The 57,671-nt window shown below is 36.4% G+C and carries 55 protein-coding genes and 2 pseudogenes (2 of these 57 cut by a window edge); 9 read left to right on the top strand and 48 right to left on the bottom strand.

Annotation, left to right across the window (positions count from 1 at the left end; translation table 11 throughout):
* Both BMY13_RS08450 and BMY13_RS08445 read right to left on the bottom strand, forming a co-directional pair.
* On the bottom strand, nucleotides 1-595 hold the 5' portion of the coding sequence (locus BMY13_RS08450; RefSeq protein ID WP_092503883.1) for an MBL fold metallo-hydrolase. It extends 368 nt beyond the left edge of the window; 595 of the gene's 963 nt are visible here — the first part of the coding sequence; the start codon lies at nucleotides 593-595; the stop codon falls past the left edge of the window.
* A 77-nt stretch (nucleotides 596-672) separates the two neighbouring features.
* Nucleotides 673-2,301 (bottom strand): M20/M25/M40 family metallo-hydrolase, encoded by a 1,629-nt coding sequence (locus tag BMY13_RS08445; protein WP_092503881.1) that lies wholly within the window; start codon nucleotides 2,299-2,301, stop codon nucleotides 673-675.
* 75 nt (nucleotides 2,302-2,376) lie between these two features.
* On the opposite strand from BMY13_RS08445, the gene BMY13_RS08440 reads away from it, so the two are divergent.
* From BMY13_RS08440 to BMY13_RS08425, 4 genes are read left to right on the top strand one after another with little or no spacing between them, the layout of a single operon-like run.
* The gene (locus BMY13_RS08440) at nucleotides 2,377-3,117 is read left to right on the top strand and encodes a glycerophosphodiester phosphodiesterase (protein ID WP_092503879.1); all 741 of its coding nucleotides are present in this window, start codon (nucleotides 2,377-2,379) and stop codon (nucleotides 3,115-3,117) included.
* A 20-nt stretch (nucleotides 3,118-3,137) separates the two neighbouring features.
* On the top strand, nucleotides 3,138-4,154 hold the full coding sequence (gene namA / locus BMY13_RS08435; RefSeq protein WP_175476747.1) for an NADPH dehydrogenase NamA: 1,017 nt from the start codon (nucleotides 3,138-3,140) through the stop codon (nucleotides 4,152-4,154).
* A gap of 1 nt (nucleotide 4,155) precedes the next feature.
* Complete coding sequence (gene rnz / locus BMY13_RS08430) at nucleotides 4,156-5,079, top strand: ribonuclease Z (RefSeq protein WP_092503874.1); 924 nt, start codon at nucleotides 4,156-4,158, stop codon at nucleotides 5,077-5,079.
* Between the two features lie 14 nt (nucleotides 5,080-5,093).
* Nucleotides 5,094-6,464, top strand: coding sequence for an aldehyde dehydrogenase (locus BMY13_RS08425; RefSeq protein WP_175476746.1), 1,371 nt, complete (start codon nucleotides 5,094-5,096; stop codon nucleotides 6,462-6,464).
* Between the two features lie 825 nt (nucleotides 6,465-7,289).
* On the opposite strand, the gene BMY13_RS08420 is transcribed toward BMY13_RS08425, so the two are convergent.
* The 5 genes from BMY13_RS08420 to BMY13_RS08400 all read right to left on the bottom strand — a co-directional run bounded on the left by BMY13_RS08420 (nucleotide 7,290) and on the right by BMY13_RS08400 (nucleotide 13,913).
* Entirely contained in the window at nucleotides 7,290-8,537 is a 1,248-nt protein-coding gene (locus BMY13_RS08420) for a DNA polymerase IV (protein ID WP_092492633.1), read from the bottom strand.
* A 186-nt stretch (nucleotides 8,538-8,723) separates the two neighbouring features.
* Nucleotides 8,724-9,851, bottom strand: coding sequence for a M20/M25/M40 family metallo-hydrolase (locus BMY13_RS08415; RefSeq protein ID WP_092503869.1), 1,128 nt, complete (start codon nucleotides 9,849-9,851; stop codon nucleotides 8,724-8,726).
* Nucleotides 9,852-9,873: 22 nt separating this feature from the next.
* Entirely contained in the window at nucleotides 9,874-11,421 is a 1,548-nt protein-coding gene (locus BMY13_RS08410; protein WP_092503867.1) for an acyl-CoA carboxylase subunit beta, read from the bottom strand.
* On the bottom strand, nucleotides 11,421-12,245 hold the full coding sequence (gene mce / locus BMY13_RS08405) for a methylmalonyl-CoA epimerase (RefSeq protein ID WP_092503864.1): 825 nt from the start codon (nucleotides 12,243-12,245) through the stop codon (nucleotides 11,421-11,423). Before mce ends, BMY13_RS08410 begins: the two co-directional genes overlap by 1 nt.
* A gap of 15 nt (nucleotides 12,246-12,260) precedes the next feature.
* Nucleotides 12,261-13,913, bottom strand: coding sequence for an acyl-CoA mutase large subunit family protein (locus BMY13_RS08400; protein WP_092503862.1), 1,653 nt, complete (start codon nucleotides 13,911-13,913; stop codon nucleotides 12,261-12,263).
* Between the two features lie 115 nt (nucleotides 13,914-14,028).
* On the opposite strand from BMY13_RS08400, the gene prli42 reads away from it, so the two are divergent.
* Nucleotides 14,029-14,160 carry a stressosome-associated protein Prli42 gene (gene prli42, locus BMY13_RS19705; protein WP_245736063.1) on the top strand — a complete coding sequence of 44 codons (132 nt, stop codon included), beginning with the start codon at nucleotides 14,029-14,031 and terminating at the stop codon, nucleotides 14,158-14,160.
* A gap of 86 nt (nucleotides 14,161-14,246) precedes the next feature.
* Here the strand turns inward: prli42 and BMY13_RS08395 are convergent, their stop codons facing one another.
* The 10 genes from BMY13_RS08395 to BMY13_RS08350 all read right to left on the bottom strand — a co-directional run bounded on the left by BMY13_RS08395 (nucleotide 14,247) and on the right by BMY13_RS08350 (nucleotide 26,046).
* Entirely contained in the window at nucleotides 14,247-15,233 is a 987-nt protein-coding gene (locus BMY13_RS08395) for an aromatic acid exporter family protein (protein WP_092503860.1), read from the bottom strand.
* A gap of 199 nt (nucleotides 15,234-15,432) precedes the next feature.
* Nucleotides 15,433-15,864 (bottom strand): BrxA/BrxB family bacilliredoxin, encoded by a 432-nt coding sequence (locus BMY13_RS08390; protein WP_092503858.1) that lies wholly within the window; start codon nucleotides 15,862-15,864, stop codon nucleotides 15,433-15,435.
* An 89-nt stretch (nucleotides 15,865-15,953) separates the two neighbouring features.
* The gene (locus BMY13_RS08385) at nucleotides 15,954-17,225 is read right to left on the bottom strand and encodes a dihydrolipoamide acetyltransferase family protein (RefSeq protein WP_092503856.1); all 1,272 of its coding nucleotides are present in this window, start codon (nucleotides 17,223-17,225) and stop codon (nucleotides 15,954-15,956) included.
* 55 nt (nucleotides 17,226-17,280) lie between these two features.
* Nucleotides 17,281-18,264: an alpha-ketoacid dehydrogenase subunit beta gene (locus BMY13_RS08380; protein WP_092492625.1), complete on the bottom strand. Its 984-nt coding sequence runs from the start codon at nucleotides 18,262-18,264 to the stop codon at nucleotides 17,281-17,283.
* A gap of 15 nt (nucleotides 18,265-18,279) precedes the next feature.
* Nucleotides 18,280-19,272, bottom strand: coding sequence for a thiamine pyrophosphate-dependent dehydrogenase E1 component subunit alpha (locus tag BMY13_RS08375; protein WP_092503854.1), 993 nt, complete (start codon nucleotides 19,270-19,272; stop codon nucleotides 18,280-18,282).
* A 22-nt stretch (nucleotides 19,273-19,294) separates the two neighbouring features.
* On the bottom strand, nucleotides 19,295-20,716 hold the full coding sequence (gene lpdA, locus BMY13_RS08370) for a dihydrolipoyl dehydrogenase (RefSeq protein ID WP_092503852.1): 1,422 nt from the start codon (nucleotides 20,714-20,716) through the stop codon (nucleotides 19,295-19,297).
* Nucleotides 20,717-20,738: 22 nt separating this feature from the next.
* Nucleotides 20,739-21,824: a butyrate kinase gene (gene buk / locus BMY13_RS08365; protein ID WP_092503850.1), complete on the bottom strand. Its 1,086-nt coding sequence runs from the start codon at nucleotides 21,822-21,824 to the stop codon at nucleotides 20,739-20,741.
* Nucleotides 21,825-21,854: 30 nt separating this feature from the next.
* Nucleotides 21,855-22,949 carry a branched-chain amino acid dehydrogenase gene (gene bcd, locus BMY13_RS08360; protein WP_092492621.1) on the bottom strand — a complete coding sequence of 365 codons (1,095 nt, stop codon included), beginning with the start codon at nucleotides 22,947-22,949 and terminating at the stop codon, nucleotides 21,855-21,857.
* A gap of 13 nt (nucleotides 22,950-22,962) precedes the next feature.
* Entirely contained in the window at nucleotides 22,963-23,865 is a 903-nt protein-coding gene (yqiS, locus tag BMY13_RS08355) for a phosphate butyryltransferase (RefSeq protein ID WP_092503848.1), read from the bottom strand.
* A gap of 105 nt (nucleotides 23,866-23,970) precedes the next feature.
* Entirely contained in the window at nucleotides 23,971-26,046 is a 2,076-nt protein-coding gene (locus BMY13_RS08350; protein ID WP_092503846.1) for a sigma 54-interacting transcriptional regulator, read from the bottom strand.
* 138 nt (nucleotides 26,047-26,184) lie between these two features.
* Between BMY13_RS08350 and BMY13_RS08345 the strand changes: the two genes are divergently transcribed.
* Together BMY13_RS08345 and BMY13_RS08340 are read left to right on the top strand one after the other, a co-directional pair.
* Entirely contained in the window at nucleotides 26,185-26,415 is a 231-nt protein-coding gene (locus BMY13_RS08345; RefSeq protein ID WP_092492618.1) for a DUF2627 domain-containing protein, read from the top strand.
* Nucleotides 26,416-26,458: 43 nt separating this feature from the next.
* A complete protein-coding gene (locus BMY13_RS08340; RefSeq protein WP_092504199.1) occupies nucleotides 26,459-27,808 on the top strand; it encodes an aspartate kinase in 1,350 nt (449 codons plus the stop codon).
* 103 nt (nucleotides 27,809-27,911) lie between these two features.
* Here BMY13_RS08340 and spo0A read toward each other — a convergent pair whose 3' ends face one another.
* The 26 genes from spo0A to BMY13_RS08210 form a co-directional block, all read right to left on the bottom strand.
* Nucleotides 27,912-28,691 carry a sporulation transcription factor Spo0A gene (gene spo0A, locus BMY13_RS08335; RefSeq protein ID WP_092492617.1) on the bottom strand — a complete coding sequence of 260 codons (780 nt, stop codon included), beginning with the start codon at nucleotides 28,689-28,691 and terminating at the stop codon, nucleotides 27,912-27,914.
* A 251-nt stretch (nucleotides 28,692-28,942) separates the two neighbouring features.
* A complete protein-coding gene (gene spoIVB, locus BMY13_RS08330) occupies nucleotides 28,943-30,226 on the bottom strand; it encodes a SpoIVB peptidase (RefSeq protein ID WP_245736062.1) in 1,284 nt (427 codons plus the stop codon).
* Nucleotides 30,227-30,558: 332 nt separating this feature from the next.
* A complete protein-coding gene (gene recN / locus BMY13_RS08325) occupies nucleotides 30,559-32,280 on the bottom strand; it encodes a DNA repair protein RecN (protein WP_092503842.1) in 1,722 nt (573 codons plus the stop codon).
* A 16-nt stretch (nucleotides 32,281-32,296) separates the two neighbouring features.
* Complete coding sequence (ahrC, locus tag BMY13_RS08320) at nucleotides 32,297-32,746, bottom strand: transcriptional regulator AhrC/ArgR (RefSeq protein WP_092492614.1); 450 nt, start codon at nucleotides 32,744-32,746, stop codon at nucleotides 32,297-32,299.
* 19 nt (nucleotides 32,747-32,765) lie between these two features.
* A complete protein-coding gene (locus BMY13_RS08315; RefSeq protein WP_092503840.1) occupies nucleotides 32,766-33,596 on the bottom strand; it encodes a TlyA family RNA methyltransferase in 831 nt (276 codons plus the stop codon).
* Between the two features lie 65 nt (nucleotides 33,597-33,661).
* Nucleotides 33,662-34,246 (bottom strand): hypothetical protein, encoded by a 585-nt coding sequence (locus tag BMY13_RS08310; RefSeq protein WP_092492612.1) that lies wholly within the window; start codon nucleotides 34,244-34,246, stop codon nucleotides 33,662-33,664.
* A 682-nt stretch (nucleotides 34,247-34,928) separates the two neighbouring features.
* Nucleotides 34,929-35,813, bottom strand: coding sequence for a polyprenyl synthetase family protein (locus tag BMY13_RS08305; protein ID WP_245736061.1), 885 nt, complete (start codon nucleotides 35,811-35,813; stop codon nucleotides 34,929-34,931).
* Between the two features lie 2 nt (nucleotides 35,814-35,815).
* Nucleotides 35,816-36,049, bottom strand: coding sequence for an exodeoxyribonuclease VII small subunit (locus tag BMY13_RS08300; protein ID WP_092492611.1), 234 nt, complete (start codon nucleotides 36,047-36,049; stop codon nucleotides 35,816-35,818).
* Nucleotides 36,042-37,391: an exodeoxyribonuclease VII large subunit gene (gene xseA / locus BMY13_RS08295; protein WP_092503838.1), complete on the bottom strand. Its 1,350-nt coding sequence runs from the start codon at nucleotides 37,389-37,391 to the stop codon at nucleotides 36,042-36,044. The genes BMY13_RS08300 and xseA overlap by 8 nt, the downstream gene beginning before the upstream one ends.
* Nucleotides 37,381-38,241 (bottom strand): bifunctional methylenetetrahydrofolate dehydrogenase/methenyltetrahydrofolate cyclohydrolase FolD, encoded by an 861-nt coding sequence (gene folD / locus BMY13_RS08290; protein WP_092503836.1) that lies wholly within the window; start codon nucleotides 38,239-38,241, stop codon nucleotides 37,381-37,383. The genes xseA and folD overlap by 11 nt, the downstream gene beginning before the upstream one ends.
* Before the next feature lie 14 nt (nucleotides 38,242-38,255).
* A complete protein-coding gene (gene nusB, locus BMY13_RS08285) occupies nucleotides 38,256-38,636 on the bottom strand; it encodes a transcription antitermination factor NusB (RefSeq protein WP_092492608.1) in 381 nt (126 codons plus the stop codon).
* Between the two features lie 267 nt (nucleotides 38,637-38,903).
* On the bottom strand, nucleotides 38,904-39,290 hold the full coding sequence (locus BMY13_RS08280; RefSeq protein ID WP_092492607.1) for an Asp23/Gls24 family envelope stress response protein: 387 nt from the start codon (nucleotides 39,288-39,290) through the stop codon (nucleotides 38,904-38,906).
* Nucleotides 39,291-39,302: 12 nt separating this feature from the next.
* The gene (accC, locus tag BMY13_RS08275) at nucleotides 39,303-40,664 is read right to left on the bottom strand and encodes an acetyl-CoA carboxylase biotin carboxylase subunit (RefSeq protein WP_092503833.1); all 1,362 of its coding nucleotides are present in this window, start codon (nucleotides 40,662-40,664) and stop codon (nucleotides 39,303-39,305) included.
* 13 nt (nucleotides 40,665-40,677) lie between these two features.
* Nucleotides 40,678-41,184, bottom strand: a complete 507-nt coding sequence (accB, locus tag BMY13_RS08270; RefSeq protein ID WP_092503831.1) for an acetyl-CoA carboxylase biotin carboxyl carrier protein — start codon at nucleotides 41,182-41,184, stop codon at nucleotides 40,678-40,680.
* A gap of 324 nt (nucleotides 41,185-41,508) precedes the next feature.
* Nucleotides 41,509-42,072 carry a SpoIIIAH-like family protein gene (locus BMY13_RS08265; RefSeq protein WP_092492604.1) on the bottom strand — a complete coding sequence of 188 codons (564 nt, stop codon included), beginning with the start codon at nucleotides 42,070-42,072 and terminating at the stop codon, nucleotides 41,509-41,511.
* Nucleotides 42,073-42,084: 12 nt separating this feature from the next.
* Nucleotides 42,085-42,720 carry a stage III sporulation protein AG gene (spoIIIAG, locus tag BMY13_RS08260; protein ID WP_092503829.1) on the bottom strand — a complete coding sequence of 212 codons (636 nt, stop codon included), beginning with the start codon at nucleotides 42,718-42,720 and terminating at the stop codon, nucleotides 42,085-42,087.
* Complete coding sequence (spoIIIAF, locus tag BMY13_RS08255) at nucleotides 42,717-43,349, bottom strand: stage III sporulation protein AF (protein WP_092492602.1); 633 nt, start codon at nucleotides 43,347-43,349, stop codon at nucleotides 42,717-42,719. The genes spoIIIAG and spoIIIAF overlap by 4 nt, the downstream gene beginning before the upstream one ends.
* Nucleotides 43,350-43,360: 11 nt before the next feature.
* Nucleotides 43,361-44,536 carry a stage III sporulation protein AE gene (gene spoIIIAE, locus BMY13_RS08250; RefSeq protein WP_092503827.1) on the bottom strand — a complete coding sequence of 392 codons (1,176 nt, stop codon included), beginning with the start codon at nucleotides 44,534-44,536 and terminating at the stop codon, nucleotides 43,361-43,363.
* Between the two features lie 36 nt (nucleotides 44,537-44,572).
* Nucleotides 44,573-44,965, bottom strand: coding sequence for a stage III sporulation protein AD (gene spoIIIAD, locus BMY13_RS08245; protein WP_092492600.1), 393 nt, complete (start codon nucleotides 44,963-44,965; stop codon nucleotides 44,573-44,575).
* Nucleotides 44,966-44,971: 6 nt separating this feature from the next.
* Entirely contained in the window at nucleotides 44,972-45,178 is a 207-nt protein-coding gene (gene spoIIIAC, locus BMY13_RS08240) for a stage III sporulation protein AC (RefSeq protein WP_092492599.1), read from the bottom strand.
* Nucleotides 45,179-45,196: 18 nt separating this feature from the next.
* Nucleotides 45,197-45,712 (bottom strand): stage III sporulation protein SpoIIIAB, encoded by a 516-nt coding sequence (gene spoIIIAB / locus BMY13_RS08235; protein WP_092503825.1) that lies wholly within the window; start codon nucleotides 45,710-45,712, stop codon nucleotides 45,197-45,199.
* Nucleotides 45,657-46,637 (bottom strand): stage III sporulation protein AA, encoded by a 981-nt coding sequence (gene spoIIIAA / locus BMY13_RS08230; protein WP_092503823.1) that lies wholly within the window; start codon nucleotides 46,635-46,637, stop codon nucleotides 45,657-45,659. Before spoIIIAA ends, spoIIIAB begins: the two co-directional genes overlap by 56 nt.
* Nucleotides 46,638-47,465: 828 nt before the next feature.
* Nucleotides 47,466-48,023, bottom strand: coding sequence for an elongation factor P (gene efp, locus BMY13_RS08225; RefSeq protein ID WP_092492596.1), 558 nt, complete (start codon nucleotides 48,021-48,023; stop codon nucleotides 47,466-47,468).
* Nucleotides 48,024-48,042: 19 nt separating this feature from the next.
* Nucleotides 48,043-49,104 carry a M24 family metallopeptidase gene (locus BMY13_RS08220; protein ID WP_092503821.1) on the bottom strand — a complete coding sequence of 354 codons (1,062 nt, stop codon included), beginning with the start codon at nucleotides 49,102-49,104 and terminating at the stop codon, nucleotides 48,043-48,045.
* A 14-nt stretch (nucleotides 49,105-49,118) separates the two neighbouring features.
* Nucleotides 49,119-49,550 (bottom strand): type II 3-dehydroquinate dehydratase, encoded by a 432-nt coding sequence (gene aroQ / locus BMY13_RS08215; protein ID WP_092503819.1) that lies wholly within the window; start codon nucleotides 49,548-49,550, stop codon nucleotides 49,119-49,121.
* Nucleotides 49,551-49,639: 89 nt separating this feature from the next.
* Complete coding sequence (locus BMY13_RS08210) at nucleotides 49,640-50,155, bottom strand: YqhR family membrane protein (protein ID WP_245736060.1); 516 nt, start codon at nucleotides 50,153-50,155, stop codon at nucleotides 49,640-49,642.
* Between the two features lie 276 nt (nucleotides 50,156-50,431).
* Between BMY13_RS08210 and BMY13_RS08205 the strand changes: the two genes are divergently transcribed.
* A complete protein-coding gene (locus BMY13_RS08205) occupies nucleotides 50,432-50,806 on the top strand; it encodes an SA1362 family protein (RefSeq protein ID WP_092492592.1) in 375 nt (124 codons plus the stop codon).
* A gap of 12 nt (nucleotides 50,807-50,818) precedes the next feature.
* Here the strand turns inward: BMY13_RS08205 and BMY13_RS08200 are convergent, their stop codons facing one another.
* From BMY13_RS08200 to BMY13_RS08185, 4 genes and pseudogenes are all read right to left on the bottom strand, one after another.
* Nucleotides 50,819-51,709: a patatin-like phospholipase family protein gene (locus BMY13_RS08200; RefSeq protein WP_092503815.1), complete on the bottom strand. Its 891-nt coding sequence runs from the start codon at nucleotides 51,707-51,709 to the stop codon at nucleotides 50,819-50,821.
* Nucleotides 51,710-51,791: 82 nt separating this feature from the next.
* Entirely contained in the window at nucleotides 51,792-52,211 is a 420-nt protein-coding gene (gene mntR, locus BMY13_RS08195) for a transcriptional regulator MntR (protein WP_092503813.1), read from the bottom strand.
* 667 nt (nucleotides 52,212-52,878) lie between these two features.
* Nucleotides 52,879-54,645, bottom strand: a pseudogene (locus BMY13_RS08190) (vitamin B12-dependent ribonucleotide reductase); the annotation flags it as partial.
* Between the two features lie 310 nt (nucleotides 54,646-54,955).
* Nucleotides 54,956-55,750, bottom strand: a pseudogene (locus BMY13_RS08185) (ribonucleotide reductase N-terminal alpha domain-containing protein); the annotation flags it as partial.
* A gap of 433 nt (nucleotides 55,751-56,183) precedes the next feature.
* On the opposite strand from BMY13_RS08185, the gene BMY13_RS08180 reads away from it, so the two are divergent.
* Entirely contained in the window at nucleotides 56,184-56,555 is a 372-nt protein-coding gene (locus BMY13_RS08180) for a rhodanese-like domain-containing protein (protein WP_092503807.1), read from the top strand.
* A gap of 22 nt (nucleotides 56,556-56,577) precedes the next feature.
* Here BMY13_RS08180 and gcvPB read toward each other — a convergent pair whose 3' ends face one another.
* Nucleotides 56,578-57,671, bottom strand: partial view of an aminomethyl-transferring glycine dehydrogenase subunit GcvPB gene (gene gcvPB / locus BMY13_RS08175; RefSeq protein ID WP_092503805.1) — the 3' portion only. 364 nt of this gene lie beyond the right edge of the window; only the last 1,094 of its 1,458 coding nucleotides appear in the window; the start codon falls outside the window, past its right edge; the stop codon is at nucleotides 56,578-56,580.

Genomic DNA, 57,671 nt, shown 5'->3' with positions numbered 1-57,671 from the left:
CAAGAAGCGGATTTGGGGTAATATGATGTAAAAGATGATCACCGCCAATAAACGCTCCATCGCTGTCCCTAAAAAATGATAAATGACTTTGGGCATGGCCCTTTGTTTCAATGACCTGCCAATCCTCATGACCAGGTAAAATATCTCCTTCGTCAATTACCTTGGTTACTTGTCCCTGGCCAGCATAGTTCAACGGTGCACGCAACTTATTTAAAACAGCACTATATTTCGATGGTACTCCACATTTGTTAAAAAAGTCCTTGAAAAATTCTTCATAATATGAAAAGAAAGCTTCATCCCTTGTTAACCAAGGATTTACATTTTTATGTGCTACAATATTTTCAGCCCGGGGAAATTGTTCAATTAATCCAATATGATCCGGATGATGATGTGTTAGAATAATTTGTTCGATATCTCCAGGAGCATATCCCAGCTCTTTAAACTGCATTTTTAATGCATCCCAGGCTTCTTTTGTTTTAACACCTGCATCAACAAGCGAAAGGGTCTCCCCTTTTAGAAGGTATACATGAGTGTCACCTACTGCAAAAGGTGTCGGTATTGTTAATTGACTGATTGTTTTATCTAATACTTTCATAAATTAAAATCCTCCAAAATGAATGACCATTCAGTTATTATCCTATTGTATCCTTTTTAGAGGATAAAGTCACACTATTAATTCCTGTTTTTTTCAAATAAGTGATGAATCGCCTCTGTTAAAATGGACGGCAAGTACTCAAAGCTATAAGTTAATTCCAATCGTTCCGTCCACTGATGGGGATCTTTTCCTAAAGGACCAATATTCAATATAGGCATCGTAAGTTGCTCCATAATATCCTCCGGGAAAACAAACCCATTATTTTGCAGTGGCATATTGGTCGTTAATTGATTCAGTTTACTTCTGGATGAAACAGGACCAAGATAACTTAAATCTGAAAGTCCAGTAAAAAACTCCGATACAGTTAAATCCATGTGATAATTTTTATTCGTATATTCTTTTACGTGATTCATCACATCTTTTATATAAGGATCATTATAAGAAGAAACTGCTGGATAGAACGGCGGACTGTAAAATAATATAATCATGGGTGCTAAGTCCTTGCACATTGCAGCCAATTCCTGTACCAAAAGCGTGGAGAAGTCACGATCACCTTTATCCCTCTGGCTTACAAGTAAATTTTGAATTCTAATTATTTCTTCCTCACCATAGCGTTTTAGTGCCTCCGCATACAAATCTTCATACATCATCACATTCACATTCCATGCTGGCATTGAAAAGTCATCGGCAATACTGGCAAATTTATTTGCTTTCTGATGAACATAATCTTCAATTTCACGTGCAGCTGTTTGTGCACCAGTTAGTAGTTTTTCATTTAATTCCTTAAACGTTTGTTTCAAATACAATACGTTATACATAGAGATTGCGGCATGAGGTGTCTGCACAGAATAATTTTCCTTTAGGTCACGTTGCATTAAGCTTACAGGCGGTGGTGTGACCTCATCTTCTATTTTTTCAATAAAAGATTCATTTAATTCGAGCTGCTGCGAGAGGAAACTTGTCATTAAATTTGGATTCAGACCTGCAAATGGTTCACCAACGTGGGATTCTTTTCCATAACAGTAAAACCCGGGCAAAACCTTTCCAATCGAACCAGTATAGACATAATATGCAGGGTCCCCTGGATATTTACTAAACATGGGTTCTCCATTCAGGCAAGCATTGTATGTTAGATTTTCTTCTTCTTTTAATTGGTTTAAAACTGGCAAAGCGGTTAACATTCCTTGTGAATTCACCTCTTCATCAGGAACACTCAACAATAATATATTGCCATCAAACTCACCATCTATTGCCTTTTCAAGCATGGAGAAATGCAAAGAGAGTCCAGCTTTCATATCCATCGAGCCGCGTCCAAATAGCCAGTCTCCAGATGAGAAATCGTTTTGCACTGCTTCAGGCAAATCCTCTTTTAGATGCTTTATTTCTCTCGTCAGTTCCCTGGGGTGAAATGCAAGGTTTTGTAATGAACCGTAATCCTCAACACCAACAACATCAAAATGGCTTAACAGTATCACTGTTTCAGATGAATTATTACCTTTTACCAATGCAGTTAAAAGTCGCCTTCCATCATCCAATGGATGTAATTTTAAATGATTAGGGTTATCTTGAAAATACTGCTTTTGCGCTAATAAGTGCTGTAAATATTCTACAATAGCAATTTCAGCATTACTTCCTGTAACACTTTGATGGTTGACAAGTGAACATACCAAATCAGTTAATTGTTCTTTGGTCTGCCAGTTCTTCATAGAATTCCTCCTCAAATAAATAAATTGACTTATCCCAAAAAATAAAACAAAATTTAACAAGAGGTGAAACAATTGATGACTAAAATTATAGCACATCGAGGTGCCAGTACCTTAGCACCTGAAAATACAATGGCTGCCTTCAATCTAGCATATGAACAAGGTGCAGAAGGAATAGAAACAGATGTACACCTGACAAAAGATAATGTTCCAGTATTGATCCATGATGAACATGTAAAAAGAACAACCAATAGTACTGGATACATAAAAGATTATACTTTTAAACAATTAAAACAGCTTGATGCGGGCTCTTGGTTCTCTTTAAAATTCGCTGGATCTGCAATAATTTCATTGGAAGAATTTCTAGATTGGATTCAAAATAAGCCGTTATGTTTAAATATTGAGTTAAAAAATAATAAAATAGATTATAAGAATCTTGAGAATATCGTTTATGAAATGGTATCACACTATCAATTATTAAATCATACTACATTGTCAACTTTTAATCCAACCAGCATAGAAAGGCTGAAACGCTTTAATGGTAACATTGGTGTAGCTCTGTTAACATCAAAGCGAAGAAAAAATCTCGTATCATATACGAAAGATTTAGGTGCAAATGCAATACACATAAAATACCGGTTACTAAATCAGCTATTTATTGATAAATGTCATCAGGAACAAATGGCTGTTCGAGTATATACGATTAATAAACCAGCACACATGTCACGCAGCTTCCAATTGGGCTGTGATGGTATTTTTACAGATGTTCCGCACAAAGCGCTACAGTATCGAGAACTATTTAAATACAAACCAACGTAATATAATAGGAGGAAATTATAATGACCAAACTATTTACACCAATTGACTTTAAAGGAATTTCGCTAAAGAATCGTATTACCATGTCTTCCATGTGTATGTATTCGTGCATGGAGCAAGACGGAAAGATAACTCCATTCCATGAAACACATTATATATCACGTGCTGTCGGCCAGGTTGGTTTAATTATGACGGAAGCGGCAGCTGTTCAACCAGAGGGTCGCATTTCACATGAAGACTTAGGTATCTGGCATGATGACCATATTGATGGATTAAAGAAGTTAAATGAGCAAATTCATAGCTATGGATCAGCTATTGGTGTTCAGCTAGCACATGCCGGAAGGAAAGCAAGACTTGATTCAGCAATATATGCTCCTACTGCACTAGCATTTAATGAATCATCCAAAACACCAACTGAAATGACCATTGAAGACATAAAAGAGACAATTGAAGCTTTTAAAAGTGGAGCAAAACGAGCGAAGGAAGCAAACTTTGATATCATAGAAATTCACGCGGCACACGGATATTTAATTAATCAATTCCTTTCTCCATTAACAAACAAGCGTGAGGATGAATATGGTGGTGGTCCAGAGAATCGTTATCGCTTCTTATCTCAAATTATTGATAGTATCAAATCCATTTGGAACGGACCTTTATTTGTTCGGATATCTACTGATGAATATAACGAACAAGGAAACACACTGGAAAACATTCTGTACTACTCAAAACAAATGAAACAACAAGGTATAGATTTAATTGATTGCAGTTCCGGCGGAGTAGTTCAAGCCTCTATTTCACCTTATCCAGGTTATCAGATCAAGCGGTGTGAGACCATTAAACAAGAAACATCTGTAGCAACAGGGGCAGTCGGACTAATTACAAGTGGCATTCAAGCTGAAGAAATAGTGCAGAACGATCGTGCAGATCTTGTATTTGTAGCCCGAGCTTTATTACGAAATCCATATTGGGCAAAGACAGCTGCTGATGAAATCGGTCACTCACTAGAACCAATAAAACAATACGAACGAGGCTGGAACTAACATGGAGATAATATTTCTTGGTACTGGTTCAGGTGTTCCGTCAAAAGACCGAAACGTATCTTCAATGGCATTAACCTTATTACAAGAGCAAAATAGCATATGGCTGTTTGATTGCGGAGAGTCGACACAGCACCAAATACTCCGAACGTCGATTAAACCGCGCAAAATTAATAAAATTTTCATCACACATATGCACGGAGACCACATCTATGGTCTTCCAGGTCTGTTAAGCAGCAGATCCTTTCAGGGTGGAGACGGACTACTGACTATATATGGACCTCATGGAATTAAAGAATATGTGGAAACATGTCTTAGAGTGAGCGGGACACATTTAACCTACCCACTTTCCATTGTAGAAATAACAGAAGGTGTAGTCTTTGAAAATGAACAAGTAATTGTCTCCTCAAAAGAGCTGGATCATGGAGTAACAAGTTATGGTTTTCGCATTGAAGAAAAGGATAAACCCGGAGAACTATTGGTGGAAAAGTTAAAAGATTTAGGAATTGATCCAGGTCCTGTTTATCAGCAGATAAAAGAAAATGATATAGTTAAAACAAAAGGAGGACAGATTATTCATCGCCCTAAGTTTCTTGGTCCCGACAAAAAAGGACGTATTATAACAGTTCTTGGCGATACGCGGACAACACCTCAATTTAGAACATTTGCAGAAAATTCGGATGTACTTGTACATGAGGCAACATTCGATGAATCGAAAGCAGATTTAGCACAGCAATACTTTCATACTACAACTAAACAAGCTGCCTCCCTTGCAAAAGAAGCCCATGTTAAAAAGCTTGTATTAACTCATATATCCTCACGCTATCAAAAAGAGGATTATGATAAACTTGCAGAACAGGCGCAAGAGATTTTTCCGAACACAGAACTTGCTTATGACTTTTATAAGGTCACGGTAAATTCTAGATAAAAGGAGTGCTTTACATGGAAAATATTAAAAAACTAGTGGACAACCAACAGGATTTTTTTCAAAGTGGAGAATCGTTGGACTATTCTTTCCGTAAAAATCAGTTAAAAGCTTTAAAGCGTATGCTAAAAAATAATGAACAAAAAATTTATCAGGCATTGAAGGATGACCTGAATAAATCCGAACATGAGACTTTAACAACCGAACTTGGTTTTCTCTACGCGGAAATTGATTTCGCAGTTAAGCATCTTAAAGACTGGATGGAATCGGAAAAAGCTGATGCGCCAATTACCCACAAAGGAACGAATAATTATATTTACAAGGAACCTTATGGAGTAACACTGGTTATCGCACCATGGAATTATCCACTGCAGTTAGCAATTGGTCCAGCCATAGGTGCGATTGCAGCTGGGAATACTGTTGTGTTAAAACCGTCCGAGTTTACACAATCAACATCTTCATTGCTTGCAGAAATGATCGGTGATACCTTTGATCATTCATTTTTTACAGTAGTTGAAGGTGCAAAAGAAGCCAGTCAGCAGTTATTGGAACAACACTTTGATTACATCTTTTTCACTGGCAGTTCAGCAGTTGGTAAAATTGTTATGCAGCAAGCGAGTAAACATCTAACACCAGTAACATTGGAATTGGGTGGGAAAAGTCCAGCTATAATTGATAAAGACGTAAATATTGATCTTGCCGCAAAACGGATTGTGTGGGGAAAATTCACAAATGCAGGTCAAACCTGTGTTGCACCAGATTATCTGTATGTTCATGAAAAGGTAAAACCAAAACTGTTAAAAGCGATGAAAAAGCATATCAAAGCACTTTACAGTAAGAAACCCCTTCTAAATGATGATTATACTCGAATTGTTCACAAGCAACATTTTAATAGATTGCAAGCATTCCTATCTGATGGTGAAATCGTGTATGGTGGTAGTGTAGATGAAGAGAAGCTATCCATTGAGCCAACTATATTAGACAATATCACCTGGGATCATTCGATTATGCAGGAAGAAATATTTGGTCCGCTTTTACCGATGCTAACATTTACCGAACTTGATGATGTCATTTCAAAACTAAAACATATGGATAAACCGCTAGCACTCTATTATTTTGGAGAAAAAGAAAAATCTCAACAAAGCATACTAAAAAATGTATCCTTTGGCGGCGGATGTATTAACGATACACTTTATCATCTCGCTAATCCACACCTTCCATTTGGTGGTGTTGGGAATAGTGGAATAGGAGTTTATCATGGTAAGTACGGCTTTAACACATTTTCACATAATAAGAGTGTGCTAAAGCAAACAACCAGATTTGATCTTCCGTTACGCTATCCAGGAAGTAAAATTGCTCATTCGCTAGTGAAAAAAATTATGAAATAAAAGAATAAGCGTGTGGCTTCATGAAAAGGAAGACCAGTCTATTATTTGGATCCTCTTCCTAATCATACATTTAAATTAATAATTGCACCGTTGTAATAATGGGTTCACTTGTGAGATGCAAAACAATAAATCTCAAGTTAAGTCTCACCTATAATCATATAATTTTCCCTGTTAAATTAAAGCAATTGATAGGAGTTTAAGTGTATTTATTCACTAGACAGGCTGGCGCACTGATTTGGCGGATTCTCATTCCGTTATTTCCTTAAAAACGTCTATTTTGATCGTGTTATGTAATCCTTATTCCGCTATTTACCCTTTTCAGCCAAATTTTTCATTGTAATTGGGTAAATAACGGAACCAGGAACCGATTCAATCTTCTAAGACGGCTTTTTCAACCCATTTAGCGGAACCACGATCCACTTCACTGGTTTGGTTTATGTGATTCACATTCCGCTGAATTCACACCATAAATCACATTAAAATCACGTACACTACAATAAATAGTTCTATCCGCTTGCGCATCATTCGGAAATTGTACATAGATATGCCCTCCATTATACCCATAATACCAATCGATTATTTTGTCATCATAATAATGGTTATTATAGTAACTAAATACAAAAAAATATAATAATCCTGAAAATAAATATGACTTCTAGAAGGAAGGAAAACCAAGAATGGAAGATTCCTGTCAGGAATCTTCCATTCTTGGTTTGAAACGTATATTTTATATATATTTCAGATTTATCACTAACTTCCAAATCGGAATTTCAAACGTAGTTCACCTTGTTAACTTGATTTCAAGTCCACATAGAAAACATGATTTTATCGCTTGTAGTCATCCAAAAAGTCTTTTTGAAAGCTTGTCCGGGGTTGTTCACCCTTATCTTCATTCTGCAACTGCTTAAAAGGATTCTTCCCATACTTTTGAGATAGCTCATCAATAACAGCATATAATTTTTCCTTCCCTGCTTCTTCTTCATACGTAAATAAATCAAGCTGTTTGGCGATATTTTGCTTTTCATCAACGTCCTGAACCGTAATGCCAAGCAAGCGAATAGGGTCCAAATTCCAGTGCTTTTGAAATAATTCGTTGGCAATGTGAAGTATATCTTCCTTTTTGTCAATATAACCCTGCAATTTTTTACTTCTAGTGATTGTTTTATGATCATAATAGCGAATCATAATCTGAACACTGCGACCAGCAGCTTGTTTGCGTTTCATTCGCCGTTCGACATTATCCGTCAGTTGGTGCATGAGGTTACGTATTTCAGCTTCATTCGTAGTGTCTTCCGGTAGGGTTTGTGAACTGCCTATGCTTTTAAATTCATGGATTGCCTCTGGATCAACAGGACGAGTATCAATACCGTTCGCTCTATTTTTTAATCGTTCTCCGTTTATCCCCAGCACACGTTTCAGTTGATAAACATCCCCTTTTGCCAGATCACCAATTGTTTTGACATCAATTGCGCGTAATTTTTCAGCGGTTTTTTCACCAACACCATACATTTCTTCAATTGGAAGTGGCCAAAGTTTATGGGATAGATCCCGTTTCCGCAGAATTGTAATTCCTAATGGCTTTTTCATATCGGATGCCATCTTTGCTAAAAATTTATTTGGTGCAATTCCAATACTGCATGGAAGATCTAACTCGTGATGAATTTTTTTCTGCAAGTTTTGAGCAATCTCAATAGGAGTTCCGTGATGTTCACTCTCGGTTATATCCATATAACCTTCATCAATCGAAACAGGCTGCACAAACGGTGTTATTTCTGCAAGCATTTTAAACATTTCCTTTGATGCCGTACGGTAACGTTCAAAATTCGGACGTAAAACGATTAATTCCGGACACAGCTTTTTAGCCTGCCATAACTGCATTGTTGTCTTTACACCTTTGGCTCTGGCCTCATAGCTGCTTGTCACAATTATCCCCTTACGTTGTTCAGGATTCCCGGCAATTGCTACAGGCTTACCTTTTAGTTTTGGGTTATAGGCCATTTCAACTGAAGCATAAAATGAGTTCATATCTAAATGAAAAATAACGCGGCCTTTTTTTGGATACCATTGTGACATACATATTACATCCTTTTAGAACTGTTGTTTGCACCAATATTATATCATACTATTAGAAAACTTGGCTTATCGCCAAGCCCTAATATAGATAAGCCTTAGTTGCACTTATGCAGTAAGGAAGAATTTATACTTTCTTAACTGCCAAAAAAGACCCCTTTTGTTAAAAGAGGTCTTCATCATAATTACTTACTTGTTTGAAACTTCCTGTACGATTGCAGTGACTAGTTCTGTGATTTTGACTAATTCATCTACAGGGATACGTTCATTGGTTGTATGAATCTCTTCATAACCAACTGCCAGATTCACAGTAGGAATTCCAAGTCCAGCAATTATATTTGCATCACTTCCGCCACCGCTTTTCTTTAGGCTGCTGTCACGACCGATTGTTTTTGCTGCATTTCTGGCAACTTCCACAACTTTATCTCCTGCTTCATGCTTAAAACCAGGATACATAATTTTCACTTCGACATCAGCACTTCCACCGTATTCTTTAGCTGTACTCTCAAATGCATCTTTCATTTTCGCAACCTGTTCTTCCATTCTAGCAGGAATCAGTGATCTTGCTTCAGCTAGGATTTCTACATGATCACAAACAATATTCGTTTGCTTACCACCTTCAAAGCGTCCAATATTCGCAGTTGTATCATCGTCAATCCGGCCAAGAGGCATTTTGGAAATAGCTTTAGCTGCAAGCGTAATCGCAGAAACACCCTTTTCAGGGGCAACTCCAGCGTGTGCAGTTTTGCCTTTCATTACAGTAAATAATTTAGCTTGGGTTGGTGCTGCGACAATAATATCACCTACAGTTCCATTACTGTCTATTGCATAACCATACTTTGCATTTAGAAGTGATCCATCTAAAGCTTTAGCACCGACAAGACCTGATTCCTCGCCTACTGTTATGACAAACTGAACATCACCGTGTTTGATATTATTTTCTTTTAGTATCCGGATGGTTTCCAGGATTGCGGCTAAACCGGCTTTATCGTCAGCACCCAAAATGGTTGAACCATCAGATCTAATATAACCATCTTCAATTGATGGCTTAATTCCAGTACCAGGGACCACAGTGTCCATGTGAGAAGTGAAGTAAATTGGGTCTACACCTTCTTTATTTCCTTTCAGCGTACAAACCAAGTTACCTGCCCCATGACCAGTTTCATTTTTACTATCGTCTTCTACTACATCTAAACCTAAATCAGTAAACATTTTTGTTAGTACTTCAGCAATTTTCGTTTCATGTTTCGTTTCGGAATCAATTTGAACGAGTTCCAGAAATTGATTGATCACTCTGTCTTTATTGATGGATGTCATAAATCGTTCCTCCTAATCTTTATTACAGCGGGATATTACCATGCTTTTTCTTTGGGCGTTCTTCCTGTTTGTTATAAAGCATCTCTAATGCTTGAATTAATTTAACTCTAGTTTCTCTTGGGTCAATTACATCGTCAATCATACCAAGTCCCGCAGCAACATAAGGATTAGCAAATTTTTCACGGTATGTATGAATTTTTTCCTGGCGAGTTTGTTCTGGATTCTCACTATCGGCTATTTCCTTTGCAAATATAATATTGGCAGCACCTTCTGGCCCCATAACTGCTATTTCAGCATTTGGCCATGCATAAACCAAATCTGCTCCAATCGATTTACTGTTCAACGCTACATAAGCGCCACCAAAGGCTTTACGTGTAATCACTGTAATTTTTGGAACAGTTGCTTCTGAATATGCATAAAGAATTTTTGCGCCATGCCTGATTATACCGCCATGTTCTTGTTTTACACCCGGGAAAAATCCTGTTACATCCTCGAAGGTAATTAATGCAATATTAAATGAATCACAGAACCGGATAAATCTTGCTGCTTTATCACTTGAATCAATATCTAAACCACCTGCTAAGTATTTTGGCTGATTGCATACAAGCCCAATTGTTTGGCCATTAACACGTGCGAATCCTACAACAATATTTTTAGCAAAATCTTTTTGGATTTCATAGAAGCTATCTGGATCAACAACCTGCTCAATCACACGCTTTACATCATAGGGCCGTGTAGAATTAAAAGGCACAATATCAGTTAAATCAGGACGTGATTCATCGTTCAGTTCAGTCTCAGCTAATGGGGGTTTTTCCTCATTATTAGCAGGTAAATACTGTACTAAATCTTTAACAGCATCTAGAGCCTGTTCTTCATTTTCCGCTTTAATATGTGCATTTCCGCTCTTTGCATTATGTACATGGGCCCCGCCAAGTTCTTCTGACGAGATCTGTTCACCAGTAACAGTTCCAATTACCTTAGGACCTGTTATAAACATTTGTGAAGTTTTTTCTACCATAATGACAAAGTCTGTTATCGCTGGCGAATACACTGCACCTCCCGCACTTGGACCCATAATAACTGAAATTTGTGGTATAACACCTGAATAAATGGAATTTCGGTAAAAGACCTGACCATAACCATCAAGCGATGATACACCTTCTTGAATACGAGCGCCACCTGAATCGTTTAAACCGATAAAAGGAACACCATTTTTAGCAGCAAGATCCATTACAGCTGCAATTTTCTTGCCATGCATTTCGCCCAAAGCTCCACCATATACGGTGAAATCCTGTGCAAATAAGTAGATAGCCCGTCCATTTATTTTTCCATAGCCTGTTACAACACCTTCACCGTTTGCGGTTGAATTATTCATACCAAAATCAGTTTCCCGATGTTCCATAAATGGATTTAGCTCGACAAATGACCCCTTATCAAGTAAATAATCTATTCGTTCTCTTGCGGTGAGTTTTCCTTTATCATGCTGTTTATCAATTCGCTCATCGCCACCGCCAAGTTCAACCTGTCGTCGTTTATCGTACAGTTCGCTTATTTTATCAAAAATATCCATTATTTCTCACTTCCTTCTGGATGCTGACACATTTCAAAAAGTACCCCATTTGCTGCTTTTGGATGAATAAAAGCAATTTGGCTATCATGAGCACCTTGCTTCGCTTCACTGTTGATCAGTGGAATCCCCTTTGATTTAAAGGAATTAAGTCTTTCATCAATATTGTCTACTTCCAATGCAATATGATGGATGCCTTCTCCCTTTTTAGTAAGAAATTGTTTTATCGGAGATAATTCTTTTAATGGCTCCAGCAGCTCAATACGCGATTCACCAATCTTCAAAAATGCTACCTTAACACCTTCAGATTCCACAGTTTCTACACCCTCAAGCTCAAGGCCAAGCATTTCTGTATAAAATGAGAGTACATCATCAATTTTATTTACAGCAATTCCGATATGAGCGATTTTTCTGGGAGGAGTTATAAAAGCTGATTCCGGATCGATAAGCTGTTGGATGTAGGTTGCTAAGACTTCGGTTGAAGAACCACTTGTAAAAATCTTATTTACCCCTTGATCAAGCAAATACGGAATATCCTCTGCCGGAATAACTCCGCCTCCAACAACTGGTATATCGCTCGCATTACGTTCTCTTAGTACTTCCATTACTTTTGGAAACAACGTTTTATGCGCACCGGATAAAGAAGATAAACCGATAACATCCACATCTTCCTGAATTGCTGCTTGTGCTATTTGTACCGGGGATTGTCGCAGTCCCGTATAAATAACCTCCATGCCATGATCACGTAAAGCTTGAGCAATAACTAATGCGCCACGATCATGACCATCCAACCCAGGCTTTGCAATTAAAACACGTATTTTTCCCATCTGACTCTCCCCCTCTTAGATTCCTGTATATTCACCAAATTCACCACGTAATACATTGCAGATTTCTCCAATTGTTGCATATACCTTAACTGCTTCTAAAATAAATGGGATCAAATTGGCATTGCTGTCTTTTGCATTTTCTTTTATCGCTTCTAACGAATAATCTACTGCTTTCTGATCACGTTGCTGACGAATAGAATTCATAGATTGTATTTGTGCTTGTTCAAGTGCTTCATCTACTTTAAGTAAATCTGGATTCACTTCTTCCTCAACCTTATACTTGTTTAAGCCAACAATAATTTCCTCTTCTTTTTCAATATTTTTTTGTGTTTCGTATGCTTTTTGCTGTATTTCACGTTGCATGAATCCTTCTTCAACAGCTTGAACAGCCCCACCTATATCACGTATGCGATCCAAATAGGCTTCCACATCCTTTTCGATTTGATCGGTAAGTTCTTCAACGTAATAGGAACCAGCAAGTGGATCAACAGTATCTGCTACTCCGCTTTCATTTGCAATTATTTGTTGTGTTCGAAGCGCAATTCGTGCAGATTCTTCAGTAGGCAGTGATAATGCTTCATCACGAGAATTAGTATGCAAGCTTTGTGTACCCCCAAGTACAGCAGCAAGCGCTTGCATCGTCACACGAACAATATTGTTATCTGGCTGCTGGGCTGTTAGAGTTGACCCTCCGGTTTGTGTATGAAAACGCATCTTCCAGCTTTTCGGATCCTTAGCTTGGTAATGTTCCTTCATGATTTTAGCCCAAATTCTTCTTGCTGCACGAAACTTTGCAGCCTCTTCAAAGAAATTGTTGTGAGCATTAAAGAAAAAAGCAAGTCTTGGTGCAAACGCATCAATGTCGAGACCGGATTCCAAAGCAGCGTCGACATATGCCATTCCATTTGCAATGGTAAACGCGGCTTCTTGTACAGCTGTAGAACCCGCCTCACGAATATGATATCCGGAAATGCTAATGGTATTGAACTTCGGCACATTTTGCTGACAGTATTCAAAAATGTTGGTGATTAGGCGCATCGACGGTTTTGGTGGAAAAATATACGTTCCCCGAGCAATGTACTCTTTCAGGATATCATTTTGAATCGTTCCAGTTAGTTTCTCCAATGGAACACCTTGCTTTTCTCCTACTGCAATATACATGCATAGTAAAACAGATGCAGGAGCATTAATCGTCATTGATGTACTTACTTTATCAAGCGGGATTTGATCAAGCAATCTTTCCATATCCTGTAATGAATCAATTGCCACACCAACTTTTCCTACTTCACCTTCCGCCATAACATCATCAGAGTCATATCCAATTTGTGTCGGTAAGTCAAAGGCTACTGAAAGTCCGGTTTGACCCTGATCTAATAAATAACGGAATCGTTTATTAGTTTCTTCAGCTGAGCCAAATCCAGCATATTGTCGCATTGTCCAAAACCTGCTACGATACATTGTTGGCTGAATTCCTCTTGTAAATGGATATGTACCTGGATAACCTAATTTATTTTCATAATCGTTATCATTATCTGGAAAATATAATCGTTCAACATTGATATCTGAAGATGTTTTAAATCTATCCTTTCTTTCCGGGAAACGTTCTAAAGTTCTATCAACAGACTTTTTCCAGCTTTCCTGTGAAGCTTGGAATTTTTCATCACTCATATAAAAAAGACCCCCATTTTGATTTATTAAACACATTTATATATTATAGCACTTGTCCAATCCCATAATTAACGATAAAATACAATTAGGAAATGGAATTGAAGGAGGATTAAGATTGGCTAAAAATCAAAAACAAGTAACAAGAAAAAGTTCAAAGCGTGAACGTAAAATGAAAATTATAATTTATATAATGATTATTGCAATGGTTTTATCTTCACTAACAACCGGACTAGTAATGTTTTTATAAATAAACATGGCTTATCATTATGGTATTTTCATGAAGGCGAACCTAACCGCTTAAAAATATTTTAACTGCTAAAATGAAAGACTGGATTAAACTGTTCCAGTCTTTTTTATTTTATTTCGTTCAGAAACATCACTCGATTTGAACTTTTTCTTAAGTAATAAATAATCTTCTATTTCATGAAGCAATCGAAACAAATTTGCTCGGGTCTCAAATTCTTCCCGTGTTTCAGGAAGATCTTCTGCATTAAAATTCTCACGTAACCTCTTAAGTTCATCTAAATAAATAATAGCAGTATTGCCTGGATGCACAGCATTGGACAGTTTTTCAAAAAAGTCTGCTATTTTTATTGAGATTGAATCCGTATTTGGTAGTCTGCTGACCAAGGGAAGCATTTTTTGAAGCAGATCAAACTGTTTCCTGCGCATGGTGAAATAATCATGATATGGATGCCTACTGCGTAATAAATGATTTTCTTTATCCAAGGATACCAAATTCTCAGCTTCTTGTAATAAATTCTCACAAATTGTAAGTTCTTCTCCATCCCATTTATCATTTTTATCCCGTATGTATAAAGCAATTTCAAACAAAATAGCTTGAAAATTATGTTCAAGCTCCTCTTGTTTTTGATTAAGGTTTTTCTCCAGACTAGGCATGTATAAATTAACAAGCAATCCTGTACCTATTCCGACAATTATCAATAAGAATTGGTCTGTTAAAAAAGATAATGAAATTCCTGCCGAACTATATAAGTTCAAAATAATAACTGAACTAGTTGCAATTCCTGGTGTTACCTTAAGTAAAACAGTTACTGGTATAAAGCAGGCGAGCATCACACCAACAACAATTGGATTATAACCTAGTAACTCAAAAAATATAATAGCGAAAATACTGGCTGTTACACATGCTAAAAACCGATGCCATGCACTTAATACAGATCGCTTTCTGGAAGGCTGAATACATAAAATGGTTAATATACCAGCGGACACAAAATTCGTTAAACCCAATAATTGAGCAATCGAAATAGCAATAGGAGTACCAATTGCTGTCTTGATTGTCCGAGAGCCAATTTTCACGATAAAATCTCCTTTGATGCGGAATGAGTACACTATAAATTAATCTTAGAAAAACCAGACATTTGCTAAGGCTTAATAGTGAATGCCTTAGTTGCACTTATGCAATAAGAAAAAATTATACTTTCTTAACTGCTAAAAAAATGAGACTGACCCTTTTTCACTGAGACAGCCTCATCACAACTAGTAAAACTAGTTTATTCTATATTTCTTCACAGTGTTCATCAAAAACATGTTGAAGCTTGCCTATAACATCTACCGCGCTATAGCCTTCTATTTCATGGCGCTCTAACATCGTAACTATCTTACCATCTTTTAATAAAGCAAATGATGGTGATGAAGGTGGGTACCCCTCAAAATACTCTCTAGCTTTTTCAGTCGCTTCACGATCTTGCCCTGCGAAAACAGTAACTAAATGTTCAGGTCTCTTATCGTAATGAATCGCATTTGCTGCTGCAGGGCGAGCCACCCCTCCAGCACATCCACAAGTTGAATTAACCATTACTAATGTGGATCCCTGTCGTTTCATTACTTCATCAACCGATTCAGGAGTATGTAACTCCTCGTAACCTGCTTCTTTTATGTCTTTACGCGCTGCATCTACAACGTCGTTCATGAATAAGTTAAAATCCATATGAACATCCATCCCCTTTAAAGAGTAATTATAGTTTAACTATAATCAGCTTATCAATTTTATTGTTAGATTTCAATTCAAATAACTTGCTAGTATACATTCGTTGTTTCTTTATTGGTATTTTCCAATATTTCTTTTACTCTTGCTAGAAATTGCCCACAAACCAGCCCATCTAATATTCGATGGTCAAGTGATAATGACAGATTTACCATATCACGGGCAGCAAACATATCATTAATAATGACTGGCCGTTTAACAATCGATTCAACCTGTAAAATTGCTGCCTGTGGGTGATTAATGACGCCCATGGAATGAATTGATCCAAATGACCCAGTATTGTTGACAGTGAATGTCCCGCCTTTCATATCATCTGATGTCAGTTTTCCGGAACGGGCCTTCATTGCCAACTCATAAATATCCTTCGCAATGCCTTTAATGCTTTTCTCATCTGCGTTTTTAATAACCGGCACAAAAAGTTCTTGGTCTTTTGCAACAGCGATCGATAAATTAATGTCCTTACGTTGAATGATCTTATCTTCAGCCCACGTACTATTAAGCTGAGGATATTCTTTTAGTGCCTGAGCAACTGCTTTTACGAAAAACGCAAAGAAAGTAAGGCTATAACCTTCTTTTTGCTTAAATTCATCTTTAACTTTTCCTCTAAAGTTAACGAGTTCAGTAACATCTGCTTCAACAGTCATCCATGCGTGCGGAATTTCCTGTGTGGAACGTACCATGTTTTGTGCAATTGCCTTTCGTACACCAGTAACAGGAATTTCAATGTCACCTGCTTGTGTTGTTGGCTGTGGAGCAGGTGCTGAATTTTGCCTTGATTCCTGTTTTTGTACTGAAGCAGCTTTTGAATCACTTTTCGATTCATCTGCTTTCGGAACTTCTCCTGAAGCAATGACTTTTTCAATATCTTTCCTCGTAATTCTTCCACCTCGGCCAGATCCATTAACTTGATTAAGATCAATATCATTTTCCTGCGCCATTCGTAGCACAGCTGGTGAGTATCGTTTCTTCATTGATTGATCTTCAGATGGCTCTTCTTCTTTAGCCGTTTCTTGTTTTTCATTGCTGGACTTAGATTCTGAACCTGTATCAGAAGATGAACCGCCTTCTGTCTCGATATAACACATCAATTCGCCTACTTCAATGGTATCCCCTTCTTGTGCTATCAGTTCTTTAATCGTACCTGTAAAAGATGATGGTACTTCAGCATTTACTTTATCTGTCATTACTTCGGCAATAGGATCATATTTGTTTACTTTATCGCCGGCACCAACAAGCCATGAACTTATTGTACCCTCTGTTACACTTTCACCAAGCTGCGGCATATTGATTTTTTCAGAAGCCATAATAGGTCCCTCCTTTTATCTGTTTAAAATATAATTATGAAGAGCTTATTTGATTTTAAAATTCTGCTAGTTCACGTATTGCTTTTTCAACTTTATCCGGGTTAATCATAAAATACTTCTCCATTGTTGGTGCGTACGGCATTGAAGGTACATCCGGTCCAGCTAGACGCTGTACAGGTGCATCCAGGTCAAACAAACAGTTCTCTGCGATAATAGCTGCTACTTCACCGATAATACTACCTTCTTTATTATCCTCCGTAATTAGCAATACTTTCCCAGTTTTTCTAGCTGCTTCAATAATTGCTTCTTTATCTAGTGGATAGACAGTTCTTAAATCAAGGATATGTGCGTCAACGCCTTCTTCTTCCAGCTTTTCTGCAGCTTGAAGGGCAAAATGTACGGATAAGCCATAAGTTATAACTGTAACGTCAGAGCCTTCTCTTTTTACATCAGCTTTACCGATTGGCAGTACATAATCGTCTTCTGGAACTTCCCCTTTTAGCAAACGATAAGCACGTTTATGTTCAAAAAATAAAACTGGATCGTTATCTCGAATAGCTGCTTTTAATAAACCTTTTACATCATATGGTGTTGATGGCATGACAATTTTTAGCCCAGGCTGATTAGCAAACACAGCCTCTACTGATTGTGAATGGTATAATGCGCCATGAACGCCACCACCGTAAGGAGCTCGAATCGTCATCGGCACATTCCAATCATTATTTGAACGGTAACGCATTTTTGCCGCTTCCGAAATAATTTGGTTAACTGCTGGCATTATAAAATCGGCAAACTGCATCTCGGCAACCGGACGCATTCCATACATAGAAGCACCGATGCCTACACCCGCAATTGCAGATTCCGCTAGCGGTGTGTCCAAAACACGGTAATCTCCAAATTCATCATATAATCCTTTGGTCGCGCCAAACACCCCACCTTTTTTACCTACATCTTCCCCTAAAACAAAAACTTTTTCATCACGTCTCATTTCTTCGGTTAATGCAGCTGTAACTGCTTGAATATACGACATTACTGGCATTTTAATCTTCCCTCCCTACTCTTCATATACATATTTTAATGCTGATTCGGCTTCTGCGTAGGCTGCATCTTCCGCGTAGTCTGTTGCTTCATTTACAATTTCAACGAGTTCTTCATTGATTTCTTTTTCTAATTCTTCTGTAAGTATACCTTCTTCTTTTAAATAAGCAGCAAAGGTAATAAGTGAGTCTTTTTTCTTTGCCTCTTCTACCTCTTCACTCTCGCGGTACTGACTATCATCATCATCACTTGAGTGGGCAGTTAAGCGGTAAGACACTGCTTCTATTAATGTTGGTCCTTCGCCCTTGGTGGCACGTTCTCTTGCTTCATGGACAGCTTCATACACAGCCAAAGGATCATTACCATCTACTGTTAAACCTGGCATGCCATACCCTTGAGCACGATCGGAAACATTTTCACTCGCTATTTGCCTCTCCATAGGAACCGAAATGGCATATTTATTATTTTCAACCATCGTTATTACTGGTAGTTTATGAACTCCGGCAAAATTTAAACCTTCATGAAAGTCCCCTTGATTTGATGAACCTTCACCTAAAGTAACTAGCGATATAATATCTTTCTCTTCCATCTTTGCAGCGAGAGCAATCCCTACCGCATGCGGGAGTTGTGTTGTTACAGGTGAAGATCCTGATAGAATTCTATTTTTCTTTTGACCAAAATGTCCTGGCATTTGTCGTCCACCTGAATTTGGATCTTCTGCTTTGGCGAAAGCTGAGAGCATTAACTCCTTGGCAGTCATTCCAAAAGCCAGCACGACTCCCATGTCACGATAATATGGTGCAACATAATCCATTTCACGGTTTAATGCAAAAGATGCTCCTACTTGCGCTGCCTCCTGACCTTGACAGGAAATTACAAAAGGAATTTTACCAGCACGATTTAATAACCACATGCGCTCATCAATTTTTCGAGCTAGAAGCATAGTTTTATACATGTCAATAACTTGGTCATTGGTTAAACCCAATGATTCATGGCGATTTTTAGCCATAATGATTCCCTCCTTTTCGGATTTATCCGTGTATTTGCTTTCCATCAACTGCTAGTGCTGCTTCACCCATTACTTCAGAAAGTGTCGGATGCGGATGAATAGTGTGAGCAACTTCCCATGAAGCTGCATCAAGAACTTTTGCCAGTCCCGCTTCTGATATCATGTCGGTGACATGTGGACCAATCATGTGCACGCCTATTAAGTCTTCATTATTTTTATCAGCAATTACTTTTACAAAGCCATCTGATTCCCCATGGACTAATGCTTTTCCGATTGCTTTAAAAGGAAACTTGCCAACTTTAACTTCAAGTCCTTTTTCTTTTGCTTGTTTCTCGGTTAACCCCACACTTGCAACTTCCGGATTGGAATAAATACATGTTGGGACATTGTCATAATCCATAGGCAATGGATTCTTGTTAGCCATATGTTCAACAGCAATAATTCCTTCATGTGATGCAACATGCGCTAATTGCATACCACCAATCACATCACCAATAGCATAAATATGTGATTCTTTTGTTTGGTAATGTTTATTTGTTTTAATTACTCCTTTTTCAACAACAATATCTGTATTTTCTAAACCGATATTCGTTGTGTTCGCTTCACGACCAACAGATACAAGCATCTTATCAGCTTCAAATGTTTCATTTTTGCCATTGATTTCAGCATCAACTGTTACGCCTTTTTCTTTTTGGAGTGTGTCAGGTAATACTTTTGCGCTTTTAACAAAAGTGATCCCTTTATGCTTTAACAGTTTCTCCACTTCTTTCGCAATTGCCCCATCTTCAGTTGGTAAAATCTGGTCGAGAAATTCAACTACAGTGACCTTGACACCAAAATCTGCTAACATGGAGGCCCATTCTATACCAATTACCCCACCACCAACTATGATGATTGAAGCCGGTAATTCTTCCATATGTAAAGCCTCATCAGAAGTCATCACAATTTCGCCATCAATATCTAATCCTGGAAGTGACTTAGGTTTTGAACCCGTTGCAACCAATACATTCTTAGGTACAATCATTGTATTCTCGTCACCGTTCTCATACTCAATTGAAATTGTCCCAGGCATTGGCGAGAAAATACTAGGACCCAGAATACGGCCGAATCCTTCATATACATCAATTTTCCCTTTTTTCATAAGTCCTTGTACACCTTGATGTAGATTTTTTACAATGCTATCTTTTCGTTCTTGTACTTTCACAAAATTTAGGGTTGTATCATTTGTGTCTACACCATACTCACTTGCTTCTTTAGTCTGCTTAAATACTTCGGCACTTCGTAACAACGCCTTAGATGGGATACATCCACGATGTAAACATGTTCCTCCAAGTTCTCCCTTTTCTACAACAGCAACCTGCATACCAAGTTGTGATGCACGTATTGCTGCTACATATCCGCCTGTTCCTCCTCCGAGGATGACAAGGTCATAATCTTTCGCCATTCTTTACACACTCCTTTATCTCTTAATTAACTAAGTAAGTTTTAGGTGATTCTTCTCTTCTAAGCACCCGTAATGTTCCTTCGTTAAGTGCTTGTAATTCATTTTCTCCTGGGTAGACAGTTGTATCAGCAATCCATTTGACCCGGTCAGAAATCATATCTACAAAAGGCTTTCCATACGCTAATCCACCTGTTAATACTATTGCATCGACATTCCCTTTTAGTACAGTACTCATAGAACCAATCTCTTTAGCAATTTGATATGCCATTGCATCATAAACGGAAGTCGCATATTCGTCACCAGTTTCGATGCGTCTTTCCACCTCAACAGCATCATTTGTTTGCAAATATGCCATTAATCCTCCACGACCTACTAGTTTTTTCATTATTTCGTCACGATAGTATTGTCCTGAAAAACATAAGGAAACTAAGTCACCTGCTGGTACTGTACCTGCACGTTCGGGAGAAAATGGCCCATCGCCATGTAGACCGTTATTAACGTCAATAACCTTCCCGTTTTGGTGGGCACCTATAGTAATTCCGCCTCCCATATGAGTAACAATGAGGTTGACGTCTGTGTAGGGTTTCCCTATATCTTTCGCTGCACGTCTAGCTACAGCTTTTTGATTTAGTGCATGAAAAATACTTTTTCTGGGAATTTCAGGTACTCCTGAATATCGTGCGATTTCATTAAACTCATCAACTACAACTGGGTCTACGATAAATGAAGGAATGTTCAAACCTGCAGCAATTTCATAAGCAATTATCCCACCCAAATTCGACGCATGTTCACCGTTATAGCCAATCTTTAAGTCTTCAAGCATTGCCTCATTTACTTCATAAGTCCCGCCCTCAATTGGACGTAAAAGACCCCCTCGGCCGCAAACAGCACTCAGTTTTGAGATATTTATCCCTTCATAATCTAATTGTTCGAGTATTACTCTCCTGCGAAAATCGTATTGATCTATCACACGGCTGAATTGTGCTATATTATCAGCATCGTGACGTATTGTTTTTTCAAAAATGCAATTTTCGTTATCGAAGACACCTATTTTCGTTGATGTTGATCCTGGATTAATGACTAATATTCTAAAGAGTTGATTTAACAATTCTACTTACCTCCGTAACCTAAGACTGGTCTACCGTCTGCTTAGAGTATGATGACCGTTTAATAGAAATTGACTTCGTGATGTGCTAACTGACTTAATCCGTTCCTCAGCCATACGGTCAGCTGCAACATAAGTTGGTACGTTATCGCGCCTGGAGATTTCAAATACACGAGTTAAACTATCGTATATCGTTTCAACTTTTTTCATTGCTCTATGCTGATTATAGCCATTAAGTTCATCCGCAACATTAATTACGCCGCCAGAGTTAATAACATAGTCTGGTGCATAAACAATTCCTTTTTCATGAATGATATCACCATGTTCTGTTGATTTAAGCTGGTTGTTGGCAGATCCTGCAATGACCTTAGCTTTTAATTGCGGTATTGTATCATCATTTATTGTTGCTCCCAAAGCACATGGAGCATAAATATCACAATCTACAGCATAAATCTCATCCGGACCTACGGCTTCAGCACCAAATGCATTTACAGCACGTTGCACTGCTTCTTTATTTATATCCGTAACAATTAATTTCGCACCCTCTTCATGCAGGTATTCACACATTGTGTAAGCTACATTACCGACACCTTGAACTGCCACTGTTTTACCCTCAAGAGAATCGTTGCCATATGCTTCCATCGCGGCCGCTTTTATTCCTTTATAAACTCCGTAAGCTGTTACTGGTGAAGGATTACCGGATGATCCGAACTCTGGTGAGATACCCGTAACAAAGTCTGTCTCCATATGAATTAAATCCATATCTTGGACCGTAGTCCCCACATCTTCAGCAGTAATATAACGTCCGTTAAGACTTTGAATATATCTGCCAAAGGCTCGGAATAACTCTGGATTTTTGTCTTTTTTAGGGTCGCCAATAATCACTGTCTTCCCCCCACCAAGATTAAGACCAGCCGCTGCGTTTTTGTATGTCATGCCTTTTGCTAAACGGAGTGCGTCCTCAATAGCGTCAGCTTCAGAATCGTATGTCCACATTCTTGTTCCGCCAAGAGCAGGTCCTAGTGTAGTGTCGTGAATCGCGATAATTGCTTTTAACCCAGAATTTTTATCCTGACAAAAAACAAGTTGTTCATAATCATAACTTTCCATATAAGTAAAAATTTCCATTATAATGTTCCTCCTAAAATGTTTTTGAAGATACTAGTGCTAAAGATAAAGAATATAATTTACTATCACTTGAGTCAGTTCGAGATGTTAATACAATTGGTGCTTTTGCTCCACTAATGACAGCGGCTACCTTTGCATCGGCAAAGTACATAAATGATTTATATAGTGAATTACCTACTTCAATTGTAGGTACCATCAATATATCTGCATTCCCTGCTACTTCAGAGTGAATATTTTTGTGATTTGCAGCTTTACGGGATACAGCGTTATCAAATGCTAACGGCCCATCAATTGTACAACCCTTAATCTGATTACGTTTTTGCATCTGAGTTAACAAAGCAGCATCTATTGTCGCTTGCATTGCTGGATTGACAACTTCAACCGCAGCAAGAACGGCGACTTTCGGGTTAAATATATTAACTCCTTGAGCAACCTGAACCACATTGTTTATAATTTGTTCTTTTTCTTGCAATGTAGGTGTTAAATTCATTGCAGCGTCTGTTAGAAAAACAAGTCGATCCTGATTTGGAATTTCAAATAATGCTACATGAGATAAAACGCCCCCAGTCCGTAAGCCGCTTTCTTTGTTCAAAACTGCCTTCAACAACTCTTTTGTAGAAACATTCCCCTTCATCAGAATATCGGCTTTTCTATCATGAACTGCTTTAACAGCTGCACCTGAAGGATTACTGTCGACATGGATAATTGTTATTTGTTCTTTCATCAAATCCAATTCTACAGTTCTTGCCGTTTTTTGAATTTCTTCTTTAATGCCAAATAGTAGAAAAGAACATAATGACTGATCAACAGCTTTCTTAACAGCAAGTAATACCTCTTCATCTGCTGCATTCGCTATCGAGACTACTTGGTCTCTCTCTTGTTGAGCCTGTTGCTTGAGCTCTGTTAATGTCTGCATTAGCTTCCTCCAACCTCCCTAATATTATATAAGCAAAAACCGTGCCAATACAAAAATGCTGAAAGCGCTTTATTCATAAGTTTTCACCTGTGCAATTTATTGCACTTATGAAGGATTTTGCATGTCATCTTTTTCAATTTTATATTTTTCAAGTTTATAATAAAGATTTCGTATTGAAACATTTAATTCTTTTGCAGTTTGCGTTTTATTATAGTTATTTTCTTTGAACACGTTTTTGATAAATTCTTTTTCATAATGGTCAACAGCATCTTGTAATGTTTTGTTTGCCGTTCCTTCTTCGTTCATTTTATCTTTAGAAGTTTCAGAAGAAGTAAGTAAATTGGGGATATGTTTCTTTTTAATTACCTCTTCGTTCATATCCATATATATCATTGCTCGTCCAATCATATTTTCCAGTTCCCGTACGTTACCAGGCCAATGGTAATTCTTTAAATATTCACTTGCATCGTAATTTATTGCTTTAACATTTCTTCCATAATCCTGGTTTATTTTACGAATAAGATGTTCGATAAGACTCGGTAAGTCATTTATACGTTCCTTCAATGAAGGGATGTAAATTGGTAACCGATTCAAACGATAATAAAGGTCTTCTCGAAATTTTTTATTCATAATCGCTTTTTCCAGATTAACGTTTGTCGCTGTTATAATACGAACATCAATAGTAATTGGGTCAGTTCCTCCTACACGGACGATCTCCTGCTCCTGCAAAACCCGCAGCAATTTCGCTTGCATATGAAGGGACAACTCACCAATTTCATCAAGGAATACGCTCCCAAGGTTCGCTTCTTCAAACAACCCCTTTTTACCACCTTGCTTGGCACCTGAGAAAGCACCTTCTTCATATCCAAATAGTTCGCTTTCTAATATCGTCTCAGCAATTGCTGCACAGTTAACTCGAATAAATTTATTATGTTTACGGTCACTTTCATTGTGGATCGCATGTGCAAATAATTCTTTCCCTGTGCCAGATTCGCCACGAAGCAGGACAGTAGCTGGCGTTTTCGCTCCTACTTTCGCTTGTTCCAAGGCTATTTTCATTTCAGATGATGGACCTATTATGTCATCAAACGTATATTTTGCTTCTAAATTACGAATAATTTGCCTTGCACGTTTTAACTCACTTGTCAGCGACTGGATTTCTGATACATCATGCAGAACACCAACACTTCCTTTTAATTTTCCATCAACAATAACCGGTGCAACATTTACTAAAACATCTTTTTTAGCTGGGCCTACTTTCATACGAACTCCCCGTACACCACGTCGTGTATTAAGAACCTTCATATGCATACTTTCTCCTTCAGAAATATCGGCGGTTGCTGGCTTACCCACAATATCTGCTTCTTTTAACCCTGTAATTCTTGTGTATGCAGGGTTGATCATAATACCAGTTCCATTTTCGTCTACAACCGTTATCGCTTCATCAGAGGAGTGTATAATAGCTTCCAACATCGTTTTTATTTCTTTAAGATCGGTATTTTCTTCAGCTAAATTCATTACTTCTGTAATATCTTTAAAAACAGCAAAAGCACCAATTAGCCTATCGTCAGCATTTATAATCGGAATTCTTGTGGTAATAACTTTTTTGTCATTTTCTAATACAAGCTTTTGATTCACTTCTCTTCGTCTGCTACGCAAAACATGAGGCAATCTTGTATCAGCAATAACATTTTTTATATCTTGACCTTTAAATTTATCCTTCGAGATACCTACGATACGTTCAGCGCCTTTATTAACGAACTGAACAATTTCTTGATTGTTGATAACAATCATTCCATCACGAATGTTGTTGAGAATTAACTCCTGATTATTTGTTTGAATTCTTAATCGATCTAGTAATGATTCTTTTTCTTCAAATAGCTCGGATATTATGTATGCAACGGTACCAGGTATAACAACAGTCTTACGATCTCTACTCTCAAGTAAATTTTCTAGAACTTTCTCATCACCTGTTGCCTCAATAATGATATCGATGTCTTTATTAATCCAGTTTTCCCAAGTATAATCGGTAGGAATACCATACTTTTCTGCTTTCTTTAAACCTGGCGCTGTACTATTTTTATCCACTACACCAACAATCTTCATACGGTCTGTATTATGTAGTATTTCTAATAAAGTACTGCCACCTTTACCGGCACCAACAATAAGAACACGTTTCATATGTATCCCACCTTGCAATATTTTGCATCTTTAATAATACTTTATTCTGCAGTTCTAAGCAAATTTTGATTTATTCCTATTTCTTATAATATTTGCTATACTAAAAAAATGATGATTTACTAATAAAGGGGAAGAAACATGATTCGTATAATTGCGGTTTTATTATTACTTATCCCAGGCCTTGTTTCTGCATTTGGTATAAAGCTTATTCGCGACACATTGTTTGATGATATTTATCCAATTTTTTTTAATATTGGAATTCAGTTTGTTGCTGGTTTCATATTATTTTTAGGCGGAATCGCCTTCATCGGTGGATTTATTGTTCATCGTGATCGAAAAAGACAACAAAATAAAAAGAAGAGAAGATAATATTATAAAAAGAAATAAAAATTTTATTGGAGTGGTAGAAAAAATGAAAGTAGCAAAATTTGGAGGAAGTTCTGTAGCAAATGGAAATCAAATTGAGAAAATTGGAGCAATTATTAAAAGTGATCCTGAAAGAAAATTTGTAATTGTATCTGCTCCAGGTAAAAGGCACCAAGATGATACCAAAATGACAGATCTTCTTATTCAATTGGGGAATATAGCTTTCCAAGACAAGCCTTATATGGATAATTTAAATGTAATAATGAATCGCTTTTCAGAGATTGTAGAAGAACTTCGGATTTCCTCGTCTATCCTGGATGATATTAAAAACAATATACAAGAAATTATTAACAACAATGAATCGGACCAAATGAAGATGGATGCATTGAAATCCATTGGAGAAGACAGCAGTGCTAAGCTGGTAAGTGAATACTTAAAAACAATTGGTTTAAATGCACGTTATTTGAACCCAAAAGATGCGGGTATTATCGTCAGCAATGAACCTGGCAATGCACAGATATTACCAGAAAGCTTCTCAGAACTCTACAAATTACGCCAGTATGAGGAAATAGCAGTTATTCCAGGATTTTTCGGCTTTACAAAAGAAGGAAAATTGATGACCTTTTCTAGAGGAGGTTCAGATATTACCGGATCGATTGTTGCAGCTGGAATCAAAGCGAAATTATATGAAAATTTTACCGATGTCGATTCAGTCTATACTGTAAATCCGAGTATTGTATCGAATCCGAAAGAAATTACTACTTTAACATACAAAGAAATGCGTGAATTATCATATGCTGGTTTTTCCGTATTTCATGATGAAGCACTAATCCCTGCATTTCAACAAAAAATACCTGTATGTATTAAGAATACAAATAACCCAGATGCTCCAGGTACTATGATTGTCTCTGAAAAAAACAAGAGTAGAAAGTGTGTCGTTGGGATTGCAAGTTCTAAAGGCTTTTCAAGTTTATATGTGAGTAAATATTTAATGAACCGTGAAGTTGGCTTTGGTCGGAAACTGTTGCAAATATTAGAGAAAGAGTCCATCTCTTTTGAACATGCGCCTTCAGGAATTGATGAAATGTCAGTTATAATTCGAAATAGTCAACTTTCAGCTGCCAAAGAGGAAGTAATAGTAAACAGGATCAAGGAAGAGTTACATCCAGACAGAATAACATTTCATCGTGATCTCGCTATGATAATGATTGTCGGTGAAGGTATTGTAAGTACACTGGGAATAGCACAAAAAGCAACAACCGCACTTACTGATGCTCATGTCAATATTGAAATGATCAATCAAGGTTCATCTGAGGTATCTATTATGTTTGGCATCCAATCTGAAGGGTTAAATCGTGCAATACCTTCCTTATACAATGCCTTTTTTGGCAGTTAAGAACACATATTAATCCTTTCTTACTGCATAAATGCAACTAAAACTTGACGAAGAAAAATAAAAAAACCTGTATGGGAATCCTATCTCATACAGGTTTTTTATCTTAACTTGCTTTGTGCTCTAATCGCAAACGATCAGCTACCATGGCAATAAATTCTGAGTTCGTAGGCTTTGCTTTAGAAATACTAACGGTATAACCGAATAACGCCGATATGGAGTCAATATTACCACGACTCCATGCCACTTCGATTGCATGACGGATAGCTCGCTCCACGCGTGATGCTGTGGTATTGAATTTTTTTGCAATATCTGGATAGAGCACTTTTGTTATGGAACCTAATAGTTCTATATCATTATAAACCATTGTAATTGCTTCCCTTAAATACATATATCCTTTAATATGTGCCGGAACTCCGATTTCATGAATAATATTAGTTATACTTGCCTCTAAATCCTTTTTCTTACGCTCTTTATTATTTGCCTTTTTAGGACTAGCTTGTAATGTAATATTTCCTTGTACTTGGCGGATTTGGTCAGAAAGATTATCCAAATCGAACGGTTTCAAAATAAAATATGATGCACCTAAATCTACTGCTTTTTTCATAACTTCTTCCTGTCCGAAAGCAGTAAGCATAATTACGTTAGGATATTTTTCCCTTTCTGTGCCACGAATAGTATTTAACACCCCCAAGCCGTCTACATGAGGCATGATAATATCTAAAACCAAAACATCAGGCTGCATCTCTTCCAACATTTCCAGACATTCTCTTCCGTTATACGCAACACCAATAACTTCAATATCCTGCTGATCTTCAAAGTACTCTTCCATAAGCTGAACAAGTTCCCTGTTATCATCTACTAAACAAACTGAAATTTTCTCCACTAAAATTTCCTCCTTTTATGTAATTCGAACTTTATCCAAGTAACATATTCGACATAAGATTCAAATATCCTTTTTTTTATCAAAAAACTTTGGTTTTTTTTGTATTAACTTTGATTTTCGCTTATTATCTCGTATTATCGATATAATTCTATATATTTTGACAAAAATGTGACAGGTTTGTCGAAAAATATATATTAAGTATAACATAAAAAAGACTTGTCATAGGTTAATTCCTATAACAAGCCCTTTTATTAACTTGCTTTATCTTTTTCATCATATATTTCAATTCCTGCTTCTTGTAGCATCCACTCAATGTGAACACCGTATCCTGAGGTTGGATCATTGACAAATACATGCGTCACAGCACCAATTATTTTTTCATCCTGAATAATTGGACTACCACTCATTCCCTGAACTATACCACCAGTTTTCTTTAAGAGTTCAGGGTCCGTGATTTGAATTATCATTCCTTTAGTTGCCGGAAAATTTTGCGGCACACTACTTACGATTTCAACTTCAAATTCTTCAACTTCCTCGCCCTCAACAACTGTAAGGATTTTTGCTGGACCTTCTTTGACCTGGTGAGAAAGTGCGATAGGCATAGGTTTGTCATATTTTCCATTTTTAATCGGACTATTCAACTCCCCAAAGATACCATACGGACTGTTCTTGGTAATACTTCCAATTTTATTATCTTTAACTGAAAATTTTGCCTGTTTTTCACCAGGTGTACCATTGTTTCCTTTTTCAATCGAAGTTACATTCGATTGGACGATGGTTCCATTATGAATTTCAATTGGCTTTTGAGTATCCATATCGGAAATGACATGTCCTAGCGCTCCATATTTCTTGGACTTTGGATCATAAAATGTCATCGTTCCAATTCCTGCTGCGGAATCTCTTATATAAAGTCCAATACGATATTCCTTTTCCTTACTATCCTTAACAGGGTCTAATGTGGTTTCAATCGTCTCCTTTCCCCGTTTGATCGTTAACTCAAGTTTTTTATTTTCTTTTCCCGCCTTTTCTACATATGGTTTTACATCTTTCATTTTTTTAATTTGGTTACCATTTATTTCCAAAATTACATCACCTACTTGGATATTTGCATCTTCCCCTGGTGATAACATTCCTTTTTCACCCTTAATTTGGTGATGCCCAACTACAAGTACTCCTAATGTATGAAGTTGTACACCAATGGATTGACCTCCTGGAGTCACACGAATATCATCAAGAACCGAAACATCCACTTTTTTTATCGGGAGTCCTGCGACTTCATAAATGAGCTGACTATTTCCAGGTTCTTTTGCATAAAATTCGGAGGAATCAATAGTGTGGTTACTATTACCCGAGGAACCGATATCTACGTTGCTCCCAAGAACTGGAACATTTATAGATGAAGATTGGTTATCAAATGTTACAACTTGATTAGGAATGGCAAGGTAATCTTTTATTGGTGTTATAAACGGTGCTGCCAAAACTGCGATTAGCAGCAGGACACCTACCCATATTCGAATATTATTTATATGCTTCACCCAATTCACTCTCCTCGTTTCCTAACCCATACCAATAATTTATTCATCTCTGTACTTCTAATTTGACCTAACTGCATGTGTTTTAAACTGGTGAAAAATAAGAAAAGATGTGTAACATTTCCTTTTTAGTAAATTGGGGAACAATATGTATATTAGAAAACCTAACATTTTGTTAAATGCTTTTGTGAAAGCGTATTTTGTTTTCTTAGAACTAAAACCTTAGTGATGAATACCTAAGTTGCACTTTTGCACTGAAAGTATATTTTTACTTTTTTAATTGTAAATAAAAAACCAGATAGTATAGCATCTGGCTTTTGTTTCTAATTTATCCATTAAATTTTGGTTTTATAGGTTGATGCTAGTTCAAGTAATTCATTAGCATGTTTTTGAGCAGTTTCTGTTAATTTTGTACCAGTAATCATTCTGCCCAACTCATCGGTTTTTTGTTTTACTGATAATTCTAATACTTCAGTAGAGGTTCTTTTATTTTTTTCTAATTTCTTAATAAGCTTGTGCGTGTCTGACATTGCAGCAACTTGTGGCAAATGGGTGATGCATAAGACCTGTGATTGATTTGATATTTGGTAAATTTTTTCAGCTATAGCTTGGGCGACTCGACCACTAACACCTGTGTCAACTTCATCAAAGATCACACTGGTTACACCTTGATGTTTTGCAAATATTTTCTTTAACGCAAGCATAATCCGCGATAGTTCGCCACCTGAAGCAGTTTTATTTAATTCTTTTAGCGGTTCGCCTGGATTAGTTGAAATTAAAAAATGTATATAATCAAAACCATTTTTATGCATCTTCACATTTTCTTTAAACGTTCTCTGTTCTGTACTTTCTTTAGTATCAAATTCAACTGAAAAAGAGGCTTTCTCCAAATAGAGACCTTTTAACTCTTTTTGAATGTCTTTTTTCAATGATTGGGCTGCTTTTTTTCGCAAATCGTGTAATTGTTTTGCTTCCAGGTATGCATCTTGACTAATTTCATTAATTTCCTCTGCTAACTTGGATAAATGTGAGTCTTTGTTTGTTATTTGTTCGATCTCTTCTTCGATTTTACCCATATATTCTAAAATTTCATCCACCGATGACCCATATTTTTTCTTTAGGCGATTTATTTCATTTAATCTGGATTCAATTTCGTTAAGTCGGCCTGGGTCATATTGCAATGTATCAGTATAATTACGCAAATCATACATCAGTTCTTCAATCAAAAAGTAATGATTTGACATTGCCTCAGCTTTTTCTGCAATAAAAGAATCATATTCCTGGTTATCCTGAAGTGCTTGATTCGCTTCATTTAACCATTCGATCCCTTTCTGTTCTCCATAGAGAGCATTATATGCATCCTGTAGCCCTGTATAAATTCTCTCAAAGTTCGCTAATTGACTACGTTCTTCGTTCAACTCGACATCTTCGTTTGGAACCAGTTCAGCTTGTTCCAGTTCGTTAATTTGGAATTGCAGTAAATCCAAACGATGTGTCATTTCCTGCTCATTTTCACTTAACTCTTTATATCGCTTTTTTAGTGATGAAAGCTTTTCATATAATTTGGTGTATTCATCTTTAGATTTCTTAATTTTCTTTTCATCAAATTGGTCAAGTAAATCAATATGATTTTCTGAATTCATAAGTGATTGTGTTTCATGTTGACTATGTATATCAATTAAATTCTTTCCAAACTCTTTTAAAATTGCCAATGTTACTAATTTACCGTTCACTCGGCAAATACTTTTTCCACTCGCTGTAATAGTTCTATGTAATACAACCATTTCATCTTGGATGTCAATACCATAATAATTGCCTGTAGCAAAAATTTTGTGATCTTTAGAGTCGAGAGTGAACAAGCCTTCAATCTCTGCTTTACTCGTCCCATGCCGAACAAATTCAACTGATCCTCGGCCACCAGCAAGTAATTGTACAGCATCAATAATTATTGATTTACCTGCACCAGTTTCTCCTGTTAAAACAGTAAGACCTTCATTAAATGTAATAGATATTTTATCAATAATAGCGAAATCCTGTATAGACAGTTCTGTTAACACATATGTCCCCCCATTACTAAAGCATACTTATAAAGCGATTCTTAATGGAATCTGAATCCTGCTCCGTTCTGCAAATAATTAAACATGTATCATCACCACAAATAGTTCCCATAATCTCTTCCCATTCCAAATTATCGATTAAAACGCCAATGGCATGAGCATTTCCAGGTAACGTTCTTAATACTATAAAATGACTAGCATGTTCAATTTTAACAAAAGCATCAGTAATTAAGCGCTTCAATTTATCTAATGGATTAAATCGTTGATCTGCCGGTAGACTATATTTATAATCACCATTTACTGATGGAACTTTCACAAGATGCAATTCTTTGATATCACGTGATACTGTAGCTTGGGTTACATTGTAGCCAAGTGATTTTAACCGATCAACCAGCTCGTCCTGCGTTTCTATTTCACTATCCGTAATTAGTTCGCGTATTTTAATATGACGTTGGATTTTACTCATGGAAAGCCTCCATATACTACTAATAATTTTTTTTGTTTACTGTCAAATCCTGGTGAGCATCGTCTACTATTGTTTCTAATTCAATATCTGATGGTCTAAATCCTTCTTTTTCAGATTTCCAGCCCCAGTGAGCCAAAAACTCTATATTACCTTCGCCTCCTGTAATAGGAGAATAAGTTAGACTAATTAAATGATATCCTTCTTTTTCAGCAAAGTCTGTAATTTTTCTTAATACAGAAAGATGTACACTTTTATCACGAACAATTCCTTTCTTCCCTACTTGATCTCTTCCAGCTTCAAATTGCGGCTTTATTAACGCAACTATGTCACTATCGTTTCTTAACAACTGGCTTAGAACCGGTAAAATAATTGATAAAGAAATAAATGATACATCTATTGTTGCAAAGTCAGGTGAACCATAACTTATCATTTCAGGGGTAACATAACGGAAGTTAGTCTTTTCCATTACAACCACGCGATCGTCATTTCTTAATTTCCAATCTAATTGATTATATCCTACGTCAATTGCATAACAAAGTCGTGCACCATTTTGTAATGCACAATCTGTAAAGCCACCTGTTGATGACCCCACATCAACCATAATTCTGTTATCGAGAGAAATAGCAAAATAATTTAATGCTTTTTCGAGTTTTAATCCGCCACGGCCCACATATGGAAACATCTTTCCCTTTACTGTAATTGGAATATCTTCATCAACTTTCATTCCAGGCTTTTCTAGTCGATGCTGCTCAGAGAACACTAGCCCAGCCATAATTACTCGTTTTGCCTTTTCTCTCGTTTCGATTAATTTTCTGTCTACTAACATAATATCTAGACGTTTTTTAGCCATTAAAAAGTTTCCTCTGCATAATTATTTGGATGTTTGAAAATGTGTACTTAAATTTATTTAACCAATTACTTTTTTTTCTCTTTTGGTAGTATGCGAATTTTAAAGTTACTTTCTATAAAGGCTATAACCTTTCCTGCAAAAGATATTATTTTAGTCGAAGCATTTATTGCTAGGTATTTGCCAATTGCCTTTCCACCTACTGTAAATGCTGCAACAAAACTGGTAATTAATACTGATAATACGATTTGTATTGTTGAACCTTCACCCTGTCCAAAAAGATTAGCTATTTGGAGTACGACTATTGCGGATGCCGTACCACTAACAATTCCAGATATATCACCAATCACGTCATTACAAAAGCTAGCAAACTTATCAGCATTTCGAATAATAATAACAGATTCTTTAGCACCATTTACCTTTTCCGCTGCCATTGCATGAAACGGCGCTTCATTTGCTGCAGTTGATGCTATACCTAGCATGTCGAAAACGACACCAATTAATACGATAAAAAATACAATAACTAATCCTATAATCCAGGCTACTTCACTTAGGATAGAGGATGAGATTATTGAAAAAATAGCCGCTAACACAAATGTGATAACGGCAATAATTAAACTAAATTTAACTGATTTTCTTATTTGTGATTTCATTTTCTACCTCTAACTAATTTGAATATGTAAATTAGGAATGGTCACTTAAAAGGTTAAAATTGCGGCTTTAGGTCCAGTAGGTTTTCCCAGATGATAACCCATTGTTACCAAACAGGCGGTTCCCCTTTAATATCATCTTAGCTTAGTTTCCCAAAGCTAGACTGGATTACCACTTAGTCCGCACTATATTCCCTTTTAAATGTCTTTGGAACAGTCTAGGAGATTTCCTCAGCAGTCTTTAACCGCCCCCTAGCCTCTTTTGCAGTGTTGATTTCATAGAGATAAAAATAATCAAGCTAGTGGCCACTTGGCTCGTTATTTACGACTCTAATCCCCTCACCACCACTCAAGGCAGGCTACGCTGCAAATAAGGTGTCCCTTTCCCTATTCTACAGGTTCATACCCCATTCCATAGTGATCCCTAGGCTTAGTTACCACCACAGATATGGGCCTCCGCGGTAATCGGGTCAACGCCCACATGCCTTTGTGGATCGCCCGAAAACCTTAACTCCCAGCACTGACCCAAGGCTGGGCGCCTCAAGCCAACACAAGGAACTTCATCGATATGCCCTTTGGCGGATTTTTAGGCCCGCCTTCAGAAACGGAAGACTGACTAGAATACTGCACCATTCCTATTATATTTTTATTATACCATATTATTAGAAATAATTCTAATAAGTGCTTAATAATCACGATTGCTAAAATAATCCGTTAGTAACATTAAATAAGATGTCTCGGCATTCGCATTTTCCAATGCTCTTTTTGCCATTTTTACATAGTATTGTTTTTTCTCAATAGCTCCATCTAACCCCAGTAATTTTGGGTATGTATTTTTTTGGTTAACTTCATCACTACCAACAGGTTTACCAATTTTATCCGGATCACCAGTTACATCCAAAATATCGTCTTGTACTTGAAATATTAATCCTAAATAATAAGCAAATTCATCCAAGTATTCAACCTGTGCATTCGTTGCTTCCCCAATGTAGGCTCCAGATCTAATTGCAAACCTAAGTAATTCACCTGTTTTTAATGTATGAATTGTTTCCAGTTCTTGAAGGTTAATTTCTTTCTTTTCTGCTTCCATATCAAGTATTTGCCCTGCCACCATACCCTTAGGTCCACTTGCTTCTGTAAGAAGTTTAATAATATAAACTTTCTGCGTATCCGATAAGTAAGGATCATTGGTAATTAGTTCAAAACTATATGTTAATAAAGCATCTCCAGCTAAAATGGCTGTTGCATCATCAAATACCTTGTGATTTGTTGGCTGCCCGCGACGAAGATCATCATCATCCATTGCTGGCAAATCATCGTGTACAAGCGAATACGTGTGGATCATTTCAAGTGCTATCGCAGTGGATAATACTTTTTTTATGTTAGTACCATATGCCTTAAAACCCGCCAACAACAAAATTGGTCTAAGGCGTTTTCCTCCAGCCTCTATGGAATATAGCATGGATTTTTTTAAGCGAACTGGAATGTCCAAATTGTGCATATGGGTTTTCATTTCTTCTTGTATCATTGATTTATTCTCATTAATAAAATCATTTAACTTTTGCTGCACAATCACTCTTCCTCCTGTACCTCAAATGATTCAAGTTCACCCTGTTCATTCATAATTTGTGTCATTTTCTCTTGAACATTTGATAATTTATCGCTACAAACTTTGGAAAGCTTCATGCCTTCCTGATAATAAGTTATTGCCTTTTCCAATGGAACATCGCCTTCTTCTAACTTTCCAACAATTTTTTCTAATTGTACCATTGCTTCTTCAAATGAAATATTGTTTTCCTTATCCATTGCTCTCCTCCTTCACGTCTAATACACGACATTCAAGTGTGCCGTCTGATAGTTTAACAACGATTTCGTCATTTTCACTTACACCATCAGTAGAATTAATTATATTGCCTGATTGAGCATATGGTATGGCATACCCACGTTTCATCGTTTCAAGTGGGTTTAATAACGATAGTTTTTCAATAGCACTATTTAGGCTGGTTGCTTTCTGTTCTAATATTTTATCCATCAAATAATTAGTTTGCTTTATGAACATCTTTAGTTCTTTCCTAGCACGTTCAAGCTGTCGTTCTGGGTGCTGTGCTTCAAATCTGGTATTCATATTAATAAGTGTGTCTTTTTTCTTTTTCCACTCCGAATTAAACGTTTTCTCAAGACGTTCTACATGTTTATCCAGTTCTTGCTCTTTTTGGGTTATTAAATGTTCGGGATATCGGAATGCATAGGATTGTTTTATACGATTTAAATGTTGCTGGGAACTCTGCACATTTTCGTTCATCATTCTTGTTAATGAACGTTGCATTCCGTTAATTCTATCAGTTAATTCAAGTTGAGATGGTACTGCAACCTCTGCAGCTCCAGTAGGGGTAGGAGCACGTAAATCAGCGACATAATCACTAATCGTAATATCTGTTTCATGGCCAACTGCTGATATTACAGGTATCGATGATTGAAAAATTGCATTTGCGACTTTTTCCTCATTAAAACACCATAAATCTTCAATAGAACCTCCTCCACGTCCAACTATTAAAACGTCAAAACCACCTTGCTGATTGGCTGAATTTATTGCATTATAAATAGATTGTACTGCATTTGGTCCTTGAACAAGTACAGGGATTACAGTAGTTTTTACAATAGGAAATCTTCTTTCTATTGTTGTAACAATATCACGAACCGCTGCTCCAGTAGGCGAAGTGATAACACCAATACTTTTAGGAAACCTCGGAAGTTCTTTTTTATGACTCTTATCAAAAAAACCTTTTTTATGCAATTTTTCTTTAAGCTGTTCAAATGCTAAATATAAGGAGCCGATTCCGTCCGGTTCCATTTGCTTGATATACAACTGATATTGACCATACGGCTCAAAAACACCAATCTCACCTTTTATTAAAACATTCATACCATTTTCAGGTGTGAACTTTAACATACGATTATTGCCTGCAAACATAACTGCTTGTACTCTTGTATTATCGTCTTTTATAGTTAGATACATATGTCCACGACTATGATGTTTGAAATTGGAAATTTCACCTTTTAGCCAAATATTTTTTAAATGGGAATCAGTATCGAACTTTCGCTTGATATATTTAGTTAATGCAGTAACTGTTAGGTAATTATCTTTCACTTTTAGACAATCCTTTAGCTGCTTTAATCGTATTTTGCAATAGCATAGTTATTGTCATAGGTCCTACGCCTCTAGGAACAGGTGAAATATAAGAAGCCTTTTCGAAGACAGCGTCAAAGTCGACGTCTCCAGTTAGTGATCCATCCTCTAAGCGATTAATTCCAACATCTATAACTGCAGCGCCTTCTTTGATATGTTCTTCACGTATTGCATTAGGTCTTCCTACAGCTACGATTAATATATCTGCTTTTGATGTGAAATCTATTAACTTGGTTGTTTTTGAATGGCAATATGTAACCGTAGCATTTTCATTTAATAATAACTGACCAACAGGTTTTCCAACAATATTACTTCGCCCAATAATAACAGCATGTTTTCCTTCAATTGTAACATCGTATGATTTTAACATTGTTAATATTCCAGATGGAGTACAAGGTAAAAATGTGTCTTTACCAGTAATCATTCGTCCAATATTAATTGGGTGGAAACCATCAACATCTTTAGCTGGACTAATAGCTTCGATTACATGTTGTTCATCTATGTGTTTTGGAAGAGGGAGTTGTACTAAAATACCATGGACAGATTGATCATTATTTAATTCCTGTATTTTCTTCAACAACTCTTTCTCAGAAGTAGATACTCCCATTTCTATAACATCAGAAGATATGCCGGTTTCGCCAGAGGCTTTTTTCTTGCCATTTACATATGACTTTGAAGCGGGATTATCTCCAATTAATATTACAGTTAAATGTGGAACTAAGCCTTGTTCTTTTAGAAACAGTACTTCCTTACTCATTTCCTCTTTTAGTTTATGTGCTAGTTCTTTTCCTTTAATTATGTCAGCAGACACAGCTGTATCCCCCTTTAGGCTATGATTTTTGACAAAACACCATTTACAAACTTTCCGGATTTTTCATCACCGTACATATTAGCTAATTCTACCGCTTCATTTATAGATACATTTGTTGGTATATCATCTATATAGTTTATTTCCAAAATAGCAATACGTAGAATTGTTTTTTCGACTGAAGCGATTCGATCAATTGTCCAATTTTCCAAATGGTAGGAAATAATATCGTCAATTGCTGTCTTATTTTTTGTTACACCTTGAACGAGCCCCATTAAAAATGCATCTATTTCCAATGTTTCAAGATGTTCTTCAACTGCTTTATCAGGGTTGTTATCATTAATATCCAATTGAAAAAGTACTTGAAATGCTTTTTCTCTAGCTGTATGTCGGTTCATCTTTCATAGCTCCTTTTATTCCATATCTCTCTCAAATAATAACATGATTATGTATGCAAAGCTAGAATCAAACCAATCTAAGATAACCTGGGCTATCGTTAAAGGGATCCCTAATATGCATTCTTAGAACTCCCTCCTTTGGAGTGCAAGCCTTGATGGCTAGTACTTAGTTTTGCTAATGCAGTAATGAAGTATTTATACTTTCTTTCTTAACTGCCTTGAAAACAAATTAAGGTCAAAAGAAATTACTTCTTTTGACCTTGAAATTTATTCGTTTTCCTCTGCACCTTCCATATGGATACCAACTACATGCACATTAATTTCATCAATTTCCAGTGCTGTCATATTTTTTAATGTTTGTCTAATATTTTCCTGAAGTTGTTGTGCTACTTTTGGAATAGATACTCCAAAGTTTAAGACAACAAATAAATCGATAAGTATTCCAGTTTCGGTTAGTTCAACTTTCACACCTTTACCATGCGACTTTTTACCAAAACGTTCCACAACTCCAGTTGCAAAATTACCCCGCATTGATGATATACCGTCTACTTCAGAAGACGCTATACCAGTTATTACTTCAATTACTTCTGGTGCAATTTCAACTTTACCTAGGCTTGAATCGTCACTTACGTTCAACAATGGCTGTTCGCTCATCTTTTCACTCCTTTAATCTTCCTTCTTCTGTACAATTGGATTATCCTCAAGGAAATTCGTATTGAAATCTCCTTTCACAAATACATCATTATCCATTATAAGACGATGAAATGGAATTGTTGTATCGACTCCTTCTACAACAAATTCATCCAAAGAGCGCTTCATTCTGTTTATAGCTTCTTGACGAGTCGGACCATACGTTATTAACTTTGCAATCATTGAATCATAGAATGGAGGGATGCTATAACCAGGATATGCAGCTGAATCAATTCGTACCCCTAATCCACCAGGTGGTAAGTACATTTCAATTCTTCCAGGTGAAGGCATGAAGTTTTTGAAAGGATTTTCTGCATTGATCCTACATTCGATTGCCCATCCATCAAATTCGATTTCATCTTGTTCAAATGATAACTTTTCATTATTCGCAATTCTAATCTGTTCTTTAATTAAGTCCACTCCAGTAACCATTTCTGTTACAGGATGTTCGACTTGGATTCTAGTATTCATTTCCATAAAATAAAATGATTGGCTAGTTCGATCGAAAATATATTCAATTGTTCCTGCACCAACATAGTCAACTGCCTTAGCAGCTTTCACAGAAGCTTCACCCATTTTAGAACGAATTTCAGGTGTGATAGCTGGGGATGGTGTTTCTTCAATCAACTTTTGTAGTCTCCGTTGAATCGTACAATCCCTCTCACCTAAGTGTACAACATTTCCATGCTGGTCGGCTAATACCTGAATTTCAACATGTCTAAAGTCCTCTATGAATTTTTCTATGTACACACCCGGATTCCCGAAAGCTGTTTCGGCTTCTTTTTGTGTTACTCGAATTCCTTTAATCAAATCCTCTTCTGTTTTAGCAATTCGAATACCTTTTCCGCCGCCACCAGCTGTTGCTTTAATAATTACGGGATAACCAATTTCATTTGCAATCTTTATTGCTTCCTCTTCGTTTTCGATTATACCTTCTGACCCTGGCACAATGGGTACATTAGCTGCTTTCATTGTTTCTCTGGCAACATCTTTAATTCCCATTTTTTGAATTGCCTGGGCAGTGGGACCAACAAACTTAATATTGCACGCCTTGCAAATTTCTGCAAAATCAGCATTTTCAGCAAGAAAGCCATAGCCAGGATGAATTGCATCAACTTCGGTTAAGGTAGCTACACTCATAATATTAGTGAAATTCAAGTAACTGTCTTTGCTTAACGTTGGTCCAATACAATACGCTTCATCTGCTAACTGAACATGTAATGCTTCTTTGTCTGCTTCAGAATATACGGCAACTGTTTCAATTTCCATTTCTTTGCATGCCCGTATTATTCGAACAGCTATTTCTCCTCTGTTTGCGATTAACAGCTTTTTAATCACACGCTACATCCCCTTATTTAGTCTTTACTCTAAATAGTGGTTGACCATATTCTACTAATTCGCCATCTTCCACTAAGATTTCAACGATTTCACCTGAAACTTCTGCTTCAATTTCATTAAATAGTTTCATTGCTTCTACAATACAAACAACGGAATCGTTTTCGACTTTAGATCCCTTTTTTACGTATGGATCACTTTCCGGTTCAGGTGCAATATAAAGCGTACCTACCATTGGAGAAACAATCTCAAAATCGAAGTCTGTTGTTTCTTCTTTTTCAACTGGTTCTTTTTCTGATTGTTTTACTGCTTTTTTCTCTTCATTTGCTTTAGGTTCTTCAACTTTAATTTTTTCAGCAGGTTTTTCTACAGGTACTTCATAAGCTTCGTTTAACTTAACCCCTGGATTGTCACTAGACTTCTTCATTGTAACAGTTGTTCCATTTGTCTCATAACTAAACTCATCAATTGTAGATTGATCTACTAATTTTATTAATTCACGTATTTCCTGTACTTTTAACATGTCTGGCACCCCTTCGTTTATTACAAATTAATAACAGGTACTAAAAACTCCTCTTAACATTCTACGACAAGTATAAGTAAAACTTCAACCCATAATAGAATGCAGTATGTTTGATAATTTGCTCCTGATATGTATGTAAAACGTTTTCACACTACAATTATATCAATGATATCGGTTTTATGCGAATAATTTTATTACAACATTTGAAAACATGACTTAGGCTTTGATGATGAAGCTTAGTGCACTTATGTAGTAAAAAGTATTTATACTTTCTCAGATGCAAAAAACCGGACGAATTAGTTCGCCCGGTTTTGTATCAACTGCTTAGCTTTCAGTTGGCTGAACATTAACATCTACAGTTATCTCACCAAACTCATCTTTTACCATCTGCATAATGTTAACTACTTCGGTTTTGTTTAGTTGATCAGCTTTAACATGTACATGCACCTTATCCTCATCATGGCGAACTAGAACATCATTATAATCAGCTGAAGCTACAATAGATTCTTCTAAAATTATTTCTTTTGAAGAAATACTTTCTATTTGGTTAATCTGATCCCTGGCTTCATTTTTCTCTTGAATACTTGCGCTGCTTGAGGCAACGACATCATCCAAACGGTCTTTTTCTGCACTTCGCTCATTCTGCACTTCCATACGAAGTGTAGTAAAAAACTGATCCTGTCCCAGGTTGGAAATGTCGTCTACGTCTGCATCGGTATTACTTGCGTCACTTGCAGATGAATCAGGTGATGATGCCTCTTCAGATGAGTCATCTCCTTCAGGTAAATAAGCAAGATCACCACTGTCCGGGGACGTAATATAATAGACACTCAACACAATCATTAAACTTAACATTGTTAAAAGCCACACAGTTTGTTTTTTCAACATAAATAAATCCTCCTAATTTTTTGGCATTACTGAAACTCTATGTGTTGGAACATCGAGTACACGAGATACTGAATCAATTACCCATTTTTTTACCGTTGCATGATCAACCCCCTTTGCAACAACGAACACCCCTCTTACCTCAGGCTTTTTTGTTTGTATAAGCAACGGGACTTCTTTGTCTCCTTGTCTTACCAGTACAACTTGTGTCTCCTTAGTATTATCTTCAATCTCTCTTGTCCCGCCATTTTTATCAGACTCTGTTGTAGATTGCTGCCCAGCAATTAAGTTTTTTTCATAAACTTTAACTTTAGTAGATTCTAGATTCACCATTACTTCAACGTTTGAAACACCTTGAATTTTATCAAGCATTTCTTTTAAATTATCTTCATAACTCTTCTCTATTTCATCTACATTTGAGGTGCTTTTTGATTTATCAGAAAAAGTTTCCTCTACTGGTTTATCAACTTCACTCGTTACATTGTTGAGCGATTGATTATCTTCTGTTGCTGAAGTTGAAAAAATATTGCCAATTATGATTAGTAACAGTCCAACTAAACCAACGACTAAAATGTATCCTGCCTTTTTAGATATCTTGCCTCCATGTTCAGATTTTTTTGTTTGCAAAAAATCCTTTATTTGTTTCTTCAAGGTGTACCTCCTTCCCACAAGATTGTTAACTTCTTGTTGTCTATCTCCCAAGTATCCTGTAATAATAGTTTAATTCCATTCACATCTAACTTATTAACTTCATTCGCTACTGTCTTGTCCGTATTTATTACAACATCCTCAATAGCACTCACTTCTCCCTCCCCTTCAGATGATTCATCAAGATACACAATGACTTCATCAAAATTCTCATCAGTAAGCTCTGTTTCTGCAAATAGTTCAGTCTGTGGAAACTCAATATCTGATATTTCTAACTGATAATCTTCCTGTAATGGCTTTTTTGCCAGTTCCTTTAATTGGACAACCGTTTGTTCTAAAATATATGCATTCTGAGACTCTTGTATTTCACTTTTTTGCATTTTAATTGAATTTTCTACTTGTTCCCCCTCTGGTTGCTGGTTCATGATTTGTGAATATGACTTCTCCAGAGCCTGTTGGGCATTAAAATCAAACAAGAAAAATAATGGCTTTAAAAAAATTAATATTAATATTAGACCAACAACTAATTTGATATATTTTTTCATTGATGTTGCTGGAATTAATAGATCGACTATGGAAGCTAGCAAAAGGAATATAATAATTTGTGTAACCCATTGAGTAAGGATCTCCATTTCCAGGCCCCCTAACGCAGGAGAAGTGTAATATTACTTGCTGCAACCAAAATGACTATTGCAAGAAAAAACATTAACGTTACCGCTAACAAACAGGCCAGAATATATACAATATAATTACTTATCGTGTTTAGGCTGGTTATTATCGGACCATCACCAATTGGTTGCAGGACAGCTGCTGCCAGCTTGTATATCAGCGCAATAGCAAATATCTTAAGTGCAGGAAATACTGCTATTAATACAATAATTAAGACACCAACGATTCCAATGGAGTTCTTTAGCAGCAAAGATGCACTTAAAATAGTATCAGCGGCATCAGTTAATGTTCTCCCGACTACCGGAATAAAGTTTCCAGTAACAAATTTAGTTGTTTTCATCGCTACTCCATCAGTTATGGCAGTGGACGCCCCCTCGACTGACATTACTCCTACAAACACTGTTAAAAACATCCCTAAAGCACCTAAACCAACTGTTTTAAATAAGTTTGCTAAATGTGTCACTTTATAATTATCATTCAAGCTGCTAACAATTAATAAGAGAGCTGATAAGAATAATAAGGGTAAAATAAACTTTGAAACTAACACACCACTAAAATTTATTAGAAAAATTACAATAGGCTGAAAAAATGAGACAGTAATAACATTTCCAAGCGTAGCCATAATACTTAATACCAAAGGAAGTAAGGCAATCATGAAACCACTCATTGTGTCAATTGCTTCTTTAGCATAAGATACCGCCAAGTAAAAACTATTCAATGCCAAAAAGATTAAAACAATATAGACTACAAAATATGCAATTTTGCTAACAGTACTTTCTTCAAAAGCAGCATGCATGGTCTGTAAAACCATTGAAAATAATGTAAGCATTAATAAAAGTCCAAGTAGTTTCCCATTCATAATGAGCTCATGAAGGAAATATTCAATAAAACCCCATAACGTGTTTTTTATTGAAAAAGAACCGTTATCCTTAATGAATTCAGAAATGCTTGTTTTCTCGAGCTCTGGTAAATAACCTCCATAATCATTAACTAAGGTATGCCAAAAGGATTGCATGCCATCTAGTGAAATATCATTTAACATCTTATCTTGTATATCATTTGAATTGGGTTCAGCTGAAACAGATTGTTGTCCAATTAGAAGTACTAGCAGAATTAGAAGAATAATGATAATCAACTTATTTTGTACCATTCAGCATACGTACTCCTTTCAAAATCTTGTCCAGTTCTAGGCTGAAGGTATGAAACTTAATATTGCTTCGATGACAGCAGTAATTATTGGAATTGCCAATAGCAGTATGAATATCTTTCCGGCCAGCTCAATTTTAGATGCTACTGAACTAAGCCCTGCGTCTTTCGTTAAATTTGCTCCAATTTCCGCAATATAAGCAATCCCAATTATTTTTAAAATGGTATTTATGTACATACCATCAATATTGGCTTTTTCTCCTAAAGATTCAATTAATTGAAAAATAATTCCAATTTGCTTGATGATTGCTAGAAATATCAGGACTCCGGTAACAACAATTACAAAGAATGCAAAAGAGGAATTCATATCTTTCAATACGATATATAGAATGCTTGCAACAATTCCTAGAACAACAATTTGTATAATATCCATCTATCACTACCCCTGGAAAAGGAATACTGACTTTATCTGCTGAAATAGATCAGAAAGTTGATTAACAACAATTACTAGAACAATTACAAATCCGACAACTGTTGCAAAGTGTGCAATATCCTCTTTGCCCATCTGTTTCAAAATCGTATGAATGATAGCTACAATTATTCCAATACCTGCAATCTGAAATAAAATTGACGCATCAACAGCCATTGATGTACTCCCTTCCCTCTATATGAGCAATAATACTATGAATAACCCACACAATAACCCTAAACTTTTAGCCATCTTGCTATATTTATATTGACTGTCCCTTGCATCTTCCAACTCTCGATCCAAGTGTTTGATAGTTAAGTGAATATGTTTTTGCTGTTGTTCAAAGTCATGCTGTCCAAGTGTTCGACCGAATTGCTGCAAGATTTCTTCTTCATTAGCACCAAGCGCCGATTCTTTCATCAAGTCATTCACATGTTGATCCCAGACATTGTATAAATTAACACTTTGTTCATTTAATAATGAACGACTTAATCGATAAAAAAAGATTCTTGTTGGTTCAGGAATTTGCTTTGCTATTGTCTGAAAAGCGTCGTGTAAGGGTAATTGACTATATAAAATTTCTGCCTCCAATATCTGAAGTGCATTTTTCATTTGTCTGATATGCTTCGGTCTTGCGTTTAATTTCCTACTAAACTCAAACCCTATTAATGTTGTTGTGCCTATGAAAAGAAGCGCTCCAATCCACTTCATTCTTTAAGCACCTCGTTTTCTGTAAAATATTTTCTTCTTTTTGATTATATATACGATGAATATATCCGGGCTTTCTTTGTCTATCCAACAAGACAATTCGTTGAAAAACATCGTACTCGAATAACGGTTTTAATGATGGTCGTTTCTTTAACTCCTCAATAGATTTCCCATGTATTGTACAAATAACTGTAACTCCTGCATTTATTGCCTCCATTAATGCTTGTACATCATTAGCGCTGCCAATTTCGTCCACTATAAGTACTTCAGGTGACATTGATCGGATCATCATCATCATACCTTCAGCTTTCGGGCAAGCATCCATTACATCGGTTCTTAAACCTAAGTCATGCTGTGGTATTCCTTTTTTCGATCCACCTATTTCTGAACGTTCATCTATTATTCCAACTTTCTGGGCTGACACAGTACTCCAGCCTGTACCAATTAATCGTGCAACGTCACGTATTAATGTCGTTTTTCCTGTTTGTGGTGCGCCAATAAAAAGTGTGTTTTGATAGTTACTATCTGTATAAAGGTATGGAATCAGTGACAAGGCAGCTCCGACCTTCTGTTTAGCAATACGTATATTAAAAAAAGCTATATACTGAATTGCTTTAACTGCTCCATTTAATGTGTTCACTTTTCCAGATAAACCAACACGATGTCCACCTTCAATAGTGACATAGCCTTCACGTAATTCATCTTCCATACGGTACAATGAAAATTCGCTTAATTGATTAAGCACAAAGATACTTTCGTTGCGATCAGGCTTTATTGATTCAATCCACTCAGTATGATCATCAAAAATCAGTTCGACCGGTTGATTTAAGCGAAAACGAATCTCTTGCATAACCTTCCAACGATCTTTAGTTTTGGATTGTATTGCTCGTCGAATTCTTTCTGGAAATAGGCGCAATATCTCTTCCATAACATGTCCCCACTTTTTATAGTATCTTTTTAATAGATATATGTTTTTAAGGAGAGATTATGACAAATGAAAAGCCATTAGAAAACTTAGTTTATGGTGAAAGGATATTATGAAAGCTTTTTCTAAAAGATTGTTGCTATTGTAAAAACTGCACCATAGTGATAATTTTCTTTTGTGCCTTTTCCTATATTTTCAATAATGGTTGAGTGCTTAGATTGATTCCGACAGAATACTTCGCTTTCACCGCTCCGCGTACAAAAGCGACATATACTCCAGCTATCGCTTGCGTAGTGTCTTCTTAGTCATGGTCACGGCCTAACTTGGTATTCACCAAGCCTTAGTTGCACTTATGCAGTAAGAAATTTTTTATACTTTTGTATAAGTACACCTCTCTAGCTCTATTACAAATTCTTTTTCATAACAGATGGTTGCTGCGCATTGCGGATCAACGGGGGGTTTAAAGAAATAAATTTATACTATACCTTTTATTTTTTAACGGACACAGGAGGCGCTATTTCTATAAAAAAGATACCTTTTCGAATTTATCCGGACACAGAAGCCCTTATTTTACGTATATCATGGTTAATAGAGGGGATTTGTAACAAATAAGGTCCCTGGTGTCCGTGAACATCACCATTTTCCTGTATTTCAAACAAATAAGGCCCTTGGTGTCCGCAAAACCGCTCAACATTATTTATATGAAAATTCGATTACAACATTTTCATGATAGATGGTGGGTGCGCACTCGGCAGCCATGTTGCTTTCTTATCTGCTAAAAAAAAGAACGATCCCTTTTTATAGGACCGTCCTTCTCAATTTATGTTTTTTCTACGCTCTTGAAACATATTTACCGTCGGATGTATTAATAACTAATACTTCTCCTTGATTAATAAAAAATGGAACTTGTACAATTAGGCCAGTTTCTAATGTAGCAGGTTTTGTTCCACCACTAGCAGTATCACCTTTTATACCTGGCTCTGTTTCTGTTACGGCTAGTTCCACATTATTTGGAAGTTCTACACCAATTACTTCTCCTTCATAGGTGATAATAGATACTTCCATATTTTCTTTTATATAGGGTAGCTGATCTTTAAGCTGACTGGTTTGCAACTCCAGCTGATCGTATGTGTGTGTATTCATGAATGCATGACTATCACCAGATGCGTATAAATATTGCATCTTACTCTGTTCGATGTGTGCCTTATTTACTTTTTCTCCACCGCGAAATGTTTTTTCCTGGATATTCCCACTTCGTAAGTTCCGTAATTTTGAACGAACAAACGCCGCACCCTTTCCTGGTTTTACATGCTGAAAGTCCATAACCTGCCAGATATCATTATCAACCTCAATCGTCAATCCTGTCTTAAAATCATTTACTGAAATCATTTCTAAATCCTCCTCTATCCTATAGATGAATTAATTCTTTAGAAGAATGTGTTAGTCGTTCATTTCCCTTTTCTGTAAGAACAATATCATCTTCAATTCGACATCCGCCAACATTTGGTACATATATTCCAGGTTCAACAGTTACAACCATACCAGGTTCCAGTTTTTTATCTGATCTGAATGATAGACCTGGTCCTTCATGAACCTCCATCCCAAGTCCATGTCCAGTTGAATGCCCAAAATACTCGCCATAGCCTTTTTCCTTTATATAATCTCTAGTAAGTGCATCTGCTTCTTTCCCCGTCATTCCTGGTTTCACACCTTCAACACCAAGTAACTGTGCTTCCAGAACAGTATTATAAATTGACTTTAGCTCATCATTTATTTCTCCAACGGCAACAGTTCTAGTTGTATCTGAACAATACCCGTTAAATGATGCACCGTAATCTAGTGTGACAAGCTCACCTGATTCAATCTTTTTTTCTGAAGCTACTCCGTGAGGCAATGCAGCACGATAACCTGATGCAACAATTATATCAAAGCTTGAAGAGGTTGCCCCTTGGTTTCTCATAAAGAATTCTAGTTCATTTGATATATCTATTTCTTTTACACCTGGTTTAATATAGCTCTGAATATGTTCATATGCATCATCTGCTATTTTCGCAGCTTGCTTTAATATAGTCAGCTCTTCGTCTGTTTTGATTAAACGAAGCTCCTCTATCAATCCGCTAACAGGTACTAACTCAACTTCAAATTCCTTCTTATATATTTCATAAGTATTATATGTCACATGGTCTTTTTCAAAACCAATCCGCTTAACATTTAATTGATTCAATTGATTACTAATTTCTTGATGTATTAACTTTTTATGTTCTATAACGGTATACCCGGCAGCCTCTTCGTTAGCCTGTTCTATGTAACGGAAATCTGTAATAAATCGTGTTTCATCCTTGCTTACGATTGCGGCACCTGCTGTCCCTGTAAACCCTGTCATATACCTTCTGTTTATTGGGCTAGTAATTAAAATGGCGTCAAGATTATTTTCCTGTAAAGCCTTGCGAAGTCTATTCAATTTCTCCATCGTATCATCCCTTTCTATTTACTTTCCAAAAATGCCAGCGCTGCCAGTCGATAACTTTTCAATCCGAACCCTACAACTTGTCCATAACATGCTGACGCAAGCATTGATTTGTGTCTAAAAGCTTCGCGTTTGTGTACATTTGAAATATGGACCTCAATTACAGGTGTGTCAATTGCCATAATAGCATCACGCAAAGCAATACTTGTATGAGTGTACGCTGCAGGATTAAAGACTATTCCAGTATACTTCCCGTTAGCTTGATGCAGACGGTCAATTAATTCTCCTTCATGATTTGATTGAAAACAATCTAGCTCATGCCCATGTTTTTGTGCTAAATCTGCTACCTCGATTTCAATGTCATGTAACGTGAATTTCCCATAAACTTCCTTTTCCCGTTTTCCTAACAAATTAATATTAGGGCCATTTAATAGCAAAAGACGATTCATCGGCATTTCATTCCTTTATAATTCATATAATTACGGACTATTTTAGTTTATCATAAACAAAAACTTTTGAATAATAGTAAAACCATAGATTAATTCTGCTTTTCTTTTATCTCTTCTTCCTTTCTTATTGTATCAGCATAGTCGTATGAAATGGAATATCCAATAAAAGTTCCATATAATATAAAGAGACATAATGTGGAAACAATCGTATACCTGTTCAAATCCATTAAATTTGGTATATTTGGGAATATTGGCTGTACGATATAAAAGACAATAACCCATAAAATAATTCCATATCCGACACCCATCCAAAGTGAATCAATTTTTTTAAATATCCCGTAATAAATAAATGCTGTTAAAAGTGATAGGACTCCTACCATCAAAATGGATAGCATATTTCCCAGCCAGCCATCTGTCCAATCAGCAGTTATCCAGGAACGGATTAAATAACTTTTTGGTGCAACCTCGGAAAAACTCAAATAATACATAATAGCACCAAAAGAACTAGCTATTAATCCTCCTACAAAACCGGTAATTAAAGATCTGGACATAAGAGACATAGGTCTTTCCTGTTTATTTTGCTCTAAATTTTTACCCTCTTTCAATACAAACACCTCCATTTATATTGTTACCAATTGCTTTAAAACGAATCACTTCATTATAATTACAATAATTTTTGAGTAGTTAAATTAACCATTTTCTAGTAAAATAAAAGATATACAGTTAAATTGATCAGTTTATTAAAGAAAAAAATACAGTATTGAATATTTTGAGCAAGAACGGAAAGAATTTAAAGTAGAAAAACGTTTTTTGAATGAAGATATAAAAGTAGAAAATAGTGGTATAGATTAGTATGCAATAATTGAAAGGAGGTCGTGCAAATGGTTCGCAATAAGTTTTCCGCATTTGTTTATGTAATAATAGGATTGGCTGTCATTGGCGTAATTGCACAGCTGTTTACAAATACAGCTTCCTTCCTTACTAACATAATAATGATGCTTGGATTTGGCGTAGCAGTTTTTGCGGTAATCTATTTTGTCTTTCTCAAAAAAAGAACCGCTTCCCACGATACTAAGAAATATAAGCAAGCAGTGAAACAGTCAAAATCAAAATACACAAACCAAAATAACAAACCACGTCCTACTTCTAAACGTCCACAGCCACTTCAAATGAAAAAGAAGCTAAATAAACGTGCATCTCATTTACGAGTAATTGATGGTAATAAGTCAAAAAGAAAAAACCGAGCTACTTTTTAGATAGCTTGGTTTTTATTTTGGCCAATATCTTAAGAATTGATCGGCTTTTTCTTTGCCCATTTTTATAAGTTGTTCTTTTGTTATACCACTAACATTAAAATTCATTGATTCAACATGCTCCACCGGGATAAACATTATGTTACTTATTTGAGATTTAGAAATGTAACGTGCATCATGCGCCTGTATCATCGTTGAAAATAAGGCATGAAACATATCAAGTGCATTACTTACTTTACGCGGGGACTGTTGTTCAGGATAGCCACTCAATTTAACCCCTAATATCGGTCTTTTATTACGTTTGTTTTCACTTTCAAAAATCCACAATGGGAAATTGCTCAAAAGCCCCCCGTCAACAATCAGACTTTTGTGTTTCGATTTGCCCTGCAGTTTTTTTGGCATAAAAAAATAAGGAAACCCTGCACTCATTCGAACAGCCTTTGAAACAGAAAAATATTTTGGTTCAATTCCATAGACCCTTTCTAGATCATCTGGTATAACAACTAATCTGCCAAGTGAAATATCACTGACTACCACTTTAAGATAATCGGGTTGCAAATCATTAAACGTATAAATATTTTTATTAGCCAACTGTCTGTATAACCAGTTCTCCAGTTTGTCGCCTTTATATAGCCCCATTTGAAAGTATAGAAAAATCCATTTTGAATATGGAATTAATGTAGTCCATTTTGGTGCATCCAAAAGTTTATGCATATCTAAGTCCTGAATTAATTTCTCGATTTCATCAATTTTATATCCTGCTGCAATCAAGGTGGACATTATTGCTCCTGCAGATGTTCCAGCTACTCGTTCAAATGATAGACCTTTCCCTTCAATGCTTTTAAGCGCACCAATAAGTGCATAGGCCTTCACTCCACCACCAGAAAACACGCCATCAATATTCATGAATTCTCCCCTTGTAAAAACCTTTATTATATATTAGGAGGATACAGGTGGAATTAGAACACATATACATATCTATTTTTAGTTATCTCTCCTCGTTTGCTTTAATCTTTTTTAAATCAACAATACGATTCTTATCTTCTTTAAAGTATTGTACTAAGTCACCAATTCTGTCTATTGAATTCCAGCTTAGATGATGCTCAATACCTTCAACATCTTCGTATATTTTATCATTATCTACACCAATAATTTCAAGAAAATCCTCAAGTAACTCATGACGAAAAACTAATCGCTCGCCAATCTTTTTTCCTTTTGATGTTAAAATAAATCCTCTATATTTCTCATAATTTAAGTATTCATCTTTATCAAGTTTCTGGACCATTTTAGTCACTGATGATGGGTGCACTATCAGGGCTTCTGCAATATCAGAAACACGTGCATAACCTTTTGTTTCAATTAAATTATAAATTTGTTCAATATAATCTTCCATGCTCGGTGTCGGCATAAAATCAACTCATTTCAAAGAATAAATTTTTAGCATGCGCAAAAATGTTTCTATAAAAAATAATACAAGATATCAACGAATTAAACAAGTATTCTTTTAGATGACAAAATCAAAGGCAGATTTCTAAAAAAAATGTTATTAACTAGAAAACTTAGCATTCATTAAGCCTTTATGATGAATGTCATAGTTGCACTCATACAGTATAAAAGTATATACATTCATAACTGCCAAGAGGATATAAACTTTGGCACATTTAGAATTTTCTTTTGTTACGCTTTCTCTCGAATGATGGTTGAGTGTTTAGATTCGTTCCGGCAGAATACTTCGCTTTCAAGATTGGAATTAAAAAGAACTACGCGTTTCTTGGAGCTGACAATCTAAATGGTTTTAAATCTTGTTTGTCCATCATGATATGCACTTGTTAATTTTCAGGCTAAAGTGAGCACAATCCAGCACAGGAAATAAACGAATACTCCTGCGGAAGGAAAGGCATCGGCGAGACCCCGCACGAAGTGTATATCCGTAACGGTATCATAGCACTGAAATTATTTTTCCACAGTTCGTCGCAGTTTATATCAACTGCGAACAGTAAACAGCAGCAAAATGTTGAAAACAGCTAAATAAAAAGAAAAGAACCAACTTGTAGTCGATTCTTCCCTTAAATAACTTATAATCCACATTTAAGCTGAGCTCCACAGCTTGTACATGTGTTGCATCCCCCAATATCTTCCACACTGCCTTCTCGGCAAACTGGACACGTATCACCAACTTCTGAGCCAATCATAACGTTGGTTTTATCTAATTCCTGGATGGTGTCCATTAATACAACTTTAGGCTTTTCAGTTTCCTGAAATAGTTCAGTCTGTTCACCCTCTGAGTTTTCTTCAGCTTTAAGCGTCAGTACTTGTGAATCTCGACTGCCATCTACATAAACAGTTCCACCTTTAGCACCACCATTATATAGTCTATGGTATACATTCTCTACTTGATCAACTGTATAACCACGAGGTGCGTTTACTGTTTTGGAAATGGAGCTATCAACCCATCGTTGAATAACGCACTGTGTATCCGCATGTGCTTCTGGTGCAAGATCCATCGCTGTTACAAAGAATCTAGGAAGTTTTTCTGAACTTTGATTAAGATTCCTATCTAAATATTCTTGTACAATTTCAGCCTTAACTTCAATGAACTTCCCTAGTCTTCCACTTCTATAGTAAGAAAAGGAGAAATATGGTTCCAAACCTGTGCTCACACCGACCATTGTCCCAGTGGACCCAGTTGGAGCCACAGTCAAAAGATGTGAATTTCGTATACCATATTCTAAAATATCCTTTCTAATATCTTCAGGCATTTTCTTCATATAACCAGTGTTTATAAATGCCTCACGTAGCGATTTAGTTTCTTCGTCCGTGTTACCAATTAGGAATGGGAAACTCCCTTTTTCTTTGGCTATCTCAATTGATTCGCGATATGCAGTAGTTGCAATTGCTTCGAAAATTTGATCAACTAGATTATTACCTTCAGATGATCCATATTCTGTTTCACAATAAATCAGGAGATCATGCATCCCCATAACACCTAGTCCAACCCGACGTTCCCCAAGTGCTTGCTTTTTGTTTTCTTCTAAAAAGTATGGAGTTGCATCGATTACATTATCTTGCATACGCACTCCGGTTTTAACGGTTTGTTTCAATTTCTCGAAGTTTACAGTGCTAGTATCTTTGTCAGCCATTTCTGCTAAGTTAACTGCTGCAAGATTACAAACTGAATATGGTGCAAGTGGCTGTTCCCCACACGGGTTTGTTGCAACTACTTGGTCCCCATATGCTTTTGCATTTGTCATTTCATTGGCATTATCAATGTAGAATATTCCTGGTTCAGCTGAGTATGTTGCACATATATTTATTAGATTCCAGAGTTCTTTAGCTTTTACTCGACGATAAACACGTACGCCATAGCCCATTTCTTCCCATTTTCGAACATCGCCAACTTTGTCCCAGTTCTCGTTATATGCTTTCATTTCTTCTTTTGTATAATTTTCAACATCAGGAAAACGTAAATCATAGGTATCATCATCTTCGACAGCATCCATTAGTTCTTTTGTAATACAAACAGAAATGTTTGCTCCAGTTAAGAACTCTGGATTATGAACAGAATAGGTTCCCCCAGTTAATAACTTTTCTTCTGCTTCACGGATAGCAGCATCTGTAAAACCACCTTGTCCTGGCATGGTATTGTAGTTTAAGATACCTTGATACAAATCCACTTCTGTTTCCGTCAATGGTGTGAACTGCAGTTTTTCCTGTGCTAAACGCTTAATTTGTTCATCTTCAGTATTTTCTATCAAATAGCGTAGAATTCTCGGATTCTGCATTTTCGAGATAATAAATTCGATAATATCAGGGTGAGAATCTACTAACATAATCATTTGAGCCAATTTGTTACGTTGATTCGTTAAAACAACTCTCTAAGTCACCTTAGAGTTCAGACCATATCTTACACATTTAAAATGTGTCCTCGCGCTTCGAAATCACTTGATTTCTACTCTACTCACTTCCGTCTAAGACGTGCTTTCGATGGTCGTTGAACCTTCTTCTATACAAAGCTTGGCTGCTGATTGTCTTTTTCCACTCGCTGTTTTTTAGCATTCACGCTTACTGTTTCCAGTTACGTTGTAGCCAGCAAGTCATTAAAGAGTTTCCAGCAATTCACGAGGTTAATTTATAGACGAGGCACTTTTGTTTACCACGTCTTGATCCGCCTTGTTCTACCAGATGTGTAAGTTTTGCAATATCATCCAGCCAGGAAACTGATCCTGATGACTTTCCGTTTACACCTCTTGCTAATGTATTACGAGGTCTTAGAGTTGATCCATTTGTTCCAACCCCACCACCTCTGCTCATAATCTCCATCACCTGTTTACGATGATCAGATATTCCTTCTCGTGAATCTTTGATGTAAGGCATGACATAGCAGTTAAAGTACGTAACATCTGTTTCGGCACCAGCACCGTATAATACCCGTCCTGCTGGAATAAAATTCAACGACCCTAACTCATCCGTAAACTTCTCAAACCACTCTTTCTGCTTCACTACTGTCGTTTCAACGTTGGAAAGCCCTGTGGCATTTCTTCTTGCAATTTGTTCATAATAAACTTCCAAAGGTTTATCAATAACATCAAGTGAACGCTTTACGACACCCGTAGAAGCTTCTTGCTCATTATCCAGTACAGATACAAACTGTGAATCTACTTGAATATCTGCTTCTTTATGTTGCCAGTCTATTGATTTTACATAACCCAGTCCACGTGCAGGAAATTTCGGATCTGCTTTCACAGTTAAAACGACAAAGTCGCCTTCTTGCAATGTCTTTTTCTCAGTATCCTTAAAAGCATATCGATCCAGCATAACCAAACGGGATACACCTTTGTGTGTAATTTTCATGTCATCGGTAATAGGATGTACTTGCGGAAACGATTTGATGTCTTCATTTAGCATTTTAATATCTATTTTTTTTCCGCTCTCAACAGCAATCGACATTTTTTGATCGCTCCTTTAACTATTTATTTGTTATAATATAAGATATCATAATTGATATACTAAAAACAATATATAGTGTTAATATTTTAAAATAAATACTATATATTGAGATTTGAACAAATGAATTCTAATCTGTCAATCATCAAAACGTGATAATATATCGAGAAAAATAGAGAAAAATTAAGGAAGTTACTAAAAACCCAGTATTCCTCACCATTTTCATATACTTCATATTCATTCTTAAATACCTACTAGATTATATAGTTTTAATACTGCATTACTGTGCTTTTTTAGCAATTATTAGTGTTCAGCCATAACCAAAAAATAAGTAAATAGTCCTATCAATAAAATAAGATAAGAAAAATACTTTGAAATAATAGCTAATCCACAATATAATAGAGTAGACACAAATGAAAGTTACGGGGGATAAACAATGGAATATTTAGTAATAGGAATTGTCGTTTTAGTCGGAGTAGGAATTTTCCGGTATTTCAGACAAAAAAACGTCGTCACCATATTAACCGAAGATCAATTTCGTGAAGGTTATCGCAAGGCACAGCTAATTGATGTAAGGGAACCACAGGAATTTAAGAAAGGTCATATTCTTGGGGCCAGAAATATTCCAGTGACACAAATGAAGCAACGACTTGTGGAGATGCGAAAAGATAAGCCATTATACCTTTATTGCCAGAGTGGTTCCAGATCAGCCAGGGCAGCTCAGTTACTTCACAAAAAGGGGTATACAGATATAAATCAGCTAAAAGGCGGATTTAAAAAATGGACAGGAAAGATTAAAAACGGATGAGGTAATTACCTCATCCGTTTTCTTACTTTTCATATCGTAATATAGGTTTCCTCGCTGCTGTTGTTTCATCCATACGTTTAACAATTGTGTTGAAAGGCGCTTCCTGAACTAATTCCGGATTATATTTCGCTTCATCGGAGATTTTCATCATTGTACCGATAAAACCATCTAATGTTTCTTTTGATTCTGTTTCTGTTGGTTCAACCATCATTGCCTCTTCTACGTTTATTGGGAAGTAAATTGTAGGTGGATGATAGCCATAATCTAGCAAACGCTTAGCAATATCTAGTGTCCGCACACCTAATTTTTTCTGTTTTTTACCTGATATAACAAATTCATGTTTACAGTGTTGCTGATATGGTAATACGTATTCCTTCTCTAGTTTACGCATCATGTAGTTTGCATTTATTACTGCGTACTCACTCACCTTTTTGAGCCCTTCAGCGCCCATAGTACGAATATACGTATATGCACGTAAATTAATACCAAAATTCCCATAGTAAGGTTTAACTCGCCCAATTGAATCAGGACGATCATAATCAAAGGTATATAAATTATCTTTTTTAACAAGTAAGGGCTTTGGTAAATATGCAGCCAATTCACTACTAACACCGACTGGGCCTGATCCTGGACCACCGCCGCCATGAGGACCTGTAAATGTCTTATGCAGGTTCAAATGTACAACATCAAATCCCATGTCCCCAGGTCTGGTATATCCCATAATTGCATTTAGGTTTGCTCCATCATAGTACAATTTGCCACCAGCACCATGAATTATTTCAGCCATTTCCAATATCTCGGTTTCAAATAAACCTAATGTATTCGGATTAGTAAGCATTAAAGCTGCGGTATCCTTACCAACAACTCTTTTAAGATCCTCCAGATCTACTAAACCTTTATCATTAGATTTTACCGTAACTGCATCAAATCCTGCCACTTTAGCTGAAGCTGGATTTGTTCCGTGCGCCGAGTCAGGTACAATTACTTTTGTCCGGTTGTAATCGCCATTTGCTTCATGGAATGCACGAATCATCATCAATCCAGTCCATTCACCTTGTGCTCCTGCGGCTGGCTGTAAAGAAACTTCATGCATGCCAGTTATCTCTCTCAGTGACG

The organism is Virgibacillus subterraneus (assembly GCF_900110695.1).
Classification (GTDB): Bacteria; Bacillota; Bacilli; order Bacillales; family Amphibacillaceae; genus Lentibacillus; species Lentibacillus subterraneus.
Note: the sequence above shows the minus strand (reverse complement) of the source record. Positions and strands in the feature narration are given on the sequence as shown.

Bases quoted from the DNA above. Each gene is read 5' to 3' on its own strand.
- BMY13_RS08380 (WP_092492625.1), bottom strand. From the start codon at position 18,264: ATGCCAGTAATGTCGTATATTCAAGCAGTTACAGCTGCATTAACCGAA.
- BMY13_RS08440 (WP_092503879.1), top strand. From the start codon at position 2,377: ATGACTAAAATTATAGCACATCGAGGTGCCAGTACCTTAGCACCTGAA.
- BMY13_RS08340 (WP_092504199.1), top strand. From the start codon at position 26,459: ATGAAAGTAGCAAAATTTGGAGGAAGTTCTGTAGCAAATGGAAATCAA.
- BMY13_RS08345 (WP_092492618.1), top strand. From the start codon at position 26,185: ATGATTCGTATAATTGCGGTTTTATTATTACTTATCCCAGGCCTTGTT.
- spoIIIAD (WP_092492600.1), bottom strand. From the start codon at position 44,965: ATGGATATTATACAAATTGTTGTTCTAGGAATTGTTGCAAGCATTCTA.
- efp (WP_092492596.1), bottom strand. From the start codon at position 48,023: ATGATTTCAGTAAATGATTTTAAGACAGGATTGACGATTGAGGTTGAT.
- ahrC (WP_092492614.1), bottom strand. From the start codon at position 32,746: ATGAGTAAAATCCAACGTCATATTAAAATACGCGAACTAATTACGGAT.
- BMY13_RS08400 (WP_092503862.1), bottom strand. From the start codon at position 13,913: ATGAGTGATGAAAAATTCCAAGCTTCACAGGAAAGCTGGAAAAAGTCT.
- spoIIIAE (WP_092503827.1), bottom strand. From the start codon at position 44,536: ATGGTACAAAATAAGTTGATTATCATTATTCTTCTAATTCTGCTAGTA.
- accB (WP_092503831.1), bottom strand. From the start codon at position 41,184: ATGTTAAAAGTACAGGAAATACGTGAATTAATAAAATTAGTAGATCAA.
- BMY13_RS08420 (WP_092492633.1), bottom strand. From the start codon at position 8,537: ATGTCACAATGGTATCCAAAAAAAGGCCGCGTTATTTTTCATTTAGAT.
- rnz (WP_092503874.1), top strand. From the start codon at position 4,156: ATGGAGATAATATTTCTTGGTACTGGTTCAGGTGTTCCGTCAAAAGAC.
- BMY13_RS08300 (WP_092492611.1), bottom strand. From the start codon at position 36,049: ATGGATAAGGAAAACAATATTTCATTTGAAGAAGCAATGGTACAATTA.
- spoIIIAA (WP_092503823.1), bottom strand. From the start codon at position 46,637: ATGGAAGAGATATTGCGCCTATTTCCAGAAAGAATTCGACGAGCAATA.
- BMY13_RS08415 (WP_092503869.1), bottom strand. From the start codon at position 9,851: ATGACATCCATCAATAAAGACAGAGTGATCAATCAATTTCTGGAACTC.
- spoIIIAB (WP_092503825.1), bottom strand. From the start codon at position 45,712: ATGAAGTGGATTGGAGCGCTTCTTTTCATAGGCACAACAACATTAATA.
- BMY13_RS08410 (WP_092503867.1), bottom strand. From the start codon at position 11,421: ATGGATATTTTTGATAAAATAAGCGAACTGTACGATAAACGACGACAG.
- BMY13_RS08375 (WP_092503854.1), bottom strand. From the start codon at position 19,272: ATGGCTAAAAATCGCCATGAATCATTGGGTTTAACCAATGACCAAGTT.
- BMY13_RS08390 (WP_092503858.1), bottom strand. From the start codon at position 15,864: ATGGATTTTAACTTATTCATGAACGACGTTGTAGATGCAGCGCGTAAA.
- BMY13_RS08205 (WP_092492592.1), top strand. From the start codon at position 50,432: ATGGTTCGCAATAAGTTTTCCGCATTTGTTTATGTAATAATAGGATTG.
- lpdA (WP_092503852.1), bottom strand. From the start codon at position 20,716: ATGGCGAAAGATTATGACCTTGTCATCCTCGGAGGAGGAACAGGCGGA.
- spoIIIAF (WP_092492602.1), bottom strand. From the start codon at position 43,349: ATGGAGATCCTTACTCAATGGGTTACACAAATTATTATATTCCTTTTG.
- BMY13_RS08220 (WP_092503821.1), bottom strand. From the start codon at position 49,104: ATGGAGAAATTGAATAGACTTCGCAAGGCTTTACAGGAAAATAATCTT.
- bcd (WP_092492621.1), bottom strand. From the start codon at position 22,949: ATGGAAATTTTTACTTATATGGAAAGTTATGATTATGAACAACTTGTT.
- BMY13_RS08350 (WP_092503846.1), bottom strand. From the start codon at position 26,046: ATGAAACGTGTTCTTATTGTTGGTGCCGGTAAAGGTGGCAGTACTTTA.
- aroQ (WP_092503819.1), bottom strand. From the start codon at position 49,550: ATGAATCGTCTTTTGCTATTAAATGGCCCTAATATTAATTTGTTAGGA.
- BMY13_RS08425 (WP_175476746.1), top strand. From the start codon at position 5,094: ATGGAAAATATTAAAAAACTAGTGGACAACCAACAGGATTTTTTTCAA.
- nusB (WP_092492608.1), bottom strand. From the start codon at position 38,636: ATGAACCGACATACAGCTAGAGAAAAAGCATTTCAAGTACTTTTTCAA.
- BMY13_RS08265 (WP_092492604.1), bottom strand. From the start codon at position 42,072: ATGTTGAAAAAACAAACTGTGTGGCTTTTAACAATGTTAAGTTTAATG.
- mce (WP_092503864.1), bottom strand. From the start codon at position 12,245: ATGGGAAAAATACGTGTTTTAATTGCAAAGCCTGGGTTGGATGGTCAT.
- BMY13_RS08180 (WP_092503807.1), top strand. From the start codon at position 56,184: ATGGAATATTTAGTAATAGGAATTGTCGTTTTAGTCGGAGTAGGAATT.
- BMY13_RS08310 (WP_092492612.1), bottom strand. From the start codon at position 34,246: ATGAAATCACAAATAAGAAAATCAGTTAAATTTAGTTTAATTATTGCC.
- spoIIIAC (WP_092492599.1), bottom strand. From the start codon at position 45,178: ATGGCTGTTGATGCGTCAATTTTATTTCAGATTGCAGGTATTGGAATA.
- BMY13_RS08385 (WP_092503856.1), bottom strand. From the start codon at position 17,225: ATGGCTTCTGAAAAAATCAATATGCCGCAGCTTGGTGAAAGTGTAACA.
- yqiS (WP_092503848.1), bottom strand. From the start codon at position 23,865: ATGCAGACATTAACAGAGCTCAAGCAACAGGCTCAACAAGAGAGAGAC.
- BMY13_RS08200 (WP_092503815.1), bottom strand. From the start codon at position 51,709: ATGAATATTGATGGCGTGTTTTCTGGTGGTGGAGTGAAGGCCTATGCA.
- BMY13_RS08280 (WP_092492607.1), bottom strand. From the start codon at position 39,290: ATGAGCGAACAGCCATTGTTGAACGTAAGTGACGATTCAAGCCTAGGT.
- mntR (WP_092503813.1), bottom strand. From the start codon at position 52,211: ATGCCGACACCGAGCATGGAAGATTATATTGAACAAATTTATAATTTA.
- BMY13_RS08445 (WP_092503881.1), bottom strand. From the start codon at position 2,301: ATGAAGAACTGGCAGACCAAAGAACAATTAACTGATTTGGTATGTTCA.
- BMY13_RS08315 (WP_092503840.1), bottom strand. From the start codon at position 33,596: ATGGCTAAAAAACGTCTAGATATTATGTTAGTAGACAGAAAATTAATC.
- namA (WP_175476747.1), top strand. From the start codon at position 3,138: ATGACCAAACTATTTACACCAATTGACTTTAAAGGAATTTCGCTAAAG.